This window comes from Pseudomonas sp. TNT3 (assembly GCF_010095445.2).
GTDB lineage: Bacteria > Pseudomonadota > Gammaproteobacteria > Pseudomonadales > Pseudomonadaceae > Aquipseudomonas.
Map to the genome: position 1 here is coordinate 57,672 of NZ_WFGV02000009.1, position 57,059 is coordinate 114,730.

A 57,059-nucleotide genomic window follows, 5' to 3' on the forward strand; every position below is an offset into this window, starting at 1 on the left:
GAAGCAGTCTTTCATAAGCCATAGACTCCCAAACCGGCTCACAGAGAACATTGTCTTCAAGCGCATGTTTGTATGTATAAACATAGCTCCATTCGGGAGCAACATCAAATTTAAATAAATCGTTTCTATATGGCGTAGCAGTTATTATGACTTTATGGGCTCTAAATGACCGTGATATTTCACTCCAGATTGGGGACGGCTCGGAATGTCCCTCATCCACAATTACCAGATCCACAGCCTCAACTAACGCACTTAAAGCCACCTCAGATAGCGACGACAACATCTGAAAAGTAGTAACATTTATACTTTTATCTTCAGTAAGTGCCACACCATCAATTACTGTTTTCAATTCAATATCATATTCAGGCAGTCTATCAGTGAAAAACTCCCCTGAAAGCTGCTTAACCAGTTGCTCCCGTACCGCCGAACGATGGCAAATAACTAATATTTTCTGCTGTTGCCCAAAGTGGGCTAGAACAGAAATCACTCCTGTTTTACCACCCCCGGTGGGCATGCTTACCAAGCATGAATGGCGAGTTTCTGGTTGGTTAAGGTAATCGAATGCCAGCTCAAGCGCATTTTTCTGGCCTTTACGAAGGACATTCCAAAGGTCGTCGTTAACTTCTACAGCCCCGAACTCCATTTCTGATCTCCATACCCTACGCTCAGCACCGGGATAGTTAGCTGAGTCGGAAAGCATACCGGCACAAAGCTACTACACCCACATATTTTTGACTATTCACTACCAGCCCTCCCTTCAATGCAATTCGCTTCTGCAAATTAAACGAATATCGCTCATTTTCATCAGGAGGGCTCAAAAAGTCAGATGCGTGCGTCTTCACCTAGCTAGAGGTAGATTTAGGGGTATATCCAAGACTAGCCGCCTATAAAAAACTTTATTTACAGATAGTTAGGTATTGGTTCGACTCCTGGTGCCGCACCATACAAAACAAAGCCCCTGCAGAAATGCAGGGGCTTTGTTGTTTCCGGAACGCCCACTTCTCATCCACACACTGAAACCTGTGGGAGCTGAGCTTGCTCGCGATGGGGCATTCACTTGCACCGGAGGCCCCCTGTAGCTTGGCGTCTCCATCACCATTCAGTGCGAGGACGTTGCCGTGTGTGAAAAACTCCGAGGATTTGAAGGCGATCACCGCGAACCCGATAGGGAATGAGATAGGACCAGTTGGGCACGGCCCATTCGCGCGTGTTTTTGACTCGACCTTCACGACCCATGGCTGGGAATTGGGCCAATTTGTCTACGCTGGCGAAGATTGCATCGGAGAAGTCGTCGGCAGCCTTGGGGTTTTCCAGGGCGATGTAATTTGCTTCGTCTTCCAGGTTTTTGAGGGCTTTTTCAAGCCACTCAACCCGCATTGTTACTCCAGCGCCGGGCGCGCATCGCCGCTACCTGGTCATCGGTGGCGAATTTACCTTGATCGGCCTCCTCTACCGCCAACTCGATCTGTGCAGCCAGAGTCCTCTCATGCTCGATGTAGTCCCGAAGAACGTCCATCGCCAGGTAGGTCACGCTTTGGCCATTCGTCTTTGCCAGATCGGCAAGTGAGTTTGATAGGTCTTCCGGCAGGTTCAGGGATATCCCGGTCATGGCAGCCTCGATAGCGAACGTTTGTGGCCATCCTACACCGCTAGGCGCCTTCTTGAATGAGCAGGTCGTCGCGAGGTGCTTCACGATGTTTTTTGGCTCCAACGGAGACTGACTACAAAGGAAGTGGATCTGCTTTCAGAGTGATAATAAAACCGCAACTCCTTCACTGATTCAGAGCTAAGCGACATTCCAACCAGTTAACCGGAAAATCGTAGGAAGCTTCCTCCTCAATTGGTAGGAATATTCGTCAAAGATGTCAAATGTCGAGTTTATGGCTCGCTTTAGGCCACTTGTTTAATCCCGTCACCCGTCACTTCCAGAAAGCTACAAAACCTTGCGGCATTGCTTACGGTTACTCCAGAATCCGCCGGCTTGTGCGGCTATACCCCGAGTTCTATCGTTGACCTGCCGCTGCTCATCAGTGGTCGGGCTTAGCGGCTCGCGGTATTTCGCTTGCACGTGCATCCATCCCAAAGGCGTTCCACATACCTGCGGTTTGATGGTGGCTGTACGCAGGGCGCCTTCGGGCGCACCGGCTTTGCGAAGTTCCCCGGTCCGCTAACCTGCGTGCAGCTGCCACCCTTTTCTCTTAGCGGAAGAAAAGGCATGGCACCCTTTATGGAACTTTGAAATGCGCAAGCTGACACCTGATCCCCCGAATACCAGCAACACCTCCGAGCCCGAAAACCCCACATCTGAAACGCTCGAACAAGCCCCTTACTGCGACTGCGATGAACAACACACCTGCGTCGCCAATATCAGAGCCACCCCGCGCACACCTTCCACGATGTACACCGTGAACCCGGATATCGACGTCCAAACCCTTTTGGGCTGCGTGAGCGAGTCACTGGCATCCGCCAGCGTCATCACCATGGATGTTGCAGACCGTGAAACCGGGACAAGTCGCAACTCTCTGCTGGGTGTTCACCAGATCCTGATGGTTGCAGAACTCTCAGTGTATCGAGCGCTCGACCAACTCGACCCTATTGATTAAAACGCCGCAAACAAAAGCGACGGCTCTCTTTTCAATCCTGCAAAAACGAAGCCCTCGCAAAACGACGAGGGCTTCACAGTTTCGACCCAACGCTTGCCCCCAGCATGCCGAACCGCATCACCTCTCCCCCACGCCTGCACAGAACAGTTCCACCGCTTTTCTGCATATCACAGTGCCATCACCACCCCATTCCGAAGTATCATGCCCAAGGAAGCCTCGCCCCACCCAAAGGCCTTCCCCGCTCCACCCGATACGTCGCACGCTGAGCGACACCAAAAGACACGGATGTGTCACGGCGTCATGCCTGTACTTATATGGATATTCCCGACATGGGCTTTCGCCTCGCAAAAAACCTCATTCCTGCGCCTGGAGCCGTGCTAATCGCACACCGCTCGGGCTTCTGCTTGCCTGTAAATCCTTGGAAGTTGCCAGATGCTTTTGAATCGTGTCTTGAGACCCACTGCGCTCGCCGTTGCGATTGCTGTTGGCCTTAGTGGTTGCGCGCACGTCGATAACTACATGGGTCAGTCCTCGGGGACGAGTGCATGTGTTGCCGGTGGCGCTGTCGGTGCCGTGTTGGGTGTGGCCGTTGCTGCTTTGAGCAAAGGTGACGCCAACGCCTATGCCAAAGGCGCGTTGATCGGCGCAGGTGCGGGTTGTGGCGTTGCGTTGCTGTACCGCGATCGCGTGCAGAAGCTGCAGGCTGTGGCGAAAGAAGAAGGCCTGGTGATGCAGGTCAACGAGTTGAATGCCAACGTCGCCGCCACGCCTACTGCCGCGCCGAGCATGCAAGCAGTCGGTGTTGAAGCGCAGGTGCAGTCTTCCGAAATGTTTGCCGTGGGGTCGGCCGAGCTGACACCCGATGGTCGTCGGAAACTGACTCGCCTGGCTGCCACGTTAGCCGACAAGCAACCAGGCTCAGCGCCACAAGCGCCTAAGGCGCTGAAGAAAATCCTGGTAGTTGGGCATACCGACGCGACAGGTGCTGCTGAATTCAACCAGAAACTCTCCGAGCAACGCGCTCGAGCTGTGGGCCAGATCCTGGCCGATGCGGGCGTCGCTCGCCAGGACATCTATTACCAGGGCGCCGGTGCGTCCCGCCCGCTTGCCAGCAACGCCACGGAACAAGGTCGCACCGAGAACCGGCGTGTCGAATTTGTCGAAGTCGACAATGAAAAATTACTGGTCGAGCGCGTTCGCAGTGAGCGCAGCAACGCCAAGTACCTGGCTCACGGCACAGCCCCGGTGACCTCAGTCAAACCTGCGGTGGCTAAAGCGCCAACGACCAAGAAGCCTGTGGTCGTCGCCAGCAAGAAACCTGCGGTAGACGCACAGGAACCGGTTGCTCAGGTCCCTGAATCTAAAGCACCTGCCCCTGTTACATCGCCCGCTGTTCCACTGGACGGCAAGGGTGGTGTCGACTTCGGCGGCAGTGCTGTGACCACCACGCGCTCGGTGCTGGCGATGGGGATTACTCCGAAAAGCTCACCGTTCGCGCTGATCGGTACGGCTAACGCTGCTGCGCCGTTGAGCTCGTGTGTTGCTGATCTGCCCCGCATCGAGGGCCAAGTGAAGAGCCTGGCCGATGACAAGCCGCTGAACGAGTTCGCCACCAACGAGTTCTTTCCAGGCCTGACCGGCAAGCCGTGGGCCACTGCGGTTAACGGGCACTCCGTCACCGTCGGCCCGATCGCTGTGTTGCGTGATGACGCCAAAGTCGCTCAAGCGCCAAAAATGCAGTTCATCACCGACTACGCCACACCGCAGAAGAAGCAAAGCCAGGCCTACACCGCTGTCGCTAATACCTACGAAGGTGAGACCCAGATCCTGTACCGCGTGTTTGCTGTCGACCAGAACAAGTCGCCGGTGACGTGCATGGACATCGTTTTCGACAAGCGCGCTGGTAGCGCCGTCGCAGGCGAAATTTATTACCCGAAACAGGGTGACGCTTACGTCGCTCAGTTCACACCCAAGCGCCGTTAAGCCTAGAGGTACACATAATGCTCGAAATTTTCCGCTCGTTTTTCACGGCGTACTGGTACGTGATCATCCCGGTGGTCTTTACCGTCCTGCTTTCAATCCCGGTGATTGTTTACTGGTCGTCCTTTAAATACTGGTTGATGAAAGTCCGTATTCGACTGCCGGTTTTTGGCCGCATCAGACACTGGGTCAAGCATCCTGGCGAAAAAGAAAAGCCAAGCGAAAACAACACCCGGCCTATCGGTTTTCTTTCGTCCGAACGTGAACTGTGCTCGTTCTACGACAAGTATTACCGGGACCACCAACCTTCGGAAGCCAACTTCCGGCGCTGTCAGAATTACCTCGGCAAGGTCCAGGAAGCGGATCGCCGGGAAAAAGGCCTGGGCCTTTGGGCACTGATTATTGTGTTGATGCTGATCGAGGCCACGGCGTTCGGTTTCGCACTGGCACCTTTCGCCCTGACGCTGGCCACTCCGAACACCGCATTGGCGGGTGCTTTCGCGATCGGTCTGGTGATCTCGATTATTGGTTTGTTCCTGTCCGAATTCGCCGGGCGCGCGCTCTACAAAAACCACATGGTCGATAACATCATGTCGTACGAAAACCTGCGCCGTAATGGTTCTGGCGGCGACATGATCAGCACTCACATCATCACCATCGACAACACCAATGACGATGACGGTGATGCGCCTTATCAGCAGTTGCTGAACCGCATGAAAGTGAATAAAAACGGCGACATGCCGGCCAAGCGTTACACCATGCTGATTGGCTATGGCATTTTCATTGTTGGTTTGGCGGTCGCTGCGTTCTGGGTCCGGACCGAAACACTCAACGCCCAAGAGTCTGACCTGATCGCCAACCCGCCAGCTCATGTCCAGTCCGCTGATGACTTCCCGGCAGCCGACGGCGTACCAATCCCCGATGACATGCAAGCCCTGTCGGACAGTGCTGCCGGCAAATCGGCCCAGGATCAGATCGATGCGTTGCACCGCGCATCCCTCGTGACCTTCGCTGTATTGAGCGGCCTGTTTATCTTCATCCAGGCGAGCTCGACCTACCTGGCGTTCATCTTCGGTTTTGCCGGCACACATTCACGCAAAGCCTGGGAACGGACACACAAGTTCTCCAGCGCCGACGACTTCATGCGCTACCACGCCAGCAAGGCGCGCGATGTGGCCAACGATGCACAAGCGTCCCTGGGCATGCTTCAAGGTTTGCAGATGAAAGTATTCCGGGTTGGCGGCAATGATCTGGATGCGTTGCGTTCGGATTTGCTGAACCGAACCTTCGAATCGTACATCGCTCAGGAAGACAACAAGGCCAGGGGCAAAAAGAGCCGCGACGTCATCGAGACTTACTTCAAGAAACTCATGGCCGACCTGTCTGCCGCCATTGAAGCGGGCGACAACGCCAAGATCAACGAACTGATCTCGGTCGCCACCCCGCGCTTTAATCAAATCGACACCAACGACCCTACGCTGGCCGATTTCAAAACGCAGTTCGCCAGCCTGAGCATCTTCCACACCAAACCGACGGCTGCACCAGCACCAGCACCCGTCGTGACACGGGTCGAAGCATCCGTCATCGAAGTGGCCGTTGCCGTTGAGCCAGCTCCGGCTCCAGTGCCGGCGCCAGCTCCAGCTCCAGCACCAATCGTCGCCCCGACCCAGGCAGCCGCCTTCGATCACAACGCCTTCGGTGATCTGACCGGTTACGAAGAGGACGACATCGACTACGTTGCCGGCAAAAAAGGCGTGGACGCTGCGATCATCCGCCGTGCCCGCAAACTCCAGCTGCTCGATAAGTCGGAGGCCTGATGAAGTTCAAGAGCCTGATCCTGGCTCTGGCATTTGCCCCCGCTGCCCTCATGGCAGCGGAGCGCAACGACGTGCCGAGCTGCTACGCCCAAGCCAAGATCGAAGCGTTTCGCAGCGCGCCCTCCGGCCGCATGCTGACCGTCGTCGTGGACCAGACAACACCCTTGACTCCCGACCTGCAAAAGACCGCCTGGGGCCACATCAAGCGCTTCATGCAACCGGGTGACAAGCTGCGCTTGTACTCATTCAGCGCTTACCTGGAAGGCCATTACACGCGCCTGCAATTCGCCGGCGAGCTTGAAAAACCAATCGACCCTGCAGTCCTGGGCGATGTGCCGATGATGGCCAGCCGTAAGTTTGACGGCTGCCTGAAAGGTCAGTCCGCGGCACTGTTTCAGCGGTTCGGAAAAGCCTTTTCAAGTGCGATGGGTAAATCGAGTTCGGACATTCCCCGCAGTGAAATCCTGTTCAGCCTGAAGTCGATCGGTGATGACATCAAGACGGCTGAGGGTGTGAACGAGCAGGTCATTTTGCTCATGTCCGACATGTTGGAATACAGCGATTTCGGCAGCTTCTACACCAACAACGGGATTCGTGAAATCAACCCTGGCGTCGAGCTCGCCAAGGTTGAAAAGCAGAATTTGCTAGCCGATTTTTCCGGCGCTCGGGTCTACGTTCACGGGGCGGCATTCGTGCCGACCCAAATCAAGAACGGCTACCGCAGCGGCAAGATGATCCAGAACCTGGAAGGTTTCTGGCGTCTCTATTTTGAGAAGTCGAACGCGCAACTCAAGGGGTTCGGCAACCCTGAGTTGACCATCGCAGTCGAGTGATTGATGGGCCGCCCGAGGGCTTAAGGCTGTTCACTTAAGCAATTTCGAACTGGATGTAACCCTGTGGCGAGGGAGCTTGCTCCCGCTGGGGCGCGCAGCGGCCCTACGCTTTTACGTGAAAAGCGGGGGACTGCTGCGCAGCCCAACGGGAGCAAGCTCCCTCGCCACAGGTACAGGTACAGGTACAGGTACAGTGTTTCGATTAGGTGAAAAGCATTACGTCCAGAGGGCGGCCTTTTCATGGGTGAGTAATAAGGAGCGAACATGAGTCTCTGGGGTGACCTGAAGCAAAAAGCCATAGATGCCAACCCTGAACTGGCCTCCAAGGCCGCGCAGGCCCTGAACAAAGCCAAGGACCTGGCGATTGAAGCCGGTCAGAAGGCCGCGCCGGTGTTGAAAGAGGCTGGCGAGAAGGCCGCTGCCTACGCTCAGGAAAAAACGCCGATCGTTAAGGCTCAAGCCCTGAAGGCGATCGAAGACGCAAAGATCCGTCGGGCCGAACTTCAGGTGCAGGCAAAGAACGATAAAGCCGCACGTGATGAAATGATCCGCACGATGTATGACATCAGCCTGTCTCCTGAGGATGAGCTGTTCATCGATGAACCGTTCAACCATTACGGGCGTCAGTTCAACTTTTTCATCATCACCGGTGAAGTGCTGGACAGCCAAAAACGCAACCAGGTGCATTTGCATGCCGGTCACTCTCATAGTTCTGGTGGTGGGTACATCAGCAATGGCAGCGGTTATGTGGGCGGCGGTTCATCGTCGTCTTACGTCAGTAGCCGTAATGTTGAAGAACACGAGTTTTGGGTCAGGCTGCAAGACGGTAAAGAGTCCTGCTTTCAGTTCGCCGACAAGAACGTTCGCATCCGCGAAGGCCAGACGATTTCAATGCTGTTCATGCGGCCGGCTGATAACGATACCGGGCAAATGGTGTCGCTCTACAACCACAACGCCGACCAGTACCACATCATTTTTTCCCCGGCGCAGATCAACCAGATGTTCAACCTCTATACGGTTGAGCCCGGGTTCTTCAATAAGAACGAGGTGTTGACGACGCGTAGCCGACTTCTGCTCGCGCTTGATCAGCGACTGGAACAACTGAAGGGCTACATTGCCCGGTATGAAAAGCCCGTCATGATGATTCAGGCGCAAGAGCGCCAGGAATAGTTTTCAAGATGCGTTTTTATAACAAAGCCCTCGACATCAGGCGTGCGATTAATGCTGTTCACTTAAGCAATTTCAAAGCCGATGAAACCCGTGGCGAGGGAGCTTGCTCCCGTTGGGCTGCGCAGCAGCCCTTCTTTTAGAGAGCCGCTTCGCGGCCCAGCGGGAGCAAGCTCCCTCGCCACAGGTAACAGCGTTGCGCTTAGGTGAACGGCATTACGAACCAGTCGGGGTTTTCTTCAAACTGAAAAACTCAAATCAGCATCAGAAGATGTTGATCGGGTAATCCACGAACACACGCACTTCGTTACCGCTGACGTTGTACTCACTCGATTTCTGCGAAACACGCAGGATCGAGCTGCGCAGTTTCACGCTGAGGTCTTTGGCCGGGCCGCTTTGTACGACGTATTTGAACTGGTTGAAGATTTCGCGCTCGGTACCGCCTTCACTGGTGGAAGTGGTGATGTTGTCGCCACGCACGTAGGCAAAGTTGTAGCTCAGGCCAGGCACGCCGAAGCTGCCGAAATCGAGGCCGTAGCCCAGCTGCCAGCTGCGTTCGTCTTCAGCGTTGAAGTCGGACCAGTAGGAGTTCGCCAGGTAGATGGTGTTGCCGCCATCGCCGACGCGACCTTGATCCTTCTGATAGCCGCCGTAGGCATAACCCAGGTTGCTGTCGCCGGTGCTGCGCTGGTGAGCGAGGGTGAACGAGTGTGGGCCGGTGGCGAAGGTAGCTGCCAGGCTCCAGATCTTGTTGTCGTCGCCGGTGGCGCCGCTTTCGCGGACGTAGGAATCATCCAGCTTGGTGCGGTAGCCGTTGAAGTCCAGGGTCAGGGACTGATCTTTATCGATCGGGAACACGTAGTTGGCGTTGAGGTACTGTTTCTTCAACACGTCTTCAACGTCGGACGCGTAAACGGCCGCTTTGAATTGTTCGGTGAACTGGTAGCTACCGCCCAATACATTGATCGACTTCAAGCCACCACTGTCACGGCCTTCAGCGCTTTTGCGCGATTCAGCAGTGAAGCGACCGGCGTTCAGCTCCAGGCCTTTGATCTCCTTGGAGGTGATCAGGGTGCCGGTGTAGCTTTCTGGCAGCAGGCGGGAGTTGTCGTAGTTCAGAACCGGCAGGGCCGGCATCTGGTCGCCGTAGGTCAGCGTAGTGCTGGACAGACGGAATTTGACCGCTGCGCCGCCCTTCGACAGGTCATCAGCCGCGTTGCCGCTGTCACCCTGCTTGAAGAAGTCGATACCACCGGCGCCGCTGCGGCCTTTGCCGCCATCCAGACGCAGTGCGTACAGGCCAAAGGCGTCCACACCCACACCGACGGTGCCTTGGGTGAAGCCGGACGAGAACGTACCGATGGCCGCTTGGCCCCACTCGGCTTTGTCCGGGTTGCCGTCCTTGTAATCACGATTGATGTAGGCGTTGCGCAACAGCACTTTTAGGCTGCTGTCTTCAACAAAACCCTTGGATTCGGCCTGGTCGTTAGCCATGGCCTGTGTAGCACTCAACATCCCCAGAGCGATCAGGCTGATTCGCTTATTCAACATTTTGTTCTTTTCCTTATTACCGGTTGATACGCGCTGTGCCGGACGGCTGAAACGGCGCTATTGCGCTCTTTTTTCACCGCAAAACAAAAAGGCCCGCCCACGAGAAATCGAGGCGGGCCTTTTATTATTTTGTGAGTCATGGCGGTTGGCCACAGGCGTTGGGGCGAATCCTATCCGCGCGCTTAACAATGTGTCAATTTCAAGAATCGTCTGTAAATAGGCGAAAAAAATCTAACGAATCATCTGCGTATCGATTTTGACATGATTAGAAACAATCAAAGCGAGGTACTTTTCAAGAATAATTAACGGAAGTAAATAGCAAGCATTATCATTCGCGCCCTTCACAAGAAACATCCTACAACCCCTACGGACGCGCCCTTCAAATGCCTGCCCCATTTCGTCTTGTGCCCTTTAGTTTTGGGCTCTCTGCTGTGCTTTCTGCCGGTTTTTCCTACGCTGCGCCCACTACATTGCCGGCAACGTCGATCAGCGCCGAAACTGAAGCCGACGATCCACGCGTGAAAGAAACCAGTACCGCCACTCGCACAGCGACGCCAGTTCGCTATGTGCCGCAGGCCATTGATTCGGTCAAAACCTCGAACGTAATGGATTACGGCACCAACGATTTGGGCACGGCACTCAGCGGTATGCCGAACGTCAGCAGTGGCGCCGACACACGCTTCGATAGCCTGCGAATCCGTGGGTTTGACGCCAGCAATGACTTTTATCTCGACGGTATTCGTGACGACAGCCAGTACGTGCGCGACTTGCACAACATTGAGCGCATTGAAGTCCTCAAGGGCCCGGCAGCTGTTTTGTACGGCCGTGGCAGCCAGGGCGGGATCGTCAACCGCGTCAGCAAGCTACCGGAATCTGGTCGTCGCTCAACCATTGAAGCCCAGGGCGGTAGCGAAGATTTGCGCAGCCTGTATGCCGACTTGAGCACCGATCCGAGCGAGAACATCAGCCTGCGCCTGAACATGGGCAACATGGATGAAAACAGCTTCCGCGATGGTGTCAGCGGCAACCGACAGTTGTTCGCGCCGTCGATGAGCTGGCAGCTCACGCCGGACCTGAACTGGCTGGTGCAGTACGAATACAGCCGCTACAACCGCACCCCGGATCGCGGTATTCCCGGTGTGAACGGGCGCCCGGCGGATGTGGGGCGTGACACGACCTACGGCAACGATCACGATTTCATCGACGACAAGTCGCAATCACTGCGTTCGAAACTCAGCTATGAACTCAGCGATAACTGGCAACTGCGCCACACCTTGGGCGTGTTCAAGCTCAACAGTGATTTCGATAACACCTACCAGACCGGTTTCAACCCGACGACCAACCAGGTTCTGCGCCAGCACTGGCAGCAGGACCTGACCACTCGCAACGTCTTCAACAACGTCGAGATGGAAGGTGGTTTCGACACCTTCGGGCTGGAACATCGCTTGCTGACCGGTATCGAAATCGGCAGCCAGCGACGTGACCCGAAGTTGTACAACGCCGCTACTTCAGGTCCAGGCAGCTCACCGGTGCCGTCTATGGATTTGTACAACCCCAATCGCAATTTGCGCCACACCGGACGCATGCAGGTGGCGAGCAACAACCACACGGAAGTGGAAAGCCGCGCGGTCTATGTTCAGGATCAACTGCGCCTGAACGATCAATGGCAAGTCCTGGCCGGTCTGCGCTACGACACCTTCGACATCGAGTCGACCAACCAGATACGCAATATTTCCGAAGACCGTGACAGCCACAGCACCAGCCCCCGTGTCGGCGTGGTCTGGACACCGTTGCAGAATCACTCCTTCTACGCCTCCTGGACCAAGACCTTCTCGCCTGTCGGCGGTGGCTTGATCGGGATCACGCCTGGGGCTGCCGGCAACAGCAACGACCTGAGCCCGGAGCTGACCAAGCAGAAAGAAATCGGCGTGAAAAGCGATTGGCTCGACGACCGCCTGAGCACCACATTGGCGATCTACGAACTGGAACTCTACAACCGGCGCACCAGCGATTCACTGGACCCGACCATCACCCTGCTGACCGGCAAGCAACGCTCCCGCGGGATCGAGCTGACCGGTACGGGCAAGATCGTGGGCAACTGGTATGTGCGCGGGGGCGTGGGTCTACAGGATGCAACGGTCGAGGAAGACAACAACGGCTTTGAGGGCAAGCGCATCAGTGACGTGGCCAAGCACAACGGCAGTCTGTTCCTGACCTGGAAACCGGAGATGGGCTGGTATGCGGAAACGGGCCTGACGTTGGTGGGCGATCGTTACGCCGACAACCTCAACACCGTGGTATTGCCAGGTTATGGCCGCTGGGATGCGTTGGCCGGGTTCCGCCAGAAGGACTGGGATTTGCGTGCAGCGCTGAACAACATCACGGACAAAGGCTATTACGAATCGGCCACCAGCCAGTTCCAGATTCAACCGGGGGCACCGCGCAGCCTGGTAGTGACCGGGACGTACAGCTTCTAAACAACACACACAAACTTGTAGCAGCTGCCGAAGGCTGCGTTCGACTGCGAAGCAGTCGTAAATTCACACACACCGAACTGCCTGATTTCGCGACTGCTTCGCAGTCGAACGCAGCCTTCGGCAGCTGCTACAGGGTTGGGGTTCTTTAAATAAATGCAGGCGAAAAAAAGCGCCGCCATCCCGGCAGCGCTTTATCAATCCGTTGTTTTACTTCTTATCCTTCCATCACATCCCACAACGCTTCCAGTTCCGCTTCGCTGAACAAACCAGCGGGGTAGCGCTCGATCATCATCCGGCGCGGATCAGGTTCCCTGATCTGACGCGTTCCATTGGATTTCAACCAGTGCGCCAGGATCTGGAGCGATTCGTTATTGACTGCCAGGGGATGCAACGCCTGCTCGCTCACTACATTCACTTCGGCGTTCATTTCCTCGCTCTCTCCTGGGTGTGTGAGCGGCTAACTTATCCAAGGTTTATGACAGAACAGCACAGTTCTCCCCTCCCTGTTTAACGCCATGACCGATACAAGAGCTGTGCCAATCTGTCCGAGTTGTCGATATGCGGATACAAAAAAGCCCGCAGTCCTCATGGATCACGGGCTTCTCGTAAAGTACGAGGGGAAAACCGTGGGTCAGAATTTTTTCTGAACCAACTCAACCTGTTACAACTGCACTCACTCTTTGTGCGGCGCCGGCTGTTGTTGGGTAAGGCAGTGAATGTTGCCGCCGCCCAGTAACAGTTCACGACCCGGCACCATGACCACTTCATGTTGCGGGAACAGGTTCTGCAAGATTTCCTTGGCCGGACCATCCAATGGATCGTCGAAGCTCGGCGCGATGATGCCGCCATTGACGATCAGGAAATTCACGTAGGAACCGGCCAGGCGAACCGTAGGATTTCGCTCCTGTGTACCGTCCACCGGATCCACACCCGCGCACTCTTCCTCGGTCGCATACAACGGACCCGGGATCGGCATTTTGTGCACTGTGAACGGGCGACCTTTGGCATCGGTGCTGCTTTCCAGCACTTTCATCGCCGCCTGGCAGCGCGGGTAATTCGGGTCTTGCGGATCATCGGTCCAGGCCAACAGCACTTCACCCGGACGCACGTAGCAGCAGAAGTTATCCACATGCCCATCGGTTTCGTCGTTGAACAAACCGTCCGGCAACCAGATGATTTTATCCACAGCCAGATTGGCGCTGAGCACCTCTTCGATGGCTGCGCGGTCCAGGTGAGGATTGCGATTGCGGTTGAGCAGGCATTCTTCAGTGGTGATCAGCGTGCCTTCGCCATCGACGTGGATCGAACCGCCTTCGAGCACAAAGCCCTCGGTGCGATAGCGCGGGCTGCGCTCGATCTCGAGGATCTTGCCGCCGACCTGAGAGTCGCGGTTCCACGGCGAATACAGCCCGCCGTCGAAACCGCCCCACGCGTTGAAATCCCAGTTCACGCCGCGGACTTCGCCGTTGTTATTGATGACAAACGTCGGGCCGGTGTCCCGCACCCAGGCATCGTCGCTGGACATCTCGACGACGCGAATATTGGGCACGTCGAGGCGGGCACGGGCGTTTTCGTATTGGCCGGCGGACACCGCCACGGTCACTGGTTCGAAACGGGCGATGGCTTTGGCCACTGCGACGTGCGCGGCTTGCGCCGGTTTGCCGCCCAGGCGCCAGTTATCAGGACGCTCCGGCCAGATCATCCAGGTTTGGGTTTGTGGCGCCCATTCGGCTGGCATGTGGAAGCCATCGGCGCGGGGCGTGCTGTTTAAAGTGGTCATGACGATCAGGACTCCAGAGAACCGTCGAGGGTTTTGATAGCACCATACAGGTTCGGGCGGCGGTCACGGAAGGAGCCCCAGGCACTGCGAATGTGTTCCAGCTGATCGAGATCGAAACGCTGCACCAGTACGCCCTCTTCGGTTTCGTTGAGTTCCTGAACCTTCTCGCCGAACTGGTTGGCAATGAACGACGAGCCATAGAACGTGATGTCGTAGCCGTCCTGCTCTTCGTTGCCGATGCGGTTGCTGGCGATCAGCGGCATCAGGTTGGCGCCGGCATGGCCTTGCTGCACACGTTGCCAGTGATCCCGGGACGAGATGCTCTTGTCGTGTGGTTCGCTGCCGATGGCGGTCGGGTAGAACAGAATCTCTGCGCCTTGCAACGCCATGCTGCGGGCGCATTCGGGGAACCACTGATCCCAGCAGATGCCCACGCCGATTTTTGCGTAGCGGGTATTCCAGACTTTGAAACCGGTATCGCCCGGGTTGAAGTAGTACTTCTCGTGATAGCCAGGGCCGTCCGGGATGTGGCTTTTACGATAAATCCCGAGGTTGCTGCCGTCGGCATCGATGATCGCGATGCTGTTGAAACGCGCGCGGCCGGCCAATTCGTAGAAGCTGATGGGCAACACCACTTGCAGCTCTTTGGCGACTTTCTGGAAGTGCTTGATGGCGACGTTGTCTTCGACCGTCGTAGCCAGTTGCAGGTAGTCCGGGTTGGGTTTCTGGCAGAAGTACGGGGCTTCGAACAGTTCCTGAATCAGGATGATTTGCGCGCCTTTGGCCGCAGCCTCACGGACCAGCTTCTCGGCGGTCTCGATGTTGGCTTCAAGGTCCCAGGAACAAGCCATCTGGGTAGCGGCGACGGTAACGATACGACTCATGAATCATCTCCTGGGACAGAAAGGAAAAAGCCCAGGCGAAGTCGACCACGCCGAGGCAGTGGCGACTTTATAGCCGATAAATATCGACTATAAAAGCAATTATTTACACAATCAGACAAATTTAAGCATTAAATACAGATAACAATCGGCATTAGAGTGCCTTTGTAGGAGCTGCCGAGTGAAACGAGGCTGCGATCTTTTGATCTTTAAAAGCAACATCAAAAGATCGCAGCCTCGTTTCACTCGGCAGCTCCTACAGGGGTCCGGTCGTGCCGTTTAAAGGCCCTCGGTGAGCACCTTCGAAAGCATCTCCACAAAGAAATCCACACTCCGACGCGACGTCACCATCGGCGGTTTGATTTTGAGGATGTTCAGGTCATCGCCCGTCGGCTGCATGAAAATGCCCAGTTCACGCAGGCGATCACACAAGGCGGTGGTCTCCTGCGTCGCTGGCTCCAGGGTCTCGCGGTTGCGGATCAGCTCCACGCCCAAATAGAAACCGGAGCCATGCACCGCGCCCACAAGCGGATGAATATCGATCAACGCTTCAAGCCGCTGTTTGAAATACCCGCCCACGACCTGAGCGTTCTCCCAGAGTTTCTCCTCTTCCATCACATCGAGTACTGCCATGCCGATCTGGCAACTCACCGGACTGCCGCCAGCCGACGAGAAGAAATAACCCTCGGCCTCGAGCGCTTCGGCGATTTCCCGGCGAGTGATGACCGCACCCAGTGGCTGACCATTGCCCATGCCTTTGGCCATGGTGATGATGTCCGGCACCACGCCCTGCTCCTCAAATCCCCAAAAGAAACGGCCCATGCGGCCATAGCCGACCTGCACTTCATCGGCGATGCACACCCCGCCCTGGGCGCGAACCAGTGCGTAGACCTGCTTCAGATAGCCCGGCGGCAACGAGATCCCGCCCGCATTGCCGTATACCGGTTCGCAAATAAACCCGGCGAGCTGGCGTTTCTGCTCGGCGATTTTCGCCAGGTTGTGTTCGACGCTGCGCACGTAATCCGGCGCACTGTCCTGGCCACGAAACTCGCCGCGATAGATGTTCGGCGCGGTCACCGGGTGCACCCAATCGGGACGGCTGCTCAAGGCCTGGGGATTGTCGGCAATCGAGGTCGACACCGCATCGGCGCCCACCGTCCAGCCGTGATAGGCCTCCAGCACGCTGACCATGTCGCGCCCGCCGCTATAAGCCCACGCCAGACGAATCGCCAGGTCGTTGGCCTCGCTGCCGCTGTTGACCAGAAACACGCGGTCCATGGAGTCCGGCGACAGCTTCAGCAGCCGCTCGGAAAACTCGGCAACCGCGGCGTAGTTGAAGCGTGAGTTGGTGTTGAGCAGCGACCACTGGCGACTGGCAACCGCTGCCATGCGCGGATGCCCGTGGCCCAGCACCGCGACGTTGTTGAGCATGTCGAGATAGGAACGACCCTGCATGTCGATCAGGTGATTGCGCCAGCCACGTTCGATGCGCGGCGGGTCGACGTAATAGTGTTTTTGGGTACGGGCGAAACTGGCCTCGCGACGCGCCAGCAATGCTTGCGAATCCAGCTCCTGCTCCGCATCGCAGGCCAGCCCCAACAACGTTGCCGGGGATGGGCACAACGCTTGCCAGGCGGCCGCTCGGGACGGCGTGCAAAACAGCGGCGCATCCAGCGAAGCACCTCGGCACAGCTGCACCACTAACGGGCCGCTGACCGAACCCAGCACCTGGCCTTTCACCAGTGCCGCACCCGTGTGCAGCGATGGCGTCACGCCCCACAGCCGCAGGCTCAGTTGCGGGCCGTCGAGTTGCAGAACGCCCGCCGACCGTTGATGGACCATGCCGGCAAATGGCGATTCGACCGCCGTGCCGTGGGGTACCCGCAACTCCACGTGCAAGGGACAGGTCTCGGGTTCGGACGGAATGTCCGGCTGAGTGCGGGACAGGCGATACTGCCCGTAACGACTGGCCGCCAGACCATGCGCCGCTGACGCCTCGTCCAGCAGTCGCTGATCGATCCCCTCTTGCTCCCAGTTACCGGCCTCGAAATGCGGACTGAGCACCCCCAGATCGATCAAGGCAAATTCTCGCCCGACCAGGCTTGGCAGCAGCGGCGCAAAACCTTCACTGCCAATGCTCGTCAGGCTCTGGCCAACAGAACTCAGGATCGCCGCTTCCATCAACGCCAACGGCACCGACGTCGCAACGCGGAAGATCTCCCACTCATGGGTGAGGTTGTCGCGACTGTAGTCATTGCCCGGATCGACGCTGACCTGCTGTTCACCACTGAGCACCAGCACCGCTGAACGCGCAACGATCAACGGCCACAGCGCCAGCAGCTCCGCAGGCTGTAACGGATTGACCGCGTGGTACGCCTGGACCGCCGGCAAGATATAAAAGGGATCACCCTCGGCGTGGTGCAGCAACGCCGCGCAGGTCACCGACAGATCAGTGATGCGCCAGGTACTAATCAGGTCGCCGAAATCGATCACGCCCTGCAGTTGCCATACGCGTTGCGCATCACGCTGCCAGACCACGTTGTCATCGGTGATGTCCATATGAATCGCCTGCACAGGCAGCTGATCCACCAACGGCAGCAAATGGCGCTCGGCACGTTCGGCCACTTCGGCGATCTGCTGGCGCTGCTGGTCATCCTTGATAACCGGCAGCAAATGCGCGATCAACGCGTTGGCGTGACGGGCGTCCCATTGCAACGTACGCGCCAGCCCTGGGTGATCGAAGTCAGCCAGGGCCAGATCCATTTCGCCACAAAGGCGTCCGAAACCCGCCACCACAGAACCGGGCAGATGACCCAGGTGAGTCAGCGGCTGGCCTTCGATGTAATCGAGCAATCGCACATGCACCGTCTGCCCATCCACTTCCAGCGACAGCAGATCAGCGCCGCTTTTGGCGAGTATCACCCGAGGCACCTGCACATCGGGGTGATCGGCAAGGTGTTTGAGCCCCGCGTGCTGGGCTTGCAGCTCCTGTACCGCGTAATCACCGCGACAGATTTTCAGGACGAAACGCCCTTGGTCGCTGTCGACGCGGTAATTCAGATCCTGCTGACTGCCAAGCGCCTGCAACCTGCCACTCAACCCGTAATGCTTTTCGAGCAGCGCTGACGCTTGCTCCGCAGACACCTGCGGGCTGGGCAAACTGGCGCGATGAATCAACGTGGCGAGCGGCATACAAGACCCCTGAGAAAGTATTCAGGCGCTTATATCGCCACTGGTTGGGGCGATACGCAACCCCTTCCACCAGAAGACGATCCGCCCCTGCTCAACGCAACCGTGCGAAGTCGGGCGCCAGCGAAACTTCCCACACTAATCTCAGGTTGCCTTGCACTTGCCTGACCGGCAGCCTCCGACCCGACGAGTCCCCATCTCCGAGGAAAAATCCTGACCATGTCCAAGCGCCGACTTGCACTTTCAAACAAAAAAATTCGAAACATTCCACGTCGCTTGAAAGCCCTGGCGACTTGGGCCTCTAACTTCGAGGGATATTTCCCCGACGACCTCACAAGGGAAGACAAATACTGCAACTGGAAAATTCCTGTACTCACAACACTGGTCGAAGGAAAACAAGCGACCCATGCCATGCGTAAAGAATGTGCTCAACAGATGATCAACGCGGCCGGTCACCTGCTTCAAGCCAGAACGGCAGAGGCAATCGACAGTCGCATCGTCGCGAACATCTGCATTCCGGACATGTTTTCCAGTGAGATCTGCATCTACACCCAACTGGATTACCATCGCTGCCACATTCCGCCTGCCCATGATGAGAGCTGCATCATCGACAAAAGCCTTGCGGCAGAATGGGGACTCGTCCTGCCCAGAGGCATGAAGGAAAGAGGGATATCCTTTTCAGTAGAAGACGACGATGGCGAGATATTTGTGCTTGAACGGTGGAATTTCGGCGAAGTCGATTGATGGATAAAGCTATCTGTCGAAACCATGTCGCATTACGTATTTAAATCAGAGCCGCAGCGTTCGGCCAAGTCTCTCGTTGCCATCTGATCCAACGACGCTGACGTCTTTTCCCGAGCGTGGGCATAATGCGCCTGTACTTTCAGGCGCTCGATGCTCATGACTCCGACCCTTCCCCGCAGACCCCGCTGGCGCAGCCTCGCACTGCTTGCGCTGTGTCTGGCACCTTTGCTGTGGCCGCTGGAGCATCTGGCCGAGCGCTATTACCGCAGCGAACTGGCGGGGCAGAATCGCCAGACCCTCGATCTGTATGTGGCCAACCTGCTGGGCACGCTGCACCGGTACGAGGTGTTACCGCAGATCCTCGGTGATCTTCCGGCCCTGCGCGCGGTGCTGGGCGCGCCGGACGATAGCGTCACGCAAGGCAACGCCAACCGGTTGCTGAAGAACATCAGCGCCCAGACCGGTGCCGAGGTGATGTACCTGATGGACACCACGGGCAAGACGCTGGCCGCGTCCAACTGGGATAAAAACGACAGCTTTGTCGGGCGCAATTTTTCCTTCAGGCCGTATTTCAGCGAAGCCATGGCCGGACGGCTCGGGCGCTTTTTTGGCTTGGGTACGACGTCCGCCAAGCGTGGCTACTTTTTTGCTGCGGCCGTGCGGCACGGCGAGAAAATCATCGGCGTGCTGGTGGTGAAGGTCGATCTGGACCACACCGAAAGCTTGTGGGGCAAGACCCCAGAGCAATTGCTGGCGACCGACCACAATGGCGTGGTCATTCTGACGTCGCGACCAGAATGGCGCTTCCGCTCGACCCGGGCGTTGAGCGAAGAAGAGAACAAGGCCATTACTGCGATTCAGCCCTATCCAACCCGCGACCCCAAACCGCTGAAACTCAATCCGAATGCGTGGCTGACGCAATCCCGACAAATTGAAGAAACCGGCTGGACCGTCAACATTCTCGCGCCGCGCACCCTGATCGACCGCCCCGTTCGCACCGTGGTCGCCATCGGCGGCGCCACTTTGCTGGTATTGATGCTGTTGCTCGGGCTGATGATGCAGCGTCGGCGCCATTACCTCGAACGCATCGCTTTCGAAGCCAAGGCGCGCCGTGAACTGGAAGGGCGTGTCGCCGAGCGTACCAGTGATCTGGAAGGTCTCAACCGACGCCTCAAGGAAGAAGTGCTGGAGCGCGAACAGGCCCAGCAGGAACTGGTGCGCGCCCAGGATGATCTGGTGCAGGCTGGCAAACTCTCGGCGCTGGGGACGATGTCGGCCAGCATCAGCCACGAACTGAACCAGCCGCTGGCAGCGATCCGCAGCTACGCGGAAAACGCCGAAATACTGCTCGATCACCAGCGTACTGACGATGCGCGTGGCAACCTCAAGTTGATCAGCGAGTTGACCGCGCGGATGGCCTCGATCATTGCTCACCTGCGCGCCTTCGCCCGGCGCGATCGACACGCCCCTGAAAGCGTTGCCCTGCAACCGGCGCTGGATGACGCGCTGGCCCTGCTCGCCAAGCGTCGGCGCAGCATGGAAGTCGAGCTGATTCGCGATTTGCCCGCCGCCACTTTGTGGGTCGAAGCGGGGGAAACCCGTTTGCGCCAAGTGCTCGGCAACCTGCTGGCGAATGCCCTGGACGCCCTCACGGAAAAAGGTCCGCCGCGTAAACTCTGGCTGAGTGCCCAATCCACCGCTGATGGCGTTACCTTGTACATTCGCGATAATGGCCCGGGCTTCTGCATGGAAGCCCTCGGACGCGCCAGCGAGCCCTTCTACACCACCAAGACCCGCACCCAAGGGCTTGGACTGGGGCTGGCCATTTGCGAAACCCTGATGCGTGCCTTCGGCGGTGAACTGTTGTTCTCCAACCACAAGGAAGGCGGCGCCCTGATTACCCTGAAGCTGCGCCCAGGCGCACCGGGCGTGAGCCTGCAACCGTCCGAGGACCGAAGTGCATGACCATCGACAACCGCATCCAGGTCGTGCTGATCGACGACGATCCCCATCTGCGCCAGGCGTTGAGCCAGACGCTGGACCTTGCCGGCCTGAAGATCTTGTCGCTGGCGGAAGCCAAAGGCCTCGCCGCACAGTTGGAACGCGACTGGCCAGGCGTGGTGGTCAGCGACATCCGCATGCCAGGCATGGACGGCCTCGAACTGCTGACCGAATTGCATGCTCAAGATCCGGAGCTGCCGGTGCTGTTGATCACGGGTCACGGCGATGTACCGTTGGCGGTGCAGGCGATGCGCGCCGGGGCCTATGATTTTCTCGAAAAGCCCTTCGCCAGCGATGCGTTGCTCGACAGCGTACGTCGCGCATTGGCCCTGCGCCGACTGGTGCTGGACAACCGCAGCCTGCGTCTGGCCCTGAGCGATCGCAATGAATTGAGCGCCCGGCTGGTCGGCCAGTCGGCGCCGATGTTGCGCCTGCGCGAGCAGATCGGCGCGTTGGCCGCCACCAAGGCCGATGTGCTGATCCTCGGTGAAACCGGGGCCGGTAAAGAAGTCGTCGCCCGCGCCCTGCACGATTTATCAAATCGGCGAAACGGTCCGTTCGTGGCGATCAACGCCGGAGCGCTGGCCGAATCGGTGGTGGAAAGCGAACTGTTCGGTCACGAGCCGGGGGCGTTCACCGGCGCGCAGAAACGTCGCATCGGCAAGTTCGAGTTTGCTAACGGCGGCACGCTGTTTCTCGATGAAATCGAAAGCATGAGCCTGGATGTGCAGGTGAAGTTGCTGCGCTTGCTGCAAGAGCGCGTGGTGGAGCGTCTGGGGGGTAATCAGCAGATCCCGCTGGACATCCGCATCATCGCCGCGACCAAGGAAGACCTGCGCCAGTCTGCTGATCAGGGACGCTTTCGCGCCGACTTGTATTACCGCCTGAACGTCGCGCCGTTGCGCATTCCACCTCTGCGCGAGCGCGGTGAAGATGCGCTGGTGTTGTTTCAGCATTTCGCCGATGAGGCCAGTGCCCGTCACGGTTTACCGCCCCACGAATTGCAACCGGGGCAACGCGCCCTGTTGCTGCGTCACACCTGGCCGGGCAATGTGCGGGAGCTGCAAAATGCGGCGGAGCGCTTTGCGTTGGGACTGGAGTTGGCACTCGACAACAGCTCGTCCGATGGCGTGTCCGGCACGGCTGTTGAAGTCGTCGGCGGAGGCTTGAGCGAGCAGGTGGAGCATTTCGAAAAGAGTCTGATCGCGGCGGAACTCGCACGCTCCCACAGCTCGGTCCGCAGCCTGGCTGAAGCACTCGGCGTCCCACGTAAAACCCTGCACGACAAACTGCGCAAGCATGGGTTGAATTTCGCCGACAGCAGCGCCCATACCTCCACCGACGACCTTGATTGAGCCGCCGTCCAGTCATCCACCTGAAAGCAAGAGAGCATTCATGAGCCGCAACAGTCGCTACCTGGAATCCATCCTCCATCACGACATCCCCCTGACGCGGGACATGGGCCTCAAGGTGCTCGACTGGCACGACCATCAATTGCGCCTGCACTTGCCGCTGGAAGCCAACGTCAACCACAAGAGCACCATGTTTGGCGGCAGCCTGTATTGCGCCGCCGTGTTGGCGGGCTGGGGCTGGCTGCATTTGCGTTTGCGTGAAGAAGGGATTGAAGACGGGCACATCGTGATTCAGGAAGGGCAAATCAGCTATCCGTTACCCGTGACGATGGATGCGGTGTCGATTTGTCAGGCGCCGAGTGCCGCGGTCTGGAAGAAGTTTCTGGCGATGTATCAGCGATACGGTCGGGCCCGGATTACGCTGCATTCGCGGATTGTGAATGCTGACAGTGATGACGATGCGGTGACGTTTACCGGGCAGTATGTGTTGCATCGGTGAAGCAAAAGATCTTCAAACCCGAGCCAGCTCCAGCAATTTTTCCCGCCAGGCCGCTTTCGCCGGCAGTGCCAGAAAGAACCCGTTCAACAACGATTCCCGCGCCGGATAACTGAACGACGCTCCGCTCAACTCCAGCACCTCACCGCCCGCCCCTTCCAGCACGCCTTGGGCGGCCGCCGTATCCCACTGCGATGTCGGCGCCAGGCGTGGATAACAATCCGCCGAACCTTCCGCCAACAAGCAAAACTTCAACGAGCTGCCGATATTGGCCAGTTTCAGTTCACCCAGACTGGCACTCAAACCCGCCAGCAAGCGCTCCTGCTCGGGGCTCGAATGCCGCCGGCTCGCGACGACAGTAAAAGCCTGCCCTGTAGGCGGCACCGTGCGAACCTGGATCGGCGATGGCGGAGTATCTTTATCACCACGCCACGCCCCCAACCCTGCGCCACCGACATAAAAGCGTCCGCTGGTCGGCATCGAAACCACACCAAAAACAACCTGACCCTGCTCGATCAACGCGATGTTGACGGTGAACTCTTCGCTCCCCGAGATAAACTCCTTGGTCCCGTCCAACGGATCGACCAGCCACCAACGCTGCCATCCGGCACGCACGGATTGGGGAATGTTGGCGTCCTCTTCGGACAGCACCGGAATGTTCGGATCGAGCGCCGTCAGGCCATCCAGGATCAAATGGTGCGCCGCCAGGTCAGCGGCAGTCACTGGAGAATCGTCGGCCTTGGCAGTCACAGCCGTGCCCGTGCGCCAGAACGGCAGGATCGCGTCACCCGCTTGCAACGCCAGCGCGACGACGGGTGCCATCAATGGGTGTGGAAAATTCATGGCAGAAACACCCCGCGCTGAGTCAGCAGGTCACGGGCCAGATACAGCGCCGCCAAGGCACGGCCCTCGGTGAACTGCGGGTTTTGCGCCAGCGCCGACAGCTCGCGCAGGTTGACCTTGCTCACGCCCATCGGCTCCGGCTCATCCCCCTCCAGGCTTTCCTCGTACAGATCGGTAGCAAGCACCACCTGGATCTTCTGGCTCATGTAACCGGGTGACAACGACAACTCGGTTACATGCTCCAGTTGCCGTGCGCCATACCCCGCCTCTTCCTTGAGCTCGCGCTCGGCCGCGGCCAGTACATCTTCGCCCGGCTCGATCAAACCTTTGGGCAGCGACATTTCGTATTCATCAGTGCCGCCGCAATACTCTTCGACCAGCACCGCATGGTCCGAATCGAGCATCGCCACAATCATCACCGCGCCATAGCCGGCGCCCTTGCCGACCAATCGCTCATAGGTGCGCTCCACGCCGTTGGAAAAGCGCAACTTGAGCTCTTCGACGCAGAACAAGCGACTGGTGGCGACGATCTCGCGGGCGAGGATGGTGGGTTTCTGGCGCATGAGCGGCTCCTTGGCGATAGCGGGTTACTATACCCGGCCTATCCTCATTGTTGATCCCGGATATCCTTTTCACCGCTGGAGAAGTTTTTTATGTCCCTGCTGCCCTGGCACGACATCGACACCGTTCTGTTGGACATGGACGGCACGCTGCTGGACCTGCACTTCGACAACCATTTCTGGCTTGAGCACTTGCCCCAGCGCTACGCCGAGTTGCACGGGGTGAGCCGGGCCATGGCCGAAATGGAATTGCAGCCGCTGTTTGAGCGTAACGCCGGCCAGTTGCAGTGGTACTGCCTGGACTTCTGGAGCGCGGAACTCAAGCTGCCGGTGCGTGAACTGAAACTGGAAACCGCGCACCTGATCGCCCTGCGCCCTGATGCGGATACCTTCCTGGCGGCGATCAAGCGAGCAGGCAAACGCGTGGTGCTGATCACCAATGCGCACCGTGATTCGCTGTCATTGAAGCTGGAGCGAATAGAGCTGGCGCCTTACTTCGAGCGTCTGATCAGCTCTCACGATTACGGTTTCCCCAAGGAAAACCCGCAATTCTGGGACGCCTTGCAGGCGGACATCAGTTTCGACCCTGCGCGCAGCCTGTTTATCGACGACACCTTGCCGATCCTGCGCAGTGCGAGGGATTTTGGCGTGGCGCATTTGCTGGCGGTGCGCGAGCCGGACAGCCGCAAAGGGCCGAAGGACACGGCGGAGTTTGCGGCGGTTGGGGATTATCGGGAATTGATTGCCGGGCTTTGAAACCGCGTCGCCTGCATCGCTGGCAAGCCAGGCTCCCACATAATCCTTGTGGGAGCCTGGCTTGCCAGCGATGGCCATCACCCCATCTTGAGCCTTATTCGGGAATCCGCAGCGACTGCCCCGGATAGATCTTGTTCACATCCTTGAGCATTGGCTTATTGGCCTCAAAGATTTTTTGATACTTGTTGGCATCGCCGTACACGCGCAGGGAAATCGCGCTGAGGGTGTCGCCTTTCTCGACCACGACGAACTTCGCGGCGACGACAACGGGACCGGTGACGGTGATCTGGTCTTCTACACCACTGACACCTGCGACGTTGCCCAGCGACAGCAGGATTTTTTCTTTCTCTTCCTGGGTCGCGGCCTCGCCACTGGCGATGACCTTGTCACCCTCAACCTTGACCTGAATCTTGGAAGTGTCGATACCTGTCAGGGCATCCTTCACGTGCTTGGTCAGCGCTTCGCTATTGGCTTCGGCCTTATCCGGCGTCAGCGCACCGAGGATTTTTTCACCGGCTTCTTTGAGAAAACTGAAAAGGCTCATCGTGTGCTCTCCATAGGAATAAATGGGTCCAGACGCAAAAGCCTAGACCAAGCTTGCCAAGTGCGGATCCAACCCGACCAATGACGCCGATTCCCCCCAGGCGCTAGAATCCCAACCTTCCCGCGCCCTGGAGTGAAGATGGACATCAAGCAGCTGAAATTCCTCATCGCCCTCGACGAAACCCGCCATTTCGGTCAGGCGGCCGCCCGGTGTCACATCACCCAGCCCACCCTCTCGATGCGCCTGCGCAGCCTCGAAGAAGAGCTGGAGTTGCCGCTGGTCAACCGCGGTCAACGCTTCGAAGGCTTTACCGCTCCGGGTGAACGGGTTCTGGCGTGGGCGCGCACGGTGCTGGCGGCCTATGACGGTCTGCAAGCCGAAGCGGCGGCCTGTCGCGGTAACCTGGTCGGTACGCTACGGCTGGGTGTGGTGCCGCTGTCGAGCTTCGACCCGCTGCCGCTGATGCAGCGCTTGCATGCTGAACACCCGAACCTGCGCTTCGAACTCTCGGCCCTCAGTTCCGAACAGATCCTCGAACAGCTGGCGAACAATCGACTGGACCTCGGCGTTTCCTACCTCGAACGCCTGGATGGCGAGCGCTTCGATTCCCTGGCGTTCAGCGAAACCCGCATGGGCTTGCTCTACGATCAACGCTTCTTCAATTTCGGTGAGACGCCGCTGAGTTGGGAGTCGCTGATCGAATTGCCGCTGGGCATGCTCACCAGCGGCATGCACTTTCGTCAGTCGATCGACCATAACTTCCACAGCCGTGGCCTCACACCTCAGCCGCTGTTGCAAACCGACGCCGTGCATCAACTGTTACAAGCTGTGCACGGCGGCCTGTGCTGCGCCGTTATGCCGCTGGACGGTGGCTTGGAAAATCTCACTGATCACTTGCGTCTGCAGCCCATCGAAAACGCCCAGACCCTCGCCCGGCTAGGGCTGATCATGCGTCGCAGCGCCCCGCGCTCGGCGCTGGCAGAAGCCTGTTTTGCGATTTATCAGAAATCGCCGACGGGCGCTTGATCGACGCCATCTATCAGCGCATCAGTATTAGCGATTAGACGCGACCCTTTGACGCGCCTAGGCTTAAAGCTGATCAATCCGTGGTGATGCCATGAACGCCAAGCGCCCATCCAGCGCGGCGCCTGCCCTCGAAACGCCCGCGCCCGCTGCGAGTCAGACCTACAGCTACAGCAACCTTGAAAACACCGAGTCGGACAGCACCGCGCTGGCCGAGGAAGTCGCGTTGGCGATTGCCTACAACGGCATCAGCCAGGCCGTGATGCTGGTGACGCCGACCGATCTGGAAGACTTTATCGTCGGTTTCAGCCTGGGCAGCGGCATCATCGAGGACGCCACCGACATCTATGACCTGCAGCTCACCGGTTCGGGCTCCGCACAATACGCCCAAGTGACCATCGCCAATCGCGCCTTCTGGAACCTCAAGCAGCAACGTCGGCAAATGGCCGGCACCAGCGGTTGCGGTCTGTGCGGCGTGGAAGCGGTCGAACAGGCACTGCCCGACCTCAAGGTCTTGCCTGGCGCCCCACTGCCTCCGGCCGAATGGCTCGACGGCCTGCGCCAGCGCATCGGCGCATTTCAGCCCTTGGGCCAACATTGCGGCGCGGTGCATGCGGCGGTGTTCATGAACGACCAGGGCGAGTTGCTGATGGGCCGCGAAGACATCGGACGGCATAACGCCCTCGACAAGCTGATCGGCGGGCTGATTCGCCAACGCATCCCGATGACCGGCGGACTGGCGATCGTCACCAGCCGATGCAGCCTCGAATTGATCCAGAAAGTGCTGCGGGCAGGCATCCAGACCCTCGTCAGCCTGTCGTCGCCCACCGGCCTTGCCGTGCAATGGGCCCGCCGTCACAACCTCAATCTCATCCACCTGCCGCAAAAAAGTGCGCCGCGGGTCTACAGCCCTGCGTTGGAGAATCAAGCGTGAGTCAACACAATCAAGCCGACCAGAAACCCGTTCCGCGCTACAAGCCTTACAAAGGCCCGGCCGGTGGCTGGGGCGCGTTGGCCAGCGTTGCCCGTGCCTGGTTGACCAGTGACAACGCGCTGAAAAATTTGCGCATGATGCTTAAAACCAACAAGAACGGCGGATTCGACTGCCCCGGTTGCGCCTGGGGCGATTCCAACGAAGCCGGCATGGTGGCGTTCTGCGAGAACGGCGCCAAAGCCGTGAACTGGGAAGCAACCAAGCGGCGTGTCGATGGCGCGTTCTTCGCCAAGCACAGTGTGAGTTCGTTGCTGGAGCAAAGTGATTACTGGCTCGAGTACCAGGGCCGACTGACCGAGCCAATGAGCTACGACGCACAAACCGATCGCTACAAGCCGATCAGTTGGGAAGACGCCTTCGCCTTGATTGGCAAACATCTGCAAGGGCTGTCGAGCCCGAACCAGGCCGAGTTCTATACCTCGGGCCGCGCCAGCAACGAAGCCGCGTTCCTCTATCAGTTGTTCGTGCGCGCCTACGGCACCAACAACTTCCCCGACTGCTCGAACATGTGCCACGAGGCAAGCGGCGTGGCGTTGTCGCAAAGTGTCGGCGTCGGCAAAGGCACCGTGACATTCGACGACTTCGAACATGCCGATGCGATTTTCGTCTGGGGCCAGAACCCCGGGACCAACCACCCACGAATGCTCGAACCGCTGCGCGAAGCGGTGAAACGGGGTGCGCAGGTGGTGTGTATCAATCCGCTGAAAGAGCGCGGCCTTGAGCGCTTCCAGCACCCGCAGCACCCGCTCGAAATGCTCACCAACGGTGACAAGCCAACCAACACCGCGTACTTCCGTCCGGCACTGGGCGGCGACATGGCGATCATGCGCGGCATGGCCAAGTTCCTGCTGCAATGGGAGCGTGATGCGCAGAAGGCAGGTGAGCCTGCCGTGTTCGACCACGACTTCCTGAATGAACACAGCGTCAACGTGCTGGAATACCTGGGCACCGTCGACGACACCTCATGGGAGCAGATCGTCGAGCAATCCGGCCTGCCCCTGGTGGAGATCGAGCAAGCCGCGCGGATGTACGCCAAAGGCAAGAACGTAATCATGTGCTGGGCGATGGGCATCACCCAGCATCGCCATTCGGTGGCGACCATCCAGGAAATCGCGAACCTGATGCTGCTGCGCGGCAACATCGGGCGGCCAGGTGCAGGTCTCTGCCCGGTGCGTGGTCACAGCAACGTGCAGGGCGACCGGACCATGGGCATCAACGAGCGTCCGCCGGTGGCGTTCCTTGATTCGCTGGAGCGTCGTTTCCAGTTCAAGGTGCCGCGCGAAAACGGCCATAACGTGGTCGAGGCGATTCACGCCATGGCCGAGGGTCGCGCGAAAGTCTTCATCGGCCTGGGCGGAAACTTCGCTCAAGCGACGCCCGACAGCCCGCGCACGTTCCAGGCGTTGAGCAATTGCGACCTGACGGTGCAAATCAGTACCAAGCTTAACCGTAGCCATTTGGCCCATGGCAAAGCCGCCCTGATCCTGCCGTGCCTGGGGCGCACCGATATCGACATCCAGACCGAAGGCCCGCAGGCGGTGACTGTTGAAGATTCGTTCAGCATGGTCCACGCGTCCAACGGTCAACTGCAGGCACTGTCGAAGCAGATGCGTTCCGAGCCTGCGATCATCGCCGGCATCGCTGCCGCGACTCTGGGGAGCAGGCCGGTGGACTGGAATTGGCTGGTGGCCGACTACGATCGTATTCGCGACCTGATCGCCGACACGATTCCAGGCTTTCGCGACTTCAACGTGAAGGTCAAGCATCCGGGGGGCTTCTACCTTGGCAACAGCGCGGGTGCGCGCAAGTGGAACACGGCATCGGGCCGCGCCAATTTTCGACCAAACGTTCTGCCCAAAGACCTTGTGCATGAGCGCACACGCGCGACCGGCGTGCTGCCGGATTTGATCATGCAGTCGTTGCGTTCCCACGATCAGTACAACACCACGATCTATGGGCTTGATGACCGTTACCGTGGGGTGAAAGGCCAGCGTGATGTGCTGTTCGTGAACGAGGCCGACATCATTCGCCTGGGCTTCAAACCAGGTCAGAAAGCGGACATCGTTTCGATTTGGGATGATGGCCGTGAGCGTCGGGTGAAGGGGTTTACACTGCTGGCATTTGATATTCCGGCAGGTCAGGCAGCGGCTTACTATCCGGAAGTGAACCCACTGGTGCCGCTGGAAAGCACTGGGGATGGCAGCCATACGCCGACGTCGAAGTTTGTGGCGATACGGTTGGAAGCGGCGAGTGAAACTGGATTGATCATGGCCAGATCGGCCTGACATGGATCGTGGATCGTTCCCACGCTCTGCGTCGGAACGATCTTAACTTTTCAGCGGCAATTCACTTTTCGATCGCCCACAAAAAAGGCCGTTTTTTCACAAAAACGGCCTATCCGAAGTAACTAAAGACCGGCGAAAAACACTTAAGTTCCGTCTAAAAAACAGTAACTTATAGAATTGTGTACAAGTCGTGTTACTCGTCGGATTGTGATTGTCACCACTACCACACAGCCTCAGGATCGCGTCGTCATCCCCTTGAGGTTCCTCTATGAAGTTCTCCTCGATTCTCTTGTTGTCCCTTGGCCTGGTCAGTGGCTTCGCTTCTGCCGGAGGCACCACCGAAGCAGGTGTGGGCGGCGCATTGGGCGGGGTTCTTGGCTCGGTCGTCGGACAGTCGTTAGGCGGCAACACAGGTTCAACCATTGGCGCAGCCCTGGGTGGCGCGGGTGGTAGTGCAGTCGGCGCAGACAAACGCAGCCGTGGCGAAGCAGCCATTGGCGGCGCATTGGGTGCGGCAGGCGGTAACGTGGTAGGCCGCAGCGTGGGCGGCACCACTGGCAGCCTTATCGGCTCTGCAGCAGGCGGCGGCGCAGGTGGTGCGCTGGGCAACTACATGGGTAACAAGAGTGACGACGATGATGATCGTCATTCCAGTCGCGGCCGTGACGATCGCCGTTACTACCGCGATGGTCACCCTGGACGCGGTCACGCCTATGGCCATCGCAAGCATCACAAACACAATCGTCATCGTTGATTGCTAGACGATCAAAAGATCGCAGCTTCCAGCAGCACCTGCATCGGTTAGTGAACCTGCAGAGCTGTCGGAGGCTGCGATTTTTCGTTTCAGATCACCAACCGCTCCAATGCCGTGCGTAACGGGCCAGGGATCGTCACCGGCTCATTCGACGCACGGTCCACGAACACGTGAACAAAACGCCCCGCCGCGCAGGCTTCATCTTCGCCGGCTTTGAACACTGCCAATTCATACTGCACCGAACTGTTGCCCAGCTTGCCCACGCGCAATCCGATCTCGATCCGATCAGGGAAAGCAATGGACGCAAAATAGTCGCAGGCTGAACTCACCACGAAACCCACCACGTCACCTTCATGAATATCGAGCCCCCCGACTTCGATCAGGTAGGTATTCACCGCCGTGTCGAAGAAGCTGTAGTAGGTGACGTTGTTGACGTGACCGTAGGCGTCGTTGTCATGCCAGCGCGTGGTGATGGGCTGGAAGTGCGGGTATTCGGTGCGTTGCGGCATCGGCGTCGGTTCCTTGAATGTGAGGGGCAGTCTAATGCGAAAACCGTGTCGTATTCATCGCCAGCAGGCTGGCTCCCACAGCGGGTCTTCAACGTGCACTAATAGTGTGTCCGGCGCAGATCCAAAGTGGGAGCCAGCCTGCTGGCGATGAGGCCGGTGCTGTCCCCGATTATCTTTCAGCAAACCCCTTGCCCATCGCCTCCAGTTCCCCAATCAAGCGGGCCGGCTGCCAGTGATCGCCCTGCCGGGTCTCAAGCGCCAACAAGCGTTGATGGATATCCGCCAGCCCTTGCTGATCCGCCCAGGCCATTGGGCCGCCCTTGTCCGCCGGGAAGCCATAACCGTTGAGATAAACCAGATCGATGTCGTGCGCGGAGCCGGCGATGCCTTCCTGGAGAATCTTGGCCCCTTCGTTGACCAGAGCCAGCAAGCAGCGCTCGAGGATCTCCTCAGGCCCGATCTCCCGGCGCTGGAAGCCCAACCCTTCGCTGACCTGCAGAACCAGCGCATCGACCTCCACATCGTGCTCAGCCTGACGACTGCCCGGTTCATAGCGGTAGTAACCGTTGCCACTTTTTTGCCCGAAGCGCCCCAGCTCACACAAACGGTTGTCCACTTGGACCTCTGGTGCATCCTGTCCCGTGCCCGCTAACTCCCGAGCGCGCCACTGCAGGTCGATCCCGACCACGTCGAACATGCGGAACGGTCCCATCGCGAAACCGAAACCTTGCAGCGCCGCGTCCACCTGATAAGGATAGGCACCTTCCAGCAGCATCTTGCGGGCTTCGAGCACGTAGGTATTGAGCATGCGATTGCCGATAAAACCATCGCAATTGCCGGAGACAACGCTGACCTTGCCCATGCGCTTGCCTAGCGCCAGCGCGGCATCCAGAACCGCTGACGCAGTCTTGGCGCCACGGACGATTTCCAGCAGCTTCATGATGTGCGCCGGGCTGAAGAAATGCAGGCCCAGGACTTGCTCTGGCCGTCGGGTTGCCGCGGCAATGGCGTCGATATCCAGCGCCGAGGTGTTGCTGGCCAGAATGGCTTCAGGCTTGAGCAGACCATCCAGTTCGCGGAAGATTTTTTGCTTGAGCTCAAGGTTCTCGTAAACCGCCTCAATGACCAGATCGACGTCGCGAATCGCTGCGTAGTCAGGAGCCGTTGTAACTCGAGCAATGCGTGCGTCCGCTTCGGCCTGGTCGATACGCCCCTGGCGCACGTTGTGCGCGCAAGTCTGCGCGACTGCGTCCAGCGCCTGTTCAAGCATCTGCGGATTGTTGTCGACCCATTGCACCGGCACTCCGGCGTTGGCCAGGCACATCACAATGCCCCGGCCCATGGTGCCCGCGCCGATAACGGCTGCGCGCTGAATATTGAACGGTGTCTGGCTCATGGTTGTTCTCTTGTTGGCGATCCAAAGACAGCCCTCACCATAGTCAGCCACCGCGTATTTTTGAAATTTATTCCTGTGATGAGCAACATTCAGCGGATGGATGAGCCTGTGTCAGAGGCGCGTTTCAACCCAAGCCCGCACGTCGCCATAGGGATAATCCTCCAGCACCGCATACCCCGACATGGCACGCGCTTTTAACTTGGTAAACAACGGCACACTGATCCCGCATAGAAACCGCGTGACGCGTTCAGCCGAGGGAGCGCTGCCGGTCTGCGCTTCGTGCTTGTGGATAAAGTCACTACACAGCGCTTCGAAAGACTTATCCACAAGTGCGGGGAGCTCTGGCGGCGATGGCAACCGTGCTATGTCCCCATGGCACACCGAACAATGCCCGCACCGCTGCGGCGCATTTTCATCGCCGAAGTACTCGGCCAGTCGATAACCGAGGCATTGTTCAGTGGCAAAAAGGTCCAGCATGGCGTGAATCCGGGCGATCTCGGTGCGCTCATGCTTTGTGAAGTAAGCATGCAGTTCTGCGCCCAGTGCCTGACTGTCAAAATCCGTCTGCAATACGCTGTAGACCTCGGTCATGAGCTTGCTCTCCAGCTCGATCCAACCCTTTTCCTGGAAGTAATCCAGCGCCTTCACTACCCGACCGCGCTCGGCTTGATATTGATCGTAAAGCGCGTCGAAACTCACCGTCGCCCAAGCGCGCGCACGCTTGGAAGTCTGGATAATCGCGGCAACGAAATCCTTCCGCTCGCCCTCGAAACGGGCAAGTAAAACCTCGGGCTCCTGCACATACTTGAAGCGGTATTCGGCGTAATAGGCATAACGCGGGGCGATGATCCTGCGCAGTTCCAGCTGTACCAACAACGTCTTGAGCGGGAGCTGCCGAATGTTGCTCTGATCTGCCAACGGGCCCAGCAAAAACTCCCATTGTCCTTCCGGCGCTGCCGCTCGCAATTCGTCGAGCACATGCCGGATACCGTCCAACTCAGGGGTGTCGCCGTAGACGAAGTTCTCCAGCACGTTGAGGCTGTCACGGTTGGCCAGGACCAGGCAGTCCGACGGCTGCCCGTCACGTCCGGCGCGACCGATTTCCTGGCTGTAGTTCTCGATCGATTTAGGCAGGTCAAAGTGCACCACATTGCGGATGTCACTCTTGTCGATGCCCATGCCGAACGCGATGGTGGCAACGATGCAGTTGGACTGGCCGCCCATGAAGCGTTTCTGGATGGCTTCCCGCTGCTCGTGGGGCAAACCTGCGTGATACGCCTCGGCCTGGATACCGTTGCGTTCCAGGTGCTCGGCAATGTGTTCAGCGGTTTTCTGCAAGGTGACATAAACGATGCTGGGCTGGCCCGGCCGCTGGCTCATCCATTCGACGAGTCGTCGGCGCTTGTCCTGACCCCGTACCGGTTCCACCAGCAGGTTGAGGTTGGGGCGGTAGAACCCCGTGGTTACCACGTCTTCAGGCGCAATGGCGAACTTGGCCTGCATGTCCGCGATCACCTTGGGGGTCGCCGTAGCGGTCAGTAGCAGCACCTGCGGGATGTTGAACTGATGCTGGTAGTCCGGAAGCTTGAGGTAATCGGGTCGGAAGTTATGACCCCATTCGGAAATACAATGCGCCTCGTCCACCACCAGCAAGGAAATCGGTACCTGCTGCAAAAAATTGCGAAAGCGTTCGTTTTTCAGGCGCTCTACCGAAATCATCAAAATCTTCAGCTCGCCAGACTTGGCGCGAGCCATCACATCACTGGCCTCATCACGACTTTGGGCCGAATCGATACTGCCTGCCGAGATGCCATGGCGCTGCAGGAATACGAGTTGATCCTGCATCAGCGCGAGCAGCGGTGACACCACCAGTGTCAGGTGCGGCAGCAACAAGGCAGACAATTGGTAACAGATGGACTTGCCCGATCCCGTAGGGAAAATCGCTGCGGCTGAACGACCGGCCAACACGGCGCTGATCGCTGCTTCCTGGCCGGGACGAAACTGTGAGAAACCGAAAACCTGTTCCAGGGTGTTGTGCATAAGCTGTCACTCCGTTGACCGCTGCGAAGCCCAAAGCCTAGCTGGCGATTGCAGCGAGTCGAGAAAAGGTCGGGGGCAAAACGATACGGGATGATACAGCGGATGGCGGAATAATCAGGACGGTTTGTCGTTATCGCGTCTGACGAAACCGTGGGAAATTTCTTCTTTATCGGTGTCTTTCACAAAACGTGTAGGGCCAATCCGAAAGGGCAGTAAAGCCCCTACACACCCTGTCGATTGAGGCTGTATTGCACACACAGGTCGGCATCGTCATAGTTTTCGCCGCGGCTGAAAATACTTGTCGGCCAGCCGGAGCGACCTCCGAATTCATCAAGGACAGGCTTCAATGAATCAGATCAATCCGCCTACAGAACGCTACCGACCGCTGAAGACCAGCTACAGCGAAACGCCCGTGCTAGTCATCGACTCGGAAGCCGATCCGCACGAAATACTCGACGCCGCCCGACAACGCATCCGCGCCGCCAGTGACCTGCTTGAAACGCTTTACTGTCAATGTTTTGAACAAGCCGAAGCCAGTGACATCCCCAAAATCATCAGCGCGCTATACCTGCTGACACAAGACGGTCACGAGCTGCTCGAAGTCGCTCGACAACGGATTCCAAAATTACCGTAATCTGAATCCCCTGCCACAGTCCCGTCCTTCGTATCGGATAACCCCGCAATGAATCTCGCCTCCGACTTGCCCGACGACCACGACATGCAGTTGCTGATTGAGTTGCTGCACGAAGAACTTGGCCTGCCCGAACGTAAAACCGTTAGCCTCGCCACCTCGATCAACGTCGACCTCGGTTGCGACGGCGCTGATGCGCGAAACCTGATGGAGACGCTGGAAGAACAGTTCGACATCGACTTCGTCGATTATGACGCCTATCGCTACTTCCACCCCGAAGGCTACGATGTGTTCCTTAAACGCAGGGCCAAAGGACGTGGCAACAAGGTTCCGCTGACCGTTGGCATGCTCTACCGGGCTATCAAGGCCCGCTGCTGGGATACTCAGGCGCTGGAAAGCCTCTGACGTCCGCAGCGCAATCTATAAGGACATAGAGTGGACGTACTGATGGGATTGCTAGCCGCCGTGATGTGGGGCGGTACGGATTTCCTGGTGGGTTTGAATGCCCGCGCAGTGGGTGTTAAACGCGCCGTTTATTTCGGTCAGGCGTTGGGTTTCTGCATCATGAGCCTGCTGCTGATCGCTTTCCCCGCATTTATCCTCAAGTCGATGTCGGCATCGCTCCAAGTGTGGCTGATCGGCATGGGTGCCGCCATGCTGACCGTTTCCGGCGCACTCGCGCTGTCAAAAGCGTTCGCCCTTGGCAAAGCGTCTATCGTCGCGCCGTTGGTGACTTCCTATGGCGTGGTGACGACGTTGTTGTCATGGGCCGCAGGTGAGCAGATCAGTCTGATCCAGCTGTTTTGCATTGCCCTGTGTGTGCTCGGGGTCATCCTCTCGAGCATTCATTCCGACTCGAAGATTCCACACACGACTCAAGCCGGCAGCTCGATTGCCTACGCACTGCTTGCAGCTGTTTTTTATGGCACCAGTTTCTGGCTGTAAGGCCACTACGTGTTGCCAGTACTCGGGCCAGTGACGATGCTCTGGCTGGCGTACCTGATCGGACTTATGGTGCTGATAGTCATCGTCCTGAGAATTGAGGACGGCCTGAAAATTCCACCTCTGAAAAACTGTATGACACTCACTGGCGCCAGCCTGATGAACCTCGGCGGGTTTTCGTCATTCGCCTGGGGCGCGGTGGCAGGATCGGTATCGGTGGTGACGGTGATCAGCACGCTTTCCGGAGGAATCGCGGCGATTTTGGGGTATGTATTTTTCAAAGAGAGACTGGCGAAGATACAAATTCTTGGGGTTGTCCTGGTTTTACTCGGCGCATTTGTCCTGCACCTCAAAAACTGAAAAAACAGCGCCCACAAAAAAGCCGCCCCTAAAGGCGGCTTTCTCATGGCTTCAAACCAACACTTACAACTTCGGACCAGCAGCCTTGATGGCATCGCTCACGTCGAACTTCTTGAAGTTCTCAACGAACAGACCAGCCAGTGCTTTAGCCGATTCATCGTAAGCGGCTTTGTCAGCCCAGGTGTTACGTGGGTTCAACAGGCCAGTTTCAACGCCCGGCACGGCCAGTGGCACGTCGAGGTTAATGGTGTCGAGGTGTTCGGTTTCAGCACCGATCAACGCGCCGCTCTGAATCGCTGCGATGACGCCGCGAGTGGTCGGAATGTTGAAGCGCTTGCCGACGCCGTAGCCACCGCCGGTCCAGCCGGTGTTGACCAGGTATACCTTGGAGCCGAAGCCGCGGATGCGCTTGATCAGCAACTCTGCGTATTCGCCAGCTGGGCGCGGGAAGAACGGTGCGCCGAAGCAGGTGGAGAAGGTCGACTTGATGCCGCTGCCGGAACCCATTTCGGTCGAGCCCACCAGAGCGGTGTAGCCGGACAGGAAGTGGTAGGCCGCTTGCTCTTCGCTGAGGATCGAGACTGGCGGCAGTACGCCGGTCAGGTCGCAAGTCAGGAAGATCACAGCATTCGGCTCGCCACCGAGGTTCTTCTCGGAACGCTTGGCAACGTGTTCCAGCGGGTAGGCGGCGCGGCTGTTCTGGGTCAGGCTGACATCGGCGTAGTCGGCGTGCTTGGCATCATCGATGACGACGTTTTCCAGTACTGCACCGTGCTTGATGGCTTTCCAGATGACCGGCTCGTTCTTCTCGGACAAGTCGATGCACTTGGCGTAGCAGCCGCCTTCAATGTTGAACACAACGCCTTCGCCCCAGCCGTGCTCGTCGTCACCGATCAGGTAACGGCTTTCATCAGCGGACAGGGTGGTTTTACCGGTGCCGGACAGACCGAAAAACAGGGTCACATCGCCTGCTTCGCCAATGTTGGCAGCGCAGTGCATTGGCAGTACGTCGGCGGCCGGCAGCAGGAAGTTCTGCACCGAGAACATGGCTTTCTTCATCTCACCGGCGTAACGCATGCCGGCGATCAGCACTTTTTTCTGCGCGAAGTTGAGGATCACGCAACCGTCGGAGTTGGTGCCGTCACGCTCTGGAACGCATTCGAAGTTGGCAACGTTCAGAACCTGCCACTCTTCACGACCAGCAGGGTTGTACTGGGCCGGGTTGATGAACAGGCAGCGACCGAACAGATTCTGCCAGGCAGTCTGAGTGGTCATCTTCACGGCCAGGTAGTGATCTTCCGACGCACCTACATGCACATGGGAAACGAAGTGCTCTTGCGCGTTGTTGAAAGCCTCAACGCGGTCCCACAGGGCGTCGAACTTGTCGGCCGGGAACTTGCGGTTGATTGGGCCCCAGGCAATGGCTGACTGAGTGGTTGGCTCTTCAACAATGAAACGGTCAACTGGCGAGCGGCCGGTGCGATGACCGGTGCGAACCACCAGCGCGCCGGTATCGGCAAGCTCGCCTTCACCGCGATTCAGAGCTTCTTTAACCAGATCATCAACACTCAGATCGGTGTACACGGCGTTATTGGCTTGCGTCATGAGATTCCCCGTCGGCCAGTGGCCGAGTGTGCTCCAAACGTTTTGTAGTAGAAAGTTGTGCACTACTACCGCGACAAAAAGTGGGCCGGATTATGCCAGAAACGCCCAAAAATAGTAGGGCCCTCCCGTCGTAACGGCGTTATTCCGGCGCAAAGCAGTGAATTTACCTGCGCTGAACCGTTTTAGTGCCGGGTATCTGACGGAGTATCTACGCCCGCTCCAGCGAACAATTGAGTGATATCTGCGGCATCAAAGAGGTAGCGCTGGTTGCAGAACTGGCAATCGATTTCGATGTTGCCACCGTGTTCGATGACCAGTTCCTGCGCATCCTCCAGACCCAGACTCACCAGAGCATTGGCCGAACGTTCGCGGGAGCAACTGCAACGGAAGCGCAGTTTTTGCACATCGAAGAGTCGAACCTGTTCTTCGTGGTAAAGACGATGGAGCACGGTTTCATTGTCCAGGCTCAGCAATTCATCGGCGGTCAGCGTGCTGCCCAGCGCGGTGATGTGCTGCCAGCTGTCGGCGCGTTCTTCTTCGTCCTTGAGACGGTCGGCGGGCAATTGCTGCAACAGCAAGCCGCGAGCACGACGGCCATCCGCGTACAGCCAGAAACGCGTGCCCACTTGCTGGGACATGACGAAATAGTTGGTGAAGCACTCGGATAACGTTTCGCCGTCCAGGTCGACGATACCCTGGTAACGCTGACCCTGTTTCGGGTCGACCGTCAGCGCCAATACGCCATTGGGCATAAGGTCGGCGAGAGTCGCATCGGGGGCAATCCGGTCAGCTTCATAACGTGCCAGGCCACGGATTTCACGCTCGCTGGAACACTCGATCATCAACAGCGGGATCGGGCCGTCGGACCGGGCCTGGAGGATCAGCAGACCATCAAATTTCAAAGTGCCCACCAGCAGCGACGCGGCCGCCATCAACTCGCCCAGCAATTGCGCGACTGGCTCCGGATAGGCGTGTTTTGCCAAGACTTCGGCGTAGCTGAGTTCCAACGAAACCAGTTCGCCGCGGGTATCGCTGTCATCGAAGATGAAGCGTTGGGTGTAGTCGGTATCCGTTAGATCGGTCATAGGTCTGGGTATCTGAATTAATGACAAAGTGATTTCAAAAAGTGAGAATCTTGCTTATTCGGCACCGTTTTGGTGCGAAATGTTCAGCCATGGGAGGCATTTTATGAACAATCCGGGTTTGTTCCAAGCAAGGTGGAACCTGCGCCGGTTGGCTCTGTGCAACTTGGTACCGCTGGCGCTGCTGGCCTTCTGGTTATGGCCTACAGGGCAGATGGTGTGTGTGATTTTCGACGAGTGGCTTTTTTACCGCCTCAATTCGCCACTGGCGACTAACCCGATATGGCTGCACATCTGGGCGATTGCAAGTCTGCGCCCCTTCGACGCGGTGGTCGGCGTGATTCTTTTGACCCTGCTGATCAAAGGCGATTGGGTATTCAAAGCCAATGAAGTGCGCCAGGCGTTTTTCGGGTTTCTCTCGACACTGCTGTTGCTGCTGTTGATCCGGATGCTGTTTTCAAAACTGGCCGTGCATATGGACTGGCAGCACAGCAGTCCGTCGATGATGATCGACAGCGCCGTCCGCATGAGCGACTACTTTCCGGGTCTTGAAAAAGCCTGGGAACTGAAGGACCGATCGAGTCAGAGTTTTCCGGGAGACCATGCGTCAGTACTACTGATCTGGGCGCTGTTCATGACGGTGTTCAGTCGCTCCACCTGGCAGACAGCGGTGATCTGGAGTCTTGCGCTGCTGTTCATGATGCCGCGCCTGGTGGCGGGCGCCCACTGGGGTCAGGACGATTACATTGGCGGTGTGATGCTGGCGGTGTGGGCGCTGGGTTGGGGTTACTACACGCCGCTTGCCTATTATGTTTCAGAGTTTTTCCTGAAGGTAACGGCGCCAGTATTTGAACTGCTGAGCAGATTGCCAGTGGTTTCGCGGATGAGTGTGGTGCGAGCTACAAGTTAATGCCTTGATGCCTATGTGGCGAGGGCGCTTGCTCCCGCTCGGTTGCGCAGCAGCCGCAAAGCCAGACGACCGTGTTCTTGCTGGAAGAATGCAGTTGTCAGGATCAGGAGTCCTTCGGCCTCCAACGGAGCAAGCCCACTCGCCACAAAACAATGACTTACTGGTCGTTGCTGCTGCCACGAAACTTGAACAAATCCCGCCGCTGCTTCTTGCTCGGCTTGCCGTCCGTGCTCACGCCCAACGAGCCCGCTTTTCGCATGGCTGCAGCAGCTTCGCGTTTGGCGATACTGGCTTCGGTTTCGGCGTACAGTGTCTGTGCTTGCGGCGCGCCACCGCGCACGCTCGACAGCGCCTTGACCACCACCGTGCGCTCATCGAAACCGGCGCGAATCTGAAATTCGTCACCGACCCGGGGCTCCTTGCCCGGTTTGCAGCGCTCGCCACGACAATGCACCTTGCCGCTTTCAATGGCCGCTTTGGCCAGGGCACGCGTTTTATAAAAGCGTGCAGCCCACAACCACTTATCGAGACGGACCTTGTCGTCCTCTTCCTGTTTTTGTGCCACTGGAATTCCTCTTTCAGACAATAGTCGGAACTGTACTACCGTTTCTGTCGGGCGCAAGAACCCGGCCCTCCAGATAGAATGAGATCTTGGCCGGCTCAACGCCGTGGAGTGATCGAGTGACTATATTTCCGTCTTCATTGACTGCGCCCAAGGTCGGGTGTCAGGGATGTCAGCAAAGCGAGCCCTTGGGGTTCGATTTTGCCTTTGCTTACCAACCCATCGTCGACCTGCGAGATCACTCCATTTTCGCTCATGAAGCCTTGGTGCGAGGAGTGGACGGTCAAGGCGCGATGTCCGTGCTTGATCAGGTTACCGATCAAAACCGCTATCGTTTCGACCAGCTCTGCCGGACCCGAGCCATTGAAGGTGCGGCGCATTTGGGGATGCAAACGAACCTGTCGATCAACTTCATGCCAAACGCCGTTTACCGCCCCGAGCTGTGTATTCGAAGCACGCTGGAAGCTGCACAAAAGTACAACTTCCCGATCAATCAGCTGATTTTTGAAACACTGGAAAGCGAGCACGTAGATAACTATCGCCATTTGACCAATATTCTGCGTGAATACCGCGAATTCGGCTTCAAGACCGCCATCGACGATTTCGGGGCGGGCTACTCGGGGCTCAATCTGCTCGCCGATTTCCAACCGGACCTGATCAAGCTCGACATGGCGCTCATCCGCGATGTCGACCGCGATCGCGTTCGTCAGGCTATCGTTCGAGGGATTGTCACAATCTGTGCGGAGTTGAACGTTACAGTCATTGCCGAAGGCATCGAAAGCGCCGGGGAAAGGGATTTTCTGGCGGACTGTGGAATTTTTCTGATGCAGGGTTACTGGTTCGCCAAACCTGCATTCAAAGCGTTGGCCCAGGTAACACCTGGGGCCTGGACGCGTTAATCGCTGGTTTATCCCTATTGAAGACATTTGACCATTTGACCGTTGTCGGTCTGCGCGAGTGGATAGCGCTCCCGGATCTGGGAGTCGCCGGACTTCGCGCAAAAATTGACACCGGTGCCAGCACCTCCAGCCTGCATGCCACCGACATCGAACCGTTCGAGCGCGATGGTGAGCAGTGGGTGCGCTTTACCGCGCACCTCGGGACGGTGGTGCAACTGCGTCACAGGCGCTGCGAAGCACCGCTGGTGACGATGAAAACCATTAAAAGCTCCAATGGTCACGCGCAAATGCGATACGTGGTCAGCACTACCCTGGCCCTTGGTGATCGGGTCTGGCGGGTCGAGTTCACCCTCGCCTGCCGCAAATCCATGCGCTATCGCCTGCTACTCGGCTCCAAAGCCCTGATCGATGGCCAATTGGTGGTCAATCCGGGCATTAAATACGTACAAGACAAGCCGGTGTTCCCGGTATCTACCTCCTCCACAGGTGTTGCATGAAGATCGCTGTGCTGTCGCGTAACCCGCGTCTGTATTCCACTCGTCGTCTGGTCGAAGCCGGAACCGAGCGTGGCCATGAAATGGTGGTGGTCGACACCCTGCGCGCCTACATGAACATCGCCAGCCACAAACCGCAGATTCACTATCGCGGCAAGCCGCTGGAAGGCTTCGACGCGGTCATTCCGCGGATCGGCGCGTCGGTGACGTTTTATGGCTGCGCCGTGTTGCGTCAGTTCGAAATGATGGGGGTTTTTCCGCTTAACGAGTCGGTGGCCATCGCACGTTCGCGAGACAAGCTGCGCTCGCTGCAACTGCTCTCGCGTCGCGGTATCGGTTTGCCAGTCACCGGGTTTGCTCACTCGCCGGATGACATTCCCGATTTGATTGAAATGGTCAACGGTGCACCACTGGTCATCAAGGTACTGGAAGGCACTCAAGGCATTGGCGTGGTGCTTTGCGAAACCGCAACGGCGGCGGAGTCGGTGATCGAGGCATTTATGGGCCTCAAGCAAAATATCATGGTTCAGGAGTACATCAAGGAAGCCGGTGGCGCGGACATTCGATGCTTTGTGGTCGGCGACAAAGTGATCGCGGCGATGAAGCGGCAGGCCAAACCCGGGGAGTTTCGTTCCAACCTGCATCGCGGAGGGAGTGCAAGCCTGATCAAGATCACGCCGGAAGAGCGCATGACTGCGTTACGTGCGGCGAAGGTGATGGGCCTTGCGGTAGCGGGTGTGGACATCCTGCGCTCCAATCACGGGCCGCTGGTGATGGAGGTCAATTCATCGCCGGGCCTGGAAGGGATTGAAACCACCACCGGGAAGAATGTGGCAGGGATCATCATCGAGCATCTGGAGAAGAATGGCGGACCGAACATGACCCGGACCAAAGGCAAAGGGTAAAGCCCAAAGATCAAAAGATCGCAGCCAGCGGCAGCTCCTGCATGGGAATGCGTTCCCTGTAGGAGCTGCCGCAGGCTGCGATCTTTTCAGTGGTTAAACCGCATCTCGCGGCAGCATCAACCCCAGCGGCAACCGCACCCGCGCTTCCAGCCCGCCACCGTCTCTGTTGCGCAGCTCAACATTACCGCCATGCATCGACGCGATCCGCTTCACGATCGCCAGCCCCAAACCCGTCCCTTTACCGCCACGAGCACGATCACCGCGGGTAAACGGATTGAAGATCGCTTCCAATTCCGAAGGATCAATCCCCGCCCCTCGGTCCATCACACTCAGTACCACATACGGGGCGCTGGTATCTCCAGACACGTAAGCCGCGACCTCGACACCGCTGCCAGCGTGATGCAGCGCATTGCCGATCAGGTTGTTCAGCAGTCGTTTCATCGACACCCGACGCAACGGGAATGGCTGGATCGGCTCCAGGCGCAGTCTTACTTTTTCTTCATTCTGGTTGTAAGGAGCGGCGACTTCGCGCACCAGATCGATCAAGTCGACCTCTTCCACCGACTCGTCGCGACCATCGCGGATAAACGCCAGGAACTGGTCGAGAATCGCATCCATGTCTTCGATGTCGCGCACCATGTCATCGGTGAGGTCGCTGCGGTCGCCCATCAATTCCAGAGACAAACGCAAGCGGGTCAGCGGAGTCCGCAAGTCGTGGGAGACGCCGGCCAACATCAGCTCGCGCTCGCGACCGGCCTGTTCGACGTCTTCAGCCATCTGGTTGAACGCGCGGTAAACCTCGGTCATCTCGCTCGGCGTATCACTGATCGGCAGGCGCACGCTGCGACCCTGGCCGAGTTGCCTTGCGGCAAAGACCAGACGTTTCAAGGGCTGGTTGAGTTGGCTGACAAAGATCCAGGCTGAAGCAGTCGACAGCAAGCCGATGGCCAGGAACCAGCCGAGTACGTTCCAGATTTTTTGACCGCGCAATGGGTGCGGGTATAGCGGCACTTTCAGCCAGCCGTCACCCAGACTTGGTGCCCGGACCCATAACGCCGGCGGCGAATGCATGCGTAATCGGACTTCGGTGTCGGCCCCCAGCTCAGCCTGCATCTGGCGCTGATAGATCTCGCTGTATGGCCAATGCTGTTCGCCTTCTGGCACACCGGTGCCCACCACACGAATCAACGTCGCGGCTTCGGCAATTTTGTCGCGGTTATTTTCATCCGCCGCCCAATAGGCGCGAAGCGTCAGGGCGACGCCGTGGCTGTATTGCCGGTCCACCAGCACATCCTCGTTCATCAATAGATAAACTAGGGTCAGTGCCTTGGAGAACAGAACGACAATCAGCACCAACCAAAGGGTGCGGGAGAAGAAGCTTTGGGGAAACCAGATCGGGGTTTTCATGAATAGCCGTTACACGCTTGCAGGAGCGAGGATGCTCGCATATTGCGGATCGCGAGTCTGCGGACAACATCGTCCGCAAGACCCGCTCCTACAAAACGCCGATCACTTGGTGGCGGCGCCATCCGGAACGAACACGTAACCCACGCCCCAGACAGTCTGGATATAACGCGGTTTGGATGGATCGGGTTCAATCATTCGGCGCAGACGGGAAATCTGTACGTCGATGGAGCGCTCCAGAGCATCCCACTCACGGCCGCGAGCCAGGTTCATCAGTTTGTCGCGGGTCAGAGGCTGACGCGCGTTCATGACCAGGGCTTTCAGCACCGCAAACTCACCGGTAGTGAGCATGTGCACTTCATCACCGCGCTTCAGCTCACGGGTGGCCAGCGACAGCTCGTAGTCACCGAAGGTCACGCTTTCATCTTCGCTGCCCGGTGCGCCCGGCACAGGAGTGGACTGACGACGCAACACGGCTTTGACGCGAGCCATCAGCTCATCCGGGTTGAACGGCTTGGCCAGGTAGTCGTCGGCGCCCAGTTCGAGGCCTTTGATACGGCTCAGCTCGTCGCCCTTGGCGGTGAGCATGATGATCGGGATCTGATTGTTAGCGGTGCGCAGGCGGCGGCAAGCAGTCAAGCCGTCTTCGCCAGGCAGCATCAGGTCGAGAACAACCAGGTTGAACACTTCGCGCGCCAGCAGGCGGTCCATTTGTTCAGTGTTCGGTACGGCACGGGCTCGATAGCCTTTGCTGACGAAAAAGCGTTCCAGCAGGCTGCTCAGCCCTGGATCGTCGTCAACAATAAGAATTTTTTCGCCTTCAGCAATGTTTGCAGTGCTGCTCATTAGATGCTCCTTTTAGCTCGGCGCGCATTATGGCGTAGCTGCCGTTATACGCACCGTGTGCATTGTTAGCAGATTTTTCCTTCACCGCCAGCACGCCGGGCGTTATCCCCAAGGTCGGTGATGCCCCCGAATGATCGAACGCTGGGTATAATGCGCGGCGTTTTGTGTCAGGCAACGTCTGATCGTTTACCCCGGCGACCGCTTTTTATTTTCATGGCGCCGGCAGTAATTGTTCGATTTCACGGGTCAACGGAATGCCTGTTGATCCAGGTAGCGGCGCAGGCCAGGCCGCTCAACCAGACTCGCCGAGCCCTTATCTCTGCGCCTGCGAGCCTGCTTTCACAATTTGTCAGGTGGTTTTATGGACAGCATCAACAGCCGCATCGCCGAGGAACTCGGCGTACGCCCACAACAGGTCGAAGCGGCCGTCGCGCTACTCGATGAGGGCTCAACCGTTCCCTTCATCGCCCGCTACCGGAAAGAAGTGACCGGCAGCCTCGATGACATCCAGCTGCGCCACCTTGAAGAACGTCTGCGCTACCTGCGAGAACTCGACGAACGGCGCATCAGCATCCTGGCCAGCATCCAGGAACAGGGAAAGCTGACCCCGCAGCTGGAACGCGACATCAAGCTCGCCGACACCAAGACACGTCTCGAAGATTTGTACCTGCCGTACAAGCAGAAACGCCGCACCAAGGGCCAGATCGCCCTGGAAGCTGGCCTCGGCGAGCTGGCTGACGGCCTGTTCAACGACCCTACCCTGGCGCCGGACGCCGAAGCTGCGCGCTTCATCGACGCCGAAAAAGGCGTGGCCGACGTGAAGGCCGCCCTCGAAGGCGCCAAGTACATCCTCATGGAGCGTTTCGCCGAAGACGCCGGTCTGCTCGACAAACTGCGCAGCTACCTGAAGCAGGAAGCCACCCTCAGTGCCCGTGTCATCGCCGGGAAGGAAGAGGAAGGCGCCAAGTTCCGCGACTACTTCGAACACGACGAACCCCTGAAAAGCATGCCATCGCACCGTGCCCTGGCGATTTTCCGTGGTCGCAACGAAGGCATTCTCAGCTCCGCGCTGAAAGTCGGCGACGAACTCCCGGGCACCATGCACCCGTGCGAAGGCATGATCGGCCAGCAGTTCGGCATCCAGAACCAGAACCGCGCCGCCGACAAATGGCTGGGCGAAGTGGTGCGCTGGACCTGGAAGGTCAAGCTCTACACCCACCTCGAAACCGACTTGCTCGGCGAACTGCGCGACGGCGCGGAAACCGAAGCGATCAACGTGTTCGCGCACAACCTGCACGACTTGCTGCTGTCGGCACCCGCCGGCCCACGTGCCACCCTGGGCCTCGACCCTGGCCTGCGCACCGGCTGCAAGGTCGCCGTAGTCGACTCCACCGGCAAGCTGCTGGACCACGCCACGGTGTACCCGCACGTACCGCACAACAAGTGGGACCAGACCCTCGCGGTGCTCGCCGCCCTGTGCGCCAAGCACTCGGTGGACCTGATCGCCATCGGCAACGGCACCGCCAGCCGGGAAACCGACAAGCTCGCCGCTGAACTGATCAAAAAGTATCCAGCCATGAAAATGACCAAAGTAATGGTCTCCGAGGCCGGTGCATCGGTTTACTCGGCTTCGGAACTGGCTTCCAAGGAATTCCCGGACCTCGACGTGTCGATCCGTGGCGCGGTGTCCATTGCCCGTCGTCTGCAGGATCCGCTGGCAGAACTGGTGAAGATCGATCCGAAATCCATCGGTGTCGGCCAGTACCAGCACGATGTGTCGCAGCTGAAACTGGCGCGCGGCCTGGACGCTGTGGTCGAGGACTGCGTGAACGCCGTCGGCGTCGACGTCAACACGGCCTCTGTGGCGCTGCTGGCCCGTATCTCCGGCCTCAACGCGACGCTGGCACAGAACATCGTCAGCCATCGCGACGAACACGGCGCCTTCAAAACCCGCGCCGCACTGAAGAAAGTGGCACGCCTGGGCGAAAAAACCTTCGAACAGGCTGCCGGCTTCCTGCGGGTCATGAATGGCGACAACCCGCTGGATTCGTCCGCGGTTCACCCGGAAGCCTATCCGTTGGTGCAGCGTATCGCCGCCGAGACTGACCGCGATATCCGCTCGCTGATCGGCGATGCCAGCTTCCTCAAGCGTCTTGATCCGAAGAAGTACACCGACGAAACCTTCGGTTTGCCGACAGTCACCGACATTCTGCAAGAGCTTGAAAAGCCGGGTCGCGACCCACGTCCCGAGTTTAAGACCGCCGAGTTCCAGGAAGGCGTCGAGGATCTCAAGGACCTGCAACTGGGCATGATCCTCGAAGGTGTCGTCACCAACGTGACGAACTTTGGCGCGTTCGTCGACATCGGCGTGCATCAGGACGGTTTGGTGCACATCTCTGCGCTTTCGGAGAAGTTCATCAAGGATCCTCGCGAAGCGGTGAAGGCCGGTGACGTGGTGAAAGTGAAGGTCATGGAAATCGACATTCCGCGTAAACGCGTTGGCCTGTCGATGCGCATGAGCGACACACCGGGTGAGAAAATCGACGGCGCCCGTGGTGCACGTCCGGGTTCGGCTCCGCGCCAATCCCAGAACACCGCTCCACGCAAGGAAACCACGGCTGCGGCTCCGGCCAACAACGCCATGGCGTCGCTGTTCGCAAACGCCAAGCAATTGAAGAAACGCTGATGGAGTTCCCTGCCGGGTACACCGAAAGCGCATTTTTCAAGCTGCTGGGGTGCCGTTTGCACAGCCTGGAAACCGGGGTGGCGCAGGTCGCCCTGTTGCTCGAGCCAGCGCTGCGCAATCGGGCGAACAAGCTACACGGCGGGGCATTGTTCAGCCTGGTGGACATCGCCATGGGGCTGGCCTGCTCCAGCACCCACGGCTTTGACCAGCAGAGCGCGACCATCGAATGCAAGATCAACTACATTCGCGCCGTGTCCGACGGTGAAGTGATGTGCACGGCACGGGTCATTCACCCGGGCCGTCGCACGCTGGTGGTCGAAGCTGACGTGATGCAAGGCGAAAAATTAGTCGCAAAAGCGCAAGGCACGTTCGCTGTCCTGTAGATGAATGCCATCATTTTGAGTTAATTTCAGCGCTAAGAAATCTGTAGGAGCGAGCTTGCTCGCGAAGGAGGCAAGGGCGCCGCTGTCATCCTGACAGCCCTCGTCATCGTTAACCTCCTTCGCGAGCAAGCTCGCTCCTACAGAGGACACGGCAGTTCGATGCAAAAACCAGGCGAAAACGCCAGTTTCTACTTCACCCTTGTAGACCGTCTTGCCCACCCCCATATTGGGGCGACTGACGCGTGAAGGAATCCAACTTGAGCGAACTTCTCAACCGCCGCCTGGCTCTGCTCGGCGAGCGCGCTAACCTCTCTCTGCTCGAACAGTGCCTTCACGGCATCGAACGTGAATGCCTGCGCGTGACCAGCGAAGGTCGCCTGGCGCAAACGCCGCACCCGGAAGAATTGGGTTCCGCGCTGACCAACGAACAAATCACCACTGACTATTCCGAGTCGCTGCTGGAGTTCATCACGCCAGCCCTGCCCGACCCGGCTGACACGCTGGCGAGCCTGGACAGCATTCACCGCTTTGCCTACAGCAAGCTCGGCAACGAGTTTCTGTGGAGTCCGTCGATGCCGTGCCCTTTGCCGGCCGAGGAAGATATCCCGATTGCCTACTACGGCACGTCCAACATCGGGCAGCTCAAGTATGTGTACCGCAAGGGCCTGGCCCTGCGTTACGGCAAGACCATGCAGTGCATCGCCGGGATTCACTACAATTTTTCCCTGCCGGAAAAACTCTGGCCGCTACTCAAAGAGGCTGAAGGCTTTGTCGGCACCGACCGCGATTATCAGTCGTCGGCCTACATCGCGCTGATCCGTAACTTCCGTCGCTACAGCTGGCTGCTGATGTACCTGTTCGGTGCCTCGCCAGCGCTCGACGCCGGTTTCCTGCGCGGACGTTCGCACCAGCTCGAGCAGTTGGACCCGGATACCTTGTACCTGCCCTACGCCACCAGCCTGCGCATGAGCGACCTGGGTTACCAGAGCAACGCCCAGGCCGGCTTGACGCCGTGCTACAACGACCTGGCGAGCTACACCGACAGCTTGCGCAAAGCGGTGGCGACACCTTATGCGCCGTACGTTGAAATCGGCACCCATCAGGACGGTGAGTGGGTTCAGCTCAACACCAACATCCTGCAGATCGAAAACGAGTACTACTCCAACATCCGTCCCAAGCGCGTGACCTACACCGGCGAGCGGCCGATCCAGGCGCTGGTGGCCCGTGGCATTCAGTACGTTGAAGTGCGCTGCCTGGACATCAACCCGTTCCTGCCGATGGGCATCGATCTTACCGAGTCGCGCTTCCTCGACGCCTTCCTGCTGTACTGCGCGCTCAACGAAAGCCCTCTGCTGACCAACAGCAGCTGTGGCAATGCGACCTCGAACTTCCTCAGCGTGGTCAAGGAAGGTCGCCGCCCAGGCTTGCAACTGCAGCGCGACGGTCAACCGGTGGACATGAAGGAATGGGCTGCCGAGCTGCTGGAGAAGATTGCACCGCTGGCCGCACTGCTTGATCAAAGCCATGGCGGCGATGCTCACAGCAAGGCGCTGGACGTGCAGATGGAGAAGATCAAGGACCCGTCCCGGACGCCGTCAGCCATGGTGTTGGCGTCGATGGCCGAGCATAAGGAAAGCTTCGCCCAGTTCTCCCTGCGCCAGAGCCGCGCACATGCGGAGTATTTCCGTAGCGAGCCGCTGTCAGCCGAAGCCCAGGCGACGTTTGAAAACCGTGCGCGCACTTCGCTGGCCGAACAGGTGGAGCTGGAGCAGAACGAGGTCGGTGATTTCGACGTGTTCGTCGGGTCGTATCAGGCGAGTATTCTGGCGATCAGTAACTGAGTCACTACGGCCCTTTATCGCAAGCAAGCAGCTCCTGTGGATCAGACATAGCAACTCACTGTGGCGAGGGGATTTATCCCCGTTCGACTGCGAAACAGTCGCAAGATCCTTTTAATGGGGGCTGCTTCGCAGCCCAACGGGGATAAATCCCCTCGCCACAGCAAATCCTCTCGCCACTAAGCCCCTCACCTCATGCATTCCCAACTTTTCCACTCATAAGCTAATTCGAAAAAGTTATTTATTTACGGATTCTTAGATCATTTAGTCTCCTCACACGCCAACTCTCGGCCGCCTGTTGAGGAGCTTCTCCATGAAACTGCATCTCCCCCTTCGCCTCCTGGCGGCCGCTTCGCTGGCTGCGGCGAGTTTCTTTGTCCAGGCAGCCGACGTGACCGTCGCCTACCAGACCACCGTTGACCCGGCGAAAGTCGCCCAGGCCGACGGCGCCTACGAAAAAGCCACCAACGCCAAGATTGACTGGCGCAAATTCGACAACGGCGCCGACATCATCGCCGCCATTGCCTCCGGCGATGTCCAAATCGGCTACCTGGGTTCCAGCCCCCTGACTGCCGCGATCACTCGCAAAGTCCCGGTAGAAACCTTCCTCATTGCCACTCAGATCGGCGCCGCCGAAGCCCTGATCGCTCGCGATGGTTCCGGCATCAAGACCCCACAAGACTTGATCGGTAAAAAAATCGCCGTACCTTTTGTCTCCACCGGCCACTACAGCCTGCTGGCGGCGTTGAAGCACTGGAACATCGACCCGTCGAAAGTCACCGTCCTCAACCTCGCCCCGCCCGCGATCATTGCTGCATGGAAACGCGGTGATATCGACGCCACTTACGTGTGGGACCCGGCCCTGGGCGTCGCCAGGGAAAACGGCAAAGTACTGATCACCTCGGGTGAATTGGCCAAGTTCGGCGCAACGACGTTCGATGCCTGGATCGTGCGCAAAGACTTCGCCGAAAAACACCCGGAAATCGTCACCGCGTTCGCCAAAGTCACCCTCGACGCCTACGCCGAATATCGCAAAGACCCTCAAGCCTGGCTCGCTAATCAATCCAACGTCGACAAGCTGGTGAAACTCTCCGGCGCCAAGGCCAGCGACATTCCGTTGCTGCTGCAAGGCAACGTCTACCCGCTGGCGGCTGATCAGGTGATCACCCTTGGCGCACCGACCACCAAAGCGATCACTGACACCGCCACCTTCCTCAAGGAACAGGGCAAGGTCGACGCGGTACTGCCGGACTACGCGCCTTACGTCAGCGCCAAGTTCATCACTCACTGATCGGGAGTTCATTGCGATGGCTTTGCTACAGCTGGAGCGCATCAGCGCACAGTACCCCGGTAGCCCGGAACCGGTGCTGGCGGATATTTCCTTGAGCCTTGGGCCTCAGCAATTGCTGGTGGCTCTCGGCCCGTCCGGCAGTGGCAAGACCTCGCTGTTGAACCTGATTGCCGGTTTCGTCGAGCCCAGCGCCGGGCGTATCACGCTGGACGGCGTACCGGTCAAAGGGCCAGGCGCCGAACGTGGTGTGGTGTTCCAGGACGATGCCCTGCTGCCTTGGCAGGATGTGCTGGCCAACGTCGGCTTCGGTCTGGAGCTGGCGGGCGTATCTCGTGAAATACGTGAAAGCCGCGCCAAAGAAATGCTCGCGCTGGTGGACCTTTCCGGTTTCCAAAACCGCCGGATCTGGCAACTCTCGGGCGGACAGAAACAGCGCGTCGGCCTGGCCCGCGCGCTGGCTGCCGACGCTCGTGTATTGCTGATGGACGAACCTTTCGGTGCCCTCGACGCGTTCACCCGCGAACAGATGCAAGAGCTCTTGCTGCAAGTCTGGCAGCGCACCGCCAAACCGGTTTTTCTGATTACCCACGACATCGAAGAAGCCGTATTTCTCGCTACTGACCTGATTCTTCTGGCGCCTGATCCTGGGCAAATCGTCGAGCGCTTGAGTCTTGATTTCGGTCAGCGCTATGCCGCTGGCGAATCGGCACGGGCGATCAAATCCGACCCACGCTTTATCGAAACCCGCGAACACGTCCTCGCCAAGGTGTTCTCCCAACGCAGCGCCGCCCAGCGGCAGGAGCGCGCATGAGCAGCTATGAGATTCCGGCCGTCACGGTAAAAAACCCTTCGACGGTGATACCTGTACGGCGCAGCTTGAGCACACGCTGGATCAGTGTCCTGACACTGGTCGCGTTGGTGGCGCTGTGGTGGGCGGTGACGGCTACCGGCATGATCGAACCGCTGTTCCTGCCGCCTCCGTCCGCCGTCCTGCAAAAGGGCTGGTTGCTGGTGACCACCGGCTACATGGACTCCACCTTGTGGCAGCACTTGGGCGCCAGTCTGAGTCGCATCGGGCTGGGCCTGGGCTTCGCGGTATTGACGGCGGTACCGGTCGGCATCGCCATCGGCCACAACCGCATTGCTCGCGGCATCCTCGATCCGCTGATCGAGTTCTACCGCCCTATTCCACCGTTGGCCTACCTGCCGCTGATCGTGATCTGGTGCGGCATCGGTGAGCTGTCCAAAGTCCTGCTGATCTACCTCGCGATTTTTGCGCCCATCGCCATCGCCACGGCCACGGGTGTGCGCACGGTCGACCCCGCCAAGCTGCGTGCCGCACAGTCGCTGGGCGCAACACGGGCGCAGCTGATACGCCATGTCATTCTGCCAAGCGCCTTGCCGGACATTTTGACCGGCGTGCGCATTGGTCTCGGTGTGGGTTGGTCGACCCTGGTCGCCGCCGAATTGATCGCCGCCACCAGCGGTTTGGGCTTCATGGTGCAATCGGCCGCGCAGTTCCTGGTCACCGATGTGGTGGTACTGGGGATTCTGGTCATCGCGCTGATTGCCTTCGCCATGGAAATGGGCCTGCGTGCCCTGCAACGCAAGCTGGTGCCGTGGCACGGCCAGGCTCACTGAATATGGCTGCCTCGGTTGCCGCCCCCCGAATTGAAGAGAACCACCATGAGTAACCTGACCATCGTCCCCCTAAGCTCGGCCCTCGGCGCGCAGATCAGCGGCGTCGACGTGAGCCAGCCGCTGAACCTGGAACAACGTGACGCTATCGAGCAGGCGTTGCTCAAGCATCAGGTGTTGTTCTTCCGCGACCAGCCGATCACGCCTCAGCAGCAGGCGCGGTTCGCCTCCTATTTTGGCGACCTGCACATCCACCCGATCTACCCCAACGTCCCCGAACAACCGGAGGTGCTGATCCTTGATACCGCCGTCACCGACGTGCGCGACAACGCGATCTGGCACACCGACGTGACCTTCCTGCCGACACCGGCGATGGGCGCCGTGCTCAGTGCCAAGCTGTTGCCGGAGTTTGGCGGCGACACGCTGTGGGCCAGCGGCATTGCTGCGTATGAAGCGCTGTCTGCGCCGATGAAAAACCTGCTCGAAGGCCTGACCGCCACCCACGATTTCACTCGCTCGTTTCCATTGGAACGCTACGGCAACACGCCAGAAGCGCTGGCTCAATGGGAAGAAGCCCGCCGCAAAAACCCACCGTTGTCGCACCCTGTGATCCGCACCCACCCCGTGAGTGGGCGCCGGTCATTGTTCGTCAATGAAGGGTTCACATCGAAGATCAACGAGCTGTCGGAAACGGAAAGCGAAGCCATTCTGAAGCTGCTGTTCGCCCACGCGACGCGCCCGGAGTTCACCATCCGCTGGCGTTGGCAGAAAGACGACGTGGCGTTCTGGGACAACCGCGTGACGCAGCATTACGCAGTAGACGACTACCGCCCTGCACGGCGGGTGATGCAGCGCGCGACGGTGTTGGGGGATGTACCGTTTTTTCGGTGAGACCTGACTTTCGTCATTGCCTCATATGCCGCTATCGCGGGCAAGCCCGCTCCCACAGCTATATCAGTTGGCCGCAGAATGTTGGTTCAACACATAACCCTGTGGGAGCGGGCTTGCCCGCGATAGCGGTATTGCAGGCGCCGGAAAAACCAGCGCCGAAAGCTTACTCAGCCGAGGATGGCTTCTCCCAAAGATTGATCCCACCCTCCTGGGCAAACCCATCAATCTCCGCCAGCTCTTGCGCACTGAAGCTCAAATTCTTCAACGCCCCGACGTTCTCGATTATCTGCTCCGGACGACTCGCGCCGATCAGCGCCGAGGTCACGCGTGGATCCCGCAGTGTCCAGGCCAACGCCAACTGCGCCAGGCTCTGACCACGACGCTTGGCGATCTCGTTCAGCGCGCGAACGTGAGCGATGTTGGCCTCGGACAAATGCGAAGCCTGCAACGAGCCACCCCCCGGACGATTCACCCGCGCATCCGCCGGCACGCCGTTGAGGTACTTGTCAGTCAGGAGTCCCTGGGCCAGTGGTGTAAATGCAATCACCCCGGTGCCGAGCTCATCGGTGACATCCAGCAGGTCTTTTTCTACCCAACGGTTGAGCAGGTTGTAGGCCGGCTGATGAATCAACAGCGGCACTTTCCACTCCTTCAGCAGCGCGGCCATTTCACGGGTTTTCACCCCGGAATAAGACGAGATGCCAATGTACAAAGCCTTGCCCTGCTGCACGGCGGTGGCCAGTGCGCTGGCGGTTTCTTCCAGCGGCGTGTCCGGGTCGAAGCGGTGAGAATAGAAGATGTCGACGTAGTCCAGGCCCAGGCGCTGCAAGCTCTGGTCGAGGCTGGCGAGCACGTATTTGCGCGAACCTCCGCCCTGGCCGTAAGGGCCGGGCCACATGTCCCAGCCCGCCTTGCTCGAGATGATCAGTTCGTCGCGGTACTGCTTGAAGTCTTCACGCAGCAAACGGCCGAAATTGATCTCGGCGCTGCCATACGGCGGGCCATAGTTGTTGGCGAGGTCGAAGTGGTTGATCCCCAGATCGAACGCCGTGCGCAACAACGAGCGCTGGGTTTCGATTGGCGTGCTGTCGCCAAAGTTGTGCCACAGGCCCAACGACAGCGCCGGCAATACCAGCCCGCTGCGGCCTACACGGCGGTACGGGATGGCGTCATAGCGGTTTTCGGCAGCGGTGTAAGTCATCGAATCCTCTCTTGTCTGGGTAAACATTCATTGAGATGAGTACATTAATATCCAAACATGGCATCAGACCATTACCTGTGAGAGCAAAGCTTGGTCCGGGCGGCGTTCCGACGATGAAGCCCTCCAAGCCAACCCACACCCGAGGAATGTACTCACCATGCACACCACCATCATCATCACCTTCGGCCTGATCCTCCTGGCGCTGATGCTGTTCATCGGTGAGAAAATCGGCTTCAGCCGCCAGACCCTGACCTACAGCTTCGTCGCCTTGTGGCTGGCGCTGACCGTCATCAACGGCGCCATCGGCGTGGTCACTGCCGGCCAGTCCGTGAGTTCGGAAATGGTGGTCGGCAGCCTGGTGTTCAGCGTCCCGGTGGCCGCACTGGTGTTGTTCATGGTGATGACTCAAGCCTGAGCCATCACCCATTGATCAACGCACCAAATGCAGGAACTGCATGTGCCGCTCGTACTGGTCGAGGATGTCGTTGATGATCTGCTCCTTGGTGTAACCGACCAGATCGTAGTCCTGACTGCCCTCGGCCAAATGCACTTCAGCCCGATAGTAACGGCGATTGTTGAGCTCCTTGGAACCCATGCCGCCACGGGCGAAAGACGGTGTGAAGTAGCCACGCATCTGCACCTGATAGATGAACGGATGCTGTTCGCCATGACCGATTTCCAGGCTGACACTGTCATTGGCCGGGTCAGGCTGAGTGACCACGTTCAAACCCTTCTCGACGAATACGGCAGTCACCTCTTCAATCGCCGGACGCACCGTCGTGTCGAGGAAGCGATAGACCTCATCCCGCGAGGGGAAGTGCACGGCCTGACTCAGCCGCTGACGCCAGCCACCACGCCGCGAACCGGACACCGGTGCCAGGGAATGCAGTTGCGCGATCTGCTTCTGCGACTCCAGGTAGAACGCCTTGTGCAGCCCCCACATCATCAACAGCAAAATCATCGAGAACGGCAGCGAGGTCAGCACCACGGCTGACTTCAGCGCATCGATGCTGCCGGAGAACAGCAGCGCACTGGTCACCAATGCAGTCATCGCGCCCCAGAACACCCGCAGCCATTTCGGCCCGTCTTCATCCGGATTGCCGCCTTTGGCAGACAGCGTCGACAGCACCACGGTACCGGAGTCGGCCGAGGTGACGAAGAACACGAAGCTGATGAACACCGTGACCGCGATAACGGTTTTGCTCCACGGGTAGGTTTCCAGCAACAGGTAAAGCGTCATCGAGGGGTTGTCGATGGCCGACATTCCCAGCGCGCTCATGCCGTGGTTGAGGACTTGATCGATGGCGCTGTTGCCGAAGATCGACATCCACGCCAGGGTGAAACCAAGCGGGATCAGCAATACGCCAAAAACGAATTCGCGGATGGTCCGGCCACGGGAAATCCGTGCGATGAACAGGCCAACGAACGGCGACCATGCAATCCACCAGGCCCAGTAGAACACTGTCCAGCCGCCCAACCAGTCGCTGGGTTTGTCATAGGCGTACAGGTCAAAACTCTTCATCGGCAAGGCGCCGAGATAGTCGCCGATGTTCTGGATCAGGGTGTTGAGCAAATGCTGCGTAGGGCCGGCGAACAACACGAACAACAGCAGCGCACACGCCAGCAGCATGTTGATGTCGGACATCACCCGCACGCCTTTGTCGACGCCGGATACCGCGACGATGATTGCCGCGCCCATCATCAGCGTGATCAGGCCCACCTGAACCCACTGGGTGTGTGCAACACCGAACAGATAGTCGAGCCCGGAGTTGAGGTGCAACACGCCAAAGCCCATGTCGGCACCGAGGCCAAACACCGTAGCGATGATGCCGAAGCCGTCCACCGCATAACCGATCGGACCGTTGATGCGCTTGCCGATCAGCGGGTAAAGCGCCGAGCGTAACGCCAGTGGCAGG

The 57,059-nt window shown here is 58.5% G+C and carries 50 protein-coding genes and 1 pseudogene (2 of these 51 cut by a window edge); 30 read left to right on the forward strand and 21 right to left on the reverse strand.

Annotated features, from left to right (window positions below; translation table 11 throughout):
* The 3 genes from GBC55_RS08285 to GBC55_RS08295 form a co-directional block, all read right to left on the reverse strand.
* Positions 1 to 643 carry the 5' end (the start) of a DEAD/DEAH box helicase family protein gene (locus tag GBC55_RS08285; protein ID WP_162436997.1) on the reverse strand. Its footprint begins 2,423 nt before the window's first position, so the window shows 643 of its 3,066 coding nt (coding positions 1–643); its start codon is at positions 641 to 643; the stop codon falls past the left edge of the window.
* A 449-nt stretch (positions 644 to 1,092) separates the two neighbouring features.
* Positions 1,093 to 1,377 carry a type II toxin-antitoxin system RelE/ParE family toxin gene (locus tag GBC55_RS08290; protein WP_162436998.1) on the reverse strand — a complete coding sequence of 95 codons (285 nt, stop codon included), beginning with the start codon at positions 1,375 to 1,377 and terminating at the stop codon, positions 1,093 to 1,095.
* Positions 1,367 to 1,609, reverse strand: coding sequence for a CopG family transcriptional regulator (locus GBC55_RS08295; protein ID WP_162436999.1), 243 nt, complete (start codon positions 1,607 to 1,609; stop codon positions 1,367 to 1,369). Before GBC55_RS08295 ends, GBC55_RS08290 begins: the two co-directional genes overlap by 11 nt.
* 631 nt (positions 1,610 to 2,240) lie before the next feature.
* Here GBC55_RS08295 and GBC55_RS08300 point away from each other — a divergent pair.
* The 5 genes from GBC55_RS08300 (at position 2,241) to GBC55_RS08320 (ending at position 8,403) form a co-directional block, all read left to right on the forward strand.
* A complete protein-coding gene (locus GBC55_RS08300; protein ID WP_162437000.1) occupies positions 2,241 to 2,603 on the forward strand; it encodes a DUF6124 family protein in 363 nt (120 codons plus the stop codon).
* A 432-nt stretch (positions 2,604 to 3,035) separates the two neighbouring features.
* Positions 3,036 to 4,586, forward strand: a complete 1,551-nt coding sequence (locus GBC55_RS08305; protein WP_162437001.1) for an OmpA family protein — start codon at positions 3,036 to 3,038, stop codon at positions 4,584 to 4,586.
* 17 nt (positions 4,587 to 4,603) lie between these two features.
* Positions 4,604 to 6,400 (forward strand): hypothetical protein, encoded by a 1,797-nt coding sequence (locus GBC55_RS08310; RefSeq protein WP_162437002.1) that lies wholly within the window; start codon positions 4,604 to 4,606, stop codon positions 6,398 to 6,400.
* Entirely contained in the window at positions 6,400 to 7,233 is an 834-nt protein-coding gene (locus GBC55_RS08315; protein ID WP_247266882.1) for a hypothetical protein, read from the forward strand. The genes GBC55_RS08310 and GBC55_RS08315 overlap by 1 nt, the downstream gene beginning before the upstream one ends.
* A gap of 264 nt (positions 7,234 to 7,497) precedes the next feature.
* Positions 7,498 to 8,403, forward strand: a complete 906-nt coding sequence (locus tag GBC55_RS08320) for a hypothetical protein (protein ID WP_162437003.1) — start codon at positions 7,498 to 7,500, stop codon at positions 8,401 to 8,403.
* Between the two features lie 261 nt (positions 8,404 to 8,664).
* On the opposite strand, the gene GBC55_RS08325 is transcribed toward GBC55_RS08320, so the two are convergent.
* Positions 8,665 to 9,951 carry an OprD family porin gene (locus tag GBC55_RS08325; protein ID WP_162437004.1) on the reverse strand — a complete coding sequence of 429 codons (1,287 nt, stop codon included), beginning with the start codon at positions 9,949 to 9,951 and terminating at the stop codon, positions 8,665 to 8,667.
* A gap of 383 nt (positions 9,952 to 10,334) precedes the next feature.
* Here GBC55_RS08325 and GBC55_RS08330 point away from each other — a divergent pair, with 383 nt between their 5' ends.
* Complete coding sequence (locus GBC55_RS08330; protein ID WP_162437005.1) at positions 10,335 to 12,428, forward strand: TonB-dependent siderophore receptor; 2,094 nt, start codon at positions 10,335 to 10,337, stop codon at positions 12,426 to 12,428.
* A gap of 214 nt (positions 12,429 to 12,642) precedes the next feature.
* Here the strand turns inward: GBC55_RS08330 and GBC55_RS08335 are convergent, their stop codons facing one another.
* From GBC55_RS08335 to GBC55_RS08350, 4 genes are all read right to left on the reverse strand, one after another.
* A complete protein-coding gene (locus GBC55_RS08335) occupies positions 12,643 to 12,855 on the reverse strand; it encodes a hypothetical protein (RefSeq protein ID WP_162437006.1) in 213 nt (70 codons plus the stop codon).
* Positions 12,856 to 13,101: 246 nt separating this feature from the next.
* Positions 13,102 to 14,208, reverse strand: coding sequence for an agmatine deiminase (gene aguA, locus GBC55_RS08340; RefSeq protein WP_162437007.1), 1,107 nt, complete (start codon positions 14,206 to 14,208; stop codon positions 13,102 to 13,104).
* Positions 14,209 to 14,213: 5 nt separating this feature from the next.
* Entirely contained in the window at positions 14,214 to 15,092 is an 879-nt protein-coding gene (aguB, locus tag GBC55_RS08345) for an N-carbamoylputrescine amidase (protein WP_162437008.1), read from the reverse strand.
* Between the two features lie 276 nt (positions 15,093 to 15,368).
* Positions 15,369 to 18,281, reverse strand: coding sequence for an aminotransferase (locus GBC55_RS08350; RefSeq protein WP_162437009.1), 2,913 nt, complete (start codon positions 18,279 to 18,281; stop codon positions 15,369 to 15,371).
* 216 nt (positions 18,282 to 18,497) lie between these two features.
* Between GBC55_RS08350 and GBC55_RS08355 the strand changes: the two genes are divergently transcribed.
* The 4 genes from GBC55_RS08355 to GBC55_RS08370 all read left to right on the forward strand — a co-directional run bounded on the left by GBC55_RS08355 (position 18,498) and on the right by GBC55_RS08370 (position 22,874).
* The gene (locus tag GBC55_RS08355; RefSeq protein ID WP_162437010.1) at positions 18,498 to 19,022 is read left to right on the forward strand and encodes a DUF3916 domain-containing protein; all 525 of its coding nucleotides are present in this window, start codon (positions 18,498 to 18,500) and stop codon (positions 19,020 to 19,022) included.
* A 156-nt stretch (positions 19,023 to 19,178) separates the two neighbouring features.
* On the forward strand, positions 19,179 to 20,987 hold the full coding sequence (locus GBC55_RS08360; RefSeq protein ID WP_162437011.1) for an ATP-binding protein: 1,809 nt from the start codon (positions 19,179 to 19,181) through the stop codon (positions 20,985 to 20,987).
* Entirely contained in the window at positions 20,984 to 22,378 is a 1,395-nt protein-coding gene (locus GBC55_RS08365; RefSeq protein WP_162437012.1) for a sigma-54 dependent transcriptional regulator, read from the forward strand. The genes GBC55_RS08360 and GBC55_RS08365 overlap by 4 nt, the downstream gene beginning before the upstream one ends.
* Before the next feature lie 40 nt (positions 22,379 to 22,418).
* Positions 22,419 to 22,874, forward strand: a complete 456-nt coding sequence (locus GBC55_RS08370) for a thioesterase domain-containing protein (RefSeq protein ID WP_162437013.1) — start codon at positions 22,419 to 22,421, stop codon at positions 22,872 to 22,874.
* A gap of 12 nt (positions 22,875 to 22,886) precedes the next feature.
* On the opposite strand, the gene cysQ is transcribed toward GBC55_RS08370, so the two are convergent.
* Positions 22,887 to 23,714, reverse strand: coding sequence for a 3'(2'),5'-bisphosphate nucleotidase CysQ (gene cysQ, locus GBC55_RS08375; protein ID WP_162437014.1), 828 nt, complete (start codon positions 23,712 to 23,714; stop codon positions 22,887 to 22,889).
* Positions 23,711 to 24,277 (reverse strand): ADP compounds hydrolase NudE, encoded by a 567-nt coding sequence (nudE, locus tag GBC55_RS08380; RefSeq protein WP_162437015.1) that lies wholly within the window; start codon positions 24,275 to 24,277, stop codon positions 23,711 to 23,713. Before nudE ends, cysQ begins: the two co-directional genes overlap by 4 nt.
* Before the next feature lie 90 nt (positions 24,278 to 24,367).
* Here nudE and yrfG point away from each other — a divergent pair, with 90 nt between their 5' ends.
* The gene (gene yrfG, locus GBC55_RS08385) at positions 24,368 to 25,030 is read left to right on the forward strand and encodes a GMP/IMP nucleotidase (protein ID WP_162437016.1); all 663 of its coding nucleotides are present in this window, start codon (positions 24,368 to 24,370) and stop codon (positions 25,028 to 25,030) included.
* Between the two features lie 94 nt (positions 25,031 to 25,124).
* Here the strand turns inward: yrfG and lysM are convergent, their stop codons facing one another.
* Positions 25,125 to 25,574 carry a peptidoglycan-binding protein LysM gene (gene lysM / locus GBC55_RS08390; RefSeq protein WP_162437017.1) on the reverse strand — a complete coding sequence of 150 codons (450 nt, stop codon included), beginning with the start codon at positions 25,572 to 25,574 and terminating at the stop codon, positions 25,125 to 25,127.
* 138 nt (positions 25,575 to 25,712) lie between these two features.
* Here lysM and GBC55_RS08395 point away from each other — a divergent pair, with 138 nt between their 5' ends.
* The 4 genes from GBC55_RS08395 (at position 25,713) to GBC55_RS08410 (ending at position 30,630) form a co-directional block, all read left to right on the forward strand.
* A complete protein-coding gene (locus tag GBC55_RS08395; RefSeq protein ID WP_162437018.1) occupies positions 25,713 to 26,600 on the forward strand; it encodes a LysR family transcriptional regulator in 888 nt (295 codons plus the stop codon).
* Between the two features lie 91 nt (positions 26,601 to 26,691).
* Positions 26,692 to 27,531 (forward strand): formate dehydrogenase accessory sulfurtransferase FdhD, encoded by an 840-nt coding sequence (gene fdhD / locus GBC55_RS08400; protein WP_162437019.1) that lies wholly within the window; start codon positions 26,692 to 26,694, stop codon positions 27,529 to 27,531.
* The gene (locus GBC55_RS08405) at positions 27,528 to 29,876 is read left to right on the forward strand and encodes an FdhF/YdeP family oxidoreductase (RefSeq protein ID WP_162437020.1); all 2,349 of its coding nucleotides are present in this window, start codon (positions 27,528 to 27,530) and stop codon (positions 29,874 to 29,876) included. The genes fdhD and GBC55_RS08405 overlap by 4 nt, the downstream gene beginning before the upstream one ends.
* Positions 29,877 to 30,144: 268 nt before the next feature.
* The gene (locus tag GBC55_RS08410) at positions 30,145 to 30,630 is read left to right on the forward strand and encodes a glycine zipper domain-containing protein (RefSeq protein ID WP_162437021.1); all 486 of its coding nucleotides are present in this window, start codon (positions 30,145 to 30,147) and stop codon (positions 30,628 to 30,630) included.
* Between the two features lie 89 nt (positions 30,631 to 30,719).
* Here the strand turns inward: GBC55_RS08410 and GBC55_RS08415 are convergent, their stop codons facing one another.
* From GBC55_RS08415 to GBC55_RS08425, 3 genes are all read right to left on the reverse strand, one after another.
* Positions 30,720 to 31,139 carry a thioesterase family protein gene (locus GBC55_RS08415; RefSeq protein ID WP_162437022.1) on the reverse strand — a complete coding sequence of 140 codons (420 nt, stop codon included), beginning with the start codon at positions 31,137 to 31,139 and terminating at the stop codon, positions 30,720 to 30,722.
* Positions 31,140 to 31,308: 169 nt separating this feature from the next.
* Positions 31,309 to 32,535: a 3-hydroxyacyl-CoA dehydrogenase gene (locus tag GBC55_RS08420; protein WP_162437023.1), complete on the reverse strand. Its 1,227-nt coding sequence runs from the start codon at positions 32,533 to 32,535 to the stop codon at positions 31,309 to 31,311.
* Positions 32,536 to 32,646: 111 nt separating this feature from the next.
* Complete coding sequence (locus GBC55_RS08425; protein ID WP_162437024.1) at positions 32,647 to 34,575, reverse strand: ATP-dependent DNA helicase RecQ; 1,929 nt, start codon at positions 34,573 to 34,575, stop codon at positions 32,647 to 32,649.
* Between the two features lie 346 nt (positions 34,576 to 34,921).
* Here GBC55_RS08425 and GBC55_RS08430 point away from each other — a divergent pair, with 346 nt between their 5' ends.
* The 3 genes and pseudogenes from GBC55_RS08430 (at position 34,922) to GBC55_RS08440 (ending at position 36,508) form a co-directional block, all read left to right on the forward strand.
* A complete protein-coding gene (locus GBC55_RS08430; protein ID WP_162437025.1) occupies positions 34,922 to 35,209 on the forward strand; it encodes a hypothetical protein in 288 nt (95 codons plus the stop codon).
* 48 nt (positions 35,210 to 35,257) lie between these two features.
* Complete coding sequence (locus tag GBC55_RS08435; RefSeq protein ID WP_162437026.1) at positions 35,258 to 35,611, forward strand: DUF1493 family protein; 354 nt, start codon at positions 35,258 to 35,260, stop codon at positions 35,609 to 35,611.
* 42 nt (positions 35,612 to 35,653) lie between these two features.
* A pseudogene (locus tag GBC55_RS08440) lies at positions 35,654 to 36,508 on the forward strand (DMT family transporter).
* A gap of 63 nt (positions 36,509 to 36,571) precedes the next feature.
* Here GBC55_RS08440 and GBC55_RS08445 read toward each other — a convergent pair.
* On the reverse strand, positions 36,572 to 38,113 hold the full coding sequence (locus GBC55_RS08445; protein WP_162437027.1) for a phosphoenolpyruvate carboxykinase: 1,542 nt from the start codon (positions 38,111 to 38,113) through the stop codon (positions 36,572 to 36,574).
* Positions 38,114 to 38,295: 182 nt separating this feature from the next.
* Complete coding sequence (gene hslO / locus GBC55_RS08450) at positions 38,296 to 39,198, reverse strand: Hsp33 family molecular chaperone HslO (RefSeq protein ID WP_162437028.1); 903 nt, start codon at positions 39,196 to 39,198, stop codon at positions 38,296 to 38,298.
* A 103-nt stretch (positions 39,199 to 39,301) separates the two neighbouring features.
* On the opposite strand from hslO, the gene GBC55_RS08455 reads away from it, so the two are divergent.
* On the forward strand, positions 39,302 to 40,105 hold the full coding sequence (locus GBC55_RS08455) for a phosphatase PAP2 family protein (protein WP_162437029.1): 804 nt from the start codon (positions 39,302 to 39,304) through the stop codon (positions 40,103 to 40,105).
* Positions 40,106 to 40,262: 157 nt separating this feature from the next.
* On the opposite strand, the gene GBC55_RS08460 is transcribed toward GBC55_RS08455, so the two are convergent.
* Positions 40,263 to 40,670, reverse strand: a complete 408-nt coding sequence (locus GBC55_RS08460) for a S4 domain-containing protein (protein ID WP_162437030.1) — start codon at positions 40,668 to 40,670, stop codon at positions 40,263 to 40,265.
* Positions 40,671 to 40,786: 116 nt separating this feature from the next.
* Between GBC55_RS08460 and GBC55_RS08465 the strand changes: the two genes are divergently transcribed.
* The 3 genes from GBC55_RS08465 to rimK are packed head-to-tail and all read left to right on the forward strand — an operon-like array spanning position 40,787 to position 42,965.
* Positions 40,787 to 41,566 carry an EAL domain-containing protein gene (locus tag GBC55_RS08465; protein WP_162437031.1) on the forward strand — a complete coding sequence of 260 codons (780 nt, stop codon included), beginning with the start codon at positions 40,787 to 40,789 and terminating at the stop codon, positions 41,564 to 41,566.
* 35 nt (positions 41,567 to 41,601) lie between these two features.
* The gene (locus GBC55_RS08470; RefSeq protein WP_178114285.1) at positions 41,602 to 42,063 is read left to right on the forward strand and encodes an ATP-dependent zinc protease; all 462 of its coding nucleotides are present in this window, start codon (positions 41,602 to 41,604) and stop codon (positions 42,061 to 42,063) included.
* Entirely contained in the window at positions 42,060 to 42,965 is a 906-nt protein-coding gene (rimK, locus tag GBC55_RS08475; protein ID WP_007972871.1) for a 30S ribosomal protein S6--L-glutamate ligase, read from the forward strand. Before GBC55_RS08470 ends, rimK begins: the two co-directional genes overlap by 4 nt.
* A gap of 93 nt (positions 42,966 to 43,058) precedes the next feature.
* Here the strand turns inward: rimK and GBC55_RS08480 are convergent, their stop codons facing one another.
* Together GBC55_RS08480 and ompR are read right to left on the reverse strand one after the other, a co-directional pair.
* Positions 43,059 to 44,372: an ATP-binding protein gene (locus GBC55_RS08480; protein WP_162437033.1), complete on the reverse strand. Its 1,314-nt coding sequence runs from the start codon at positions 44,370 to 44,372 to the stop codon at positions 43,059 to 43,061.
* Between the two features lie 102 nt (positions 44,373 to 44,474).
* A complete protein-coding gene (ompR, locus tag GBC55_RS08485) occupies positions 44,475 to 45,215 on the reverse strand; it encodes a two-component system response regulator OmpR (protein ID WP_027922237.1) in 741 nt (246 codons plus the stop codon).
* A gap of 361 nt (positions 45,216 to 45,576) precedes the next feature.
* Between ompR and GBC55_RS08490 the strand changes: the two genes are divergently transcribed.
* From GBC55_RS08490 to tauD, 7 genes are all read left to right on the forward strand, one after another.
* On the forward strand, positions 45,577 to 47,901 hold the full coding sequence (locus GBC55_RS08490) for a Tex family protein (protein ID WP_162437034.1): 2,325 nt from the start codon (positions 45,577 to 45,579) through the stop codon (positions 47,899 to 47,901).
* On the forward strand, positions 47,901 to 48,284 hold the full coding sequence (locus tag GBC55_RS08495) for a PaaI family thioesterase (RefSeq protein WP_162437035.1): 384 nt from the start codon (positions 47,901 to 47,903) through the stop codon (positions 48,282 to 48,284). Before GBC55_RS08490 ends, GBC55_RS08495 begins: the two co-directional genes overlap by 1 nt.
* Positions 48,285 to 48,541: 257 nt before the next feature.
* A complete protein-coding gene (gene gshA / locus GBC55_RS08500; RefSeq protein WP_162437036.1) occupies positions 48,542 to 50,125 on the forward strand; it encodes a glutamate--cysteine ligase in 1,584 nt (527 codons plus the stop codon).
* Between the two features lie 310 nt (positions 50,126 to 50,435).
* On the forward strand, positions 50,436 to 51,413 hold the full coding sequence (tauA, locus tag GBC55_RS08505; RefSeq protein WP_162437037.1) for a taurine ABC transporter substrate-binding protein: 978 nt from the start codon (positions 50,436 to 50,438) through the stop codon (positions 51,411 to 51,413).
* A gap of 16 nt (positions 51,414 to 51,429) precedes the next feature.
* A complete protein-coding gene (gene tauB / locus GBC55_RS08510; protein WP_162437038.1) occupies positions 51,430 to 52,224 on the forward strand; it encodes a taurine ABC transporter ATP-binding subunit in 795 nt (264 codons plus the stop codon).
* Positions 52,221 to 53,054, forward strand: a complete 834-nt coding sequence (tauC, locus tag GBC55_RS08515; protein ID WP_162437039.1) for a taurine ABC transporter permease TauC — start codon at positions 52,221 to 52,223, stop codon at positions 53,052 to 53,054. Before tauB ends, tauC begins: the two co-directional genes overlap by 4 nt.
* Before the next feature lie 45 nt (positions 53,055 to 53,099).
* Positions 53,100 to 53,942, forward strand: a complete 843-nt coding sequence (gene tauD, locus GBC55_RS08520) for a taurine dioxygenase (protein WP_162437040.1) — start codon at positions 53,100 to 53,102, stop codon at positions 53,940 to 53,942.
* Positions 53,943 to 54,105: 163 nt separating this feature from the next.
* Here tauD and mgrA read toward each other — a convergent pair whose 3' ends face one another.
* Positions 54,106 to 55,143, reverse strand: a complete 1,038-nt coding sequence (gene mgrA / locus GBC55_RS08525; RefSeq protein ID WP_162437041.1) for an L-glyceraldehyde 3-phosphate reductase — start codon at positions 55,141 to 55,143, stop codon at positions 54,106 to 54,108.
* Positions 55,144 to 55,300: 157 nt separating this feature from the next.
* Between mgrA and GBC55_RS08530 the strand changes: the two genes are divergently transcribed.
* Positions 55,301 to 55,558: a hypothetical protein gene (locus tag GBC55_RS08530; RefSeq protein WP_162437042.1), complete on the forward strand. Its 258-nt coding sequence runs from the start codon at positions 55,301 to 55,303 to the stop codon at positions 55,556 to 55,558.
* A gap of 15 nt (positions 55,559 to 55,573) precedes the next feature.
* Here GBC55_RS08530 and betT read toward each other — a convergent pair whose 3' ends face one another.
* Positions 55,574 to 57,059 carry the 3' portion of a choline transporter BetT gene (gene betT / locus GBC55_RS08535; RefSeq protein WP_178114286.1) on the reverse strand. It continues 470 nt past the right edge of the window, so only the last 1,486 of its 1,956 coding nucleotides appear in the window; the start codon falls outside the window, past its right edge; its stop codon occupies positions 55,574 to 55,576.

What these genes read in the sequence shown, in the direction of transcription:
- GBC55_RS08290 (WP_162436998.1), bottom strand. Translation starts at nt 1,377, where the DNA reads ATGCGGGTTGAGTGGCTTGAAAAAGCCCTCAAAAACCTGGAAGACGAA.
- GBC55_RS08295 (WP_162436999.1), bottom strand. Translation starts at nt 1,609, where the DNA reads ATGACCGGGATATCCCTGAACCTGCCGGAAGACCTATCAAACTCACTT.
- GBC55_RS08300 (WP_162437000.1), top strand. Translation starts at nt 2,241, where the DNA reads ATGCGCAAGCTGACACCTGATCCCCCGAATACCAGCAACACCTCCGAG.
- GBC55_RS08305 (WP_162437001.1), top strand. Translation starts at nt 3,036, where the DNA reads ATGCTTTTGAATCGTGTCTTGAGACCCACTGCGCTCGCCGTTGCGATT.
- GBC55_RS08310 (WP_162437002.1), top strand. Translation starts at nt 4,604, where the DNA reads ATGCTCGAAATTTTCCGCTCGTTTTTCACGGCGTACTGGTACGTGATC.
- GBC55_RS08315 (WP_247266882.1), top strand. Translation starts at nt 6,400, where the DNA reads ATGAAGTTCAAGAGCCTGATCCTGGCTCTGGCATTTGCCCCCGCTGCC.
- GBC55_RS08320 (WP_162437003.1), top strand. Translation starts at nt 7,498, where the DNA reads ATGAGTCTCTGGGGTGACCTGAAGCAAAAAGCCATAGATGCCAACCCT.
- GBC55_RS08325 (WP_162437004.1), bottom strand. Translation starts at nt 9,951, where the DNA reads ATGTTGAATAAGCGAATCAGCCTGATCGCTCTGGGGATGTTGAGTGCT.
- GBC55_RS08330 (WP_162437005.1), top strand. Translation starts at nt 10,335, where the DNA reads ATGCCTGCCCCATTTCGTCTTGTGCCCTTTAGTTTTGGGCTCTCTGCT.
- GBC55_RS08335 (WP_162437006.1), bottom strand. Translation starts at nt 12,855, where the DNA reads ATGAACGCCGAAGTGAATGTAGTGAGCGAGCAGGCGTTGCATCCCCTG.
- aguA (WP_162437007.1), bottom strand. Translation starts at nt 14,208, where the DNA reads ATGACCACTTTAAACAGCACGCCCCGCGCCGATGGCTTCCACATGCCA.
- aguB (WP_162437008.1), bottom strand. Translation starts at nt 15,092, where the DNA reads ATGAGTCGTATCGTTACCGTCGCCGCTACCCAGATGGCTTGTTCCTGG.
- GBC55_RS08350 (WP_162437009.1), bottom strand. Translation starts at nt 18,281, where the DNA reads ATGCCGCTCGCCACGTTGATTCATCGCGCCAGTTTGCCCAGCCCGCAG.
- GBC55_RS08355 (WP_162437010.1), top strand. Translation starts at nt 18,498, where the DNA reads ATGTCCAAGCGCCGACTTGCACTTTCAAACAAAAAAATTCGAAACATT.
- GBC55_RS08360 (WP_162437011.1), top strand. Translation starts at nt 19,179, where the DNA reads ATGACTCCGACCCTTCCCCGCAGACCCCGCTGGCGCAGCCTCGCACTG.
- GBC55_RS08365 (WP_162437012.1), top strand. Translation starts at nt 20,984, where the DNA reads ATGACCATCGACAACCGCATCCAGGTCGTGCTGATCGACGACGATCCC.
- GBC55_RS08370 (WP_162437013.1), top strand. Translation starts at nt 22,419, where the DNA reads ATGAGCCGCAACAGTCGCTACCTGGAATCCATCCTCCATCACGACATC.
- cysQ (WP_162437014.1), bottom strand. Translation starts at nt 23,714, where the DNA reads ATGAATTTTCCACACCCATTGATGGCACCCGTCGTCGCGCTGGCGTTG.
- nudE (WP_162437015.1), bottom strand. Translation starts at nt 24,277, where the DNA reads ATGCGCCAGAAACCCACCATCCTCGCCCGCGAGATCGTCGCCACCAGT.
- yrfG (WP_162437016.1), top strand. Translation starts at nt 24,368, where the DNA reads ATGTCCCTGCTGCCCTGGCACGACATCGACACCGTTCTGTTGGACATG.
- lysM (WP_162437017.1), bottom strand. Translation starts at nt 25,574, where the DNA reads ATGAGCCTTTTCAGTTTTCTCAAAGAAGCCGGTGAAAAAATCCTCGGT.
- GBC55_RS08395 (WP_162437018.1), top strand. Translation starts at nt 25,713, where the DNA reads ATGGACATCAAGCAGCTGAAATTCCTCATCGCCCTCGACGAAACCCGC.
- fdhD (WP_162437019.1), top strand. Translation starts at nt 26,692, where the DNA reads ATGAACGCCAAGCGCCCATCCAGCGCGGCGCCTGCCCTCGAAACGCCC.
- GBC55_RS08410 (WP_162437021.1), top strand. Translation starts at nt 30,145, where the DNA reads ATGAAGTTCTCCTCGATTCTCTTGTTGTCCCTTGGCCTGGTCAGTGGC.
- GBC55_RS08415 (WP_162437022.1), bottom strand. Translation starts at nt 31,139, where the DNA reads ATGCCGCAACGCACCGAATACCCGCACTTCCAGCCCATCACCACGCGC.
- GBC55_RS08420 (WP_162437023.1), bottom strand. Translation starts at nt 32,535, where the DNA reads ATGAGCCAGACACCGTTCAATATTCAGCGCGCAGCCGTTATCGGCGCG.
- GBC55_RS08425 (WP_162437024.1), bottom strand. Translation starts at nt 34,575, where the DNA reads ATGCACAACACCCTGGAACAGGTTTTCGGTTTCTCACAGTTTCGTCCC.
- GBC55_RS08430 (WP_162437025.1), top strand. Translation starts at nt 34,922, where the DNA reads ATGAATCAGATCAATCCGCCTACAGAACGCTACCGACCGCTGAAGACC.
- GBC55_RS08435 (WP_162437026.1), top strand. Translation starts at nt 35,258, where the DNA reads ATGAATCTCGCCTCCGACTTGCCCGACGACCACGACATGCAGTTGCTG.
- GBC55_RS08445 (WP_162437027.1), bottom strand. Translation starts at nt 38,113, where the DNA reads ATGACGCAAGCCAATAACGCCGTGTACACCGATCTGAGTGTTGATGAT.
- hslO (WP_162437028.1), bottom strand. Translation starts at nt 39,198, where the DNA reads ATGACCGATCTAACGGATACCGACTACACCCAACGCTTCATCTTCGAT.
- GBC55_RS08455 (WP_162437029.1), top strand. Translation starts at nt 39,302, where the DNA reads ATGAACAATCCGGGTTTGTTCCAAGCAAGGTGGAACCTGCGCCGGTTG.
- rimK (WP_007972871.1), top strand. Translation starts at nt 42,060, where the DNA reads ATGAAGATCGCTGTGCTGTCGCGTAACCCGCGTCTGTATTCCACTCGT.
- GBC55_RS08480 (WP_162437033.1), bottom strand. Translation starts at nt 44,372, where the DNA reads ATGAAAACCCCGATCTGGTTTCCCCAAAGCTTCTTCTCCCGCACCCTT.
- ompR (WP_027922237.1), bottom strand. Translation starts at nt 45,215, where the DNA reads ATGAGCAGCACTGCAAACATTGCTGAAGGCGAAAAAATTCTTATTGTT.
- GBC55_RS08490 (WP_162437034.1), top strand. Translation starts at nt 45,577, where the DNA reads ATGGACAGCATCAACAGCCGCATCGCCGAGGAACTCGGCGTACGCCCA.
- GBC55_RS08495 (WP_162437035.1), top strand. Translation starts at nt 47,901, where the DNA reads ATGGAGTTCCCTGCCGGGTACACCGAAAGCGCATTTTTCAAGCTGCTG.
- tauA (WP_162437037.1), top strand. Translation starts at nt 50,436, where the DNA reads ATGAAACTGCATCTCCCCCTTCGCCTCCTGGCGGCCGCTTCGCTGGCT.
- tauB (WP_162437038.1), top strand. Translation starts at nt 51,430, where the DNA reads ATGGCTTTGCTACAGCTGGAGCGCATCAGCGCACAGTACCCCGGTAGC.
- tauC (WP_162437039.1), top strand. Translation starts at nt 52,221, where the DNA reads ATGAGCAGCTATGAGATTCCGGCCGTCACGGTAAAAAACCCTTCGACG.
- tauD (WP_162437040.1), top strand. Translation starts at nt 53,100, where the DNA reads ATGAGTAACCTGACCATCGTCCCCCTAAGCTCGGCCCTCGGCGCGCAG.
- mgrA (WP_162437041.1), bottom strand. Translation starts at nt 55,143, where the DNA reads ATGACTTACACCGCTGCCGAAAACCGCTATGACGCCATCCCGTACCGC.
- GBC55_RS08530 (WP_162437042.1), top strand. Translation starts at nt 55,301, where the DNA reads ATGCACACCACCATCATCATCACCTTCGGCCTGATCCTCCTGGCGCTG.